The 57,671-nt window shown below is 44.8% G+C and carries 59 protein-coding genes (1 of these 59 cut by a window edge); 20 read left to right on the top strand and 39 right to left on the bottom strand.

The window, feature by feature from the left end:
- Positions 1-37: 37 nt before the first annotated feature.
- The 10 genes from AB4585_RS16635 to AB4585_RS16680 form a co-directional block, all read right to left on the bottom strand.
- A complete protein-coding gene (locus AB4585_RS16635; protein WP_102320698.1) occupies positions 38-934 on the bottom strand; it encodes a LysR family transcriptional regulator in 897 nt (298 codons plus the stop codon).
- A 194-nt stretch (positions 935-1,128) separates the two neighbouring features.
- On the bottom strand, positions 1,129-1,365 hold the full coding sequence (locus tag AB4585_RS16640; RefSeq protein WP_017067743.1) for a YdcH family protein: 237 nt from the start codon (positions 1,363-1,365) through the stop codon (positions 1,129-1,131).
- A 290-nt stretch (positions 1,366-1,655) separates the two neighbouring features.
- A complete protein-coding gene (locus AB4585_RS16645) occupies positions 1,656-2,528 on the bottom strand; it encodes a radical SAM protein (protein ID WP_372074172.1) in 873 nt (290 codons plus the stop codon).
- A 196-nt stretch (positions 2,529-2,724) separates the two neighbouring features.
- Positions 2,725-2,847 carry a hypothetical protein gene (locus AB4585_RS16650; protein ID WP_258182976.1) on the bottom strand — a complete coding sequence of 41 codons (123 nt, stop codon included), beginning with the start codon at positions 2,845-2,847 and terminating at the stop codon, positions 2,725-2,727.
- Positions 2,848-3,070: 223 nt separating this feature from the next.
- Positions 3,071-3,766 (bottom strand): aspartate/glutamate racemase family protein, encoded by a 696-nt coding sequence (locus tag AB4585_RS16655; protein ID WP_065583757.1) that lies wholly within the window; start codon positions 3,764-3,766, stop codon positions 3,071-3,073.
- Between the two features lie 208 nt (positions 3,767-3,974).
- Positions 3,975-4,958: an HAD family hydrolase gene (locus AB4585_RS16660; RefSeq protein WP_372170321.1), complete on the bottom strand. Its 984-nt coding sequence runs from the start codon at positions 4,956-4,958 to the stop codon at positions 3,975-3,977.
- Positions 4,959-5,135: 177 nt separating this feature from the next.
- The gene (locus tag AB4585_RS16665; RefSeq protein WP_372154344.1) at positions 5,136-6,401 is read right to left on the bottom strand and encodes a RidA family protein; all 1,266 of its coding nucleotides are present in this window, start codon (positions 6,399-6,401) and stop codon (positions 5,136-5,138) included.
- 174 nt (positions 6,402-6,575) lie between these two features.
- Positions 6,576-7,622: an ornithine carbamoyltransferase gene (argF, locus tag AB4585_RS16670; protein WP_372123444.1), complete on the bottom strand. Its 1,047-nt coding sequence runs from the start codon at positions 7,620-7,622 to the stop codon at positions 6,576-6,578.
- 170 nt (positions 7,623-7,792) lie between these two features.
- Positions 7,793-8,884: an agmatine deiminase gene (aguA, locus tag AB4585_RS16675; RefSeq protein WP_017078524.1), complete on the bottom strand. Its 1,092-nt coding sequence runs from the start codon at positions 8,882-8,884 to the stop codon at positions 7,793-7,795.
- A gap of 16 nt (positions 8,885-8,900) precedes the next feature.
- Complete coding sequence (locus AB4585_RS16680; RefSeq protein WP_017078523.1) at positions 8,901-10,337, bottom strand: APC family permease; 1,437 nt, start codon at positions 10,335-10,337, stop codon at positions 8,901-8,903.
- Between the two features lie 396 nt (positions 10,338-10,733).
- Between AB4585_RS16680 and arcC the strand changes: the two genes are divergently transcribed.
- Positions 10,734-11,642 carry a carbamate kinase gene (gene arcC / locus AB4585_RS16685; RefSeq protein WP_372154346.1) on the top strand — a complete coding sequence of 303 codons (909 nt, stop codon included), beginning with the start codon at positions 10,734-10,736 and terminating at the stop codon, positions 11,640-11,642.
- Positions 11,643-11,766: 124 nt separating this feature from the next.
- On the top strand, positions 11,767-12,393 hold the full coding sequence (locus AB4585_RS16690; RefSeq protein ID WP_004732262.1) for a TetR/AcrR family transcriptional regulator: 627 nt from the start codon (positions 11,767-11,769) through the stop codon (positions 12,391-12,393).
- A 127-nt stretch (positions 12,394-12,520) separates the two neighbouring features.
- On the opposite strand, the gene AB4585_RS16695 is transcribed toward AB4585_RS16690, so the two are convergent.
- A complete protein-coding gene (locus tag AB4585_RS16695) occupies positions 12,521-13,765 on the bottom strand; it encodes an NADH:flavin oxidoreductase/NADH oxidase family protein (protein ID WP_372154347.1) in 1,245 nt (414 codons plus the stop codon).
- Positions 13,766-14,044: 279 nt separating this feature from the next.
- On the opposite strand from AB4585_RS16695, the gene nfsA reads away from it, so the two are divergent.
- The gene (gene nfsA / locus AB4585_RS16700) at positions 14,045-14,767 is read left to right on the top strand and encodes an oxygen-insensitive NADPH nitroreductase (RefSeq protein ID WP_017060948.1); all 723 of its coding nucleotides are present in this window, start codon (positions 14,045-14,047) and stop codon (positions 14,765-14,767) included.
- A 128-nt stretch (positions 14,768-14,895) separates the two neighbouring features.
- On the opposite strand, the gene AB4585_RS16705 is transcribed toward nfsA, so the two are convergent.
- Positions 14,896-16,428, bottom strand: coding sequence for a phospholipase D family protein (locus AB4585_RS16705; protein WP_372154348.1), 1,533 nt, complete (start codon positions 16,426-16,428; stop codon positions 14,896-14,898).
- Positions 16,429-16,923: 495 nt separating this feature from the next.
- Here AB4585_RS16705 and AB4585_RS16710 point away from each other — a divergent pair, with 495 nt between their 5' ends.
- On the top strand, positions 16,924-17,421 hold the full coding sequence (locus tag AB4585_RS16710) for a hypothetical protein (protein WP_372154349.1): 498 nt from the start codon (positions 16,924-16,926) through the stop codon (positions 17,419-17,421).
- 207 nt (positions 17,422-17,628) lie between these two features.
- Complete coding sequence (locus AB4585_RS16715) at positions 17,629-17,919, top strand: putative quinol monooxygenase (RefSeq protein WP_017062386.1); 291 nt, start codon at positions 17,629-17,631, stop codon at positions 17,917-17,919.
- Positions 17,920-18,039: 120 nt separating this feature from the next.
- Here AB4585_RS16715 and AB4585_RS16720 read toward each other — a convergent pair whose 3' ends face one another.
- Positions 18,040-18,921, bottom strand: a complete 882-nt coding sequence (locus AB4585_RS16720; RefSeq protein ID WP_108092186.1) for a LysR family transcriptional regulator — start codon at positions 18,919-18,921, stop codon at positions 18,040-18,042.
- 281 nt (positions 18,922-19,202) lie between these two features.
- On the opposite strand from AB4585_RS16720, the gene AB4585_RS16725 reads away from it, so the two are divergent.
- Complete coding sequence (locus tag AB4585_RS16725; RefSeq protein WP_017062388.1) at positions 19,203-20,390, top strand: MFS transporter; 1,188 nt, start codon at positions 19,203-19,205, stop codon at positions 20,388-20,390.
- Between the two features lie 67 nt (positions 20,391-20,457).
- On the opposite strand, the gene AB4585_RS16730 is transcribed toward AB4585_RS16725, so the two are convergent.
- The 5 genes from AB4585_RS16730 to AB4585_RS16750 all read right to left on the bottom strand — a co-directional run bounded on the left by AB4585_RS16730 (position 20,458) and on the right by AB4585_RS16750 (position 24,893).
- Positions 20,458-21,018 (bottom strand): sugar O-acetyltransferase, encoded by a 561-nt coding sequence (locus tag AB4585_RS16730; RefSeq protein ID WP_017064028.1) that lies wholly within the window; start codon positions 21,016-21,018, stop codon positions 20,458-20,460.
- Between the two features lie 202 nt (positions 21,019-21,220).
- Positions 21,221-22,219, bottom strand: coding sequence for a LacI family DNA-binding transcriptional regulator (locus tag AB4585_RS16735; protein ID WP_372154350.1), 999 nt, complete (start codon positions 22,217-22,219; stop codon positions 21,221-21,223).
- A 99-nt stretch (positions 22,220-22,318) separates the two neighbouring features.
- Positions 22,319-23,758 carry a 6-phospho-beta-glucosidase gene (locus AB4585_RS16740; protein WP_372154351.1) on the bottom strand — a complete coding sequence of 480 codons (1,440 nt, stop codon included), beginning with the start codon at positions 23,756-23,758 and terminating at the stop codon, positions 22,319-22,321.
- A gap of 169 nt (positions 23,759-23,927) precedes the next feature.
- Positions 23,928-24,452, bottom strand: coding sequence for a hypothetical protein (locus AB4585_RS16745; protein ID WP_136973666.1), 525 nt, complete (start codon positions 24,450-24,452; stop codon positions 23,928-23,930).
- Positions 24,453-24,503: 51 nt separating this feature from the next.
- Positions 24,504-24,893, bottom strand: coding sequence for a VOC family protein (locus AB4585_RS16750; protein ID WP_017064032.1), 390 nt, complete (start codon positions 24,891-24,893; stop codon positions 24,504-24,506).
- A gap of 197 nt (positions 24,894-25,090) precedes the next feature.
- Here AB4585_RS16750 and AB4585_RS16755 point away from each other — a divergent pair, with 197 nt between their 5' ends.
- Positions 25,091-25,990, top strand: a complete 900-nt coding sequence (locus AB4585_RS16755; protein ID WP_017059463.1) for a DMT family transporter — start codon at positions 25,091-25,093, stop codon at positions 25,988-25,990.
- Here AB4585_RS16755 and AB4585_RS16760 read toward each other — a convergent pair.
- Positions 25,987-26,889, bottom strand: a complete 903-nt coding sequence (locus AB4585_RS16760) for a LysR family transcriptional regulator (protein WP_017059462.1) — start codon at positions 26,887-26,889, stop codon at positions 25,987-25,989. The two genes, AB4585_RS16755 and AB4585_RS16760, sit on opposite strands and share 4 nt — an antisense overlap.
- A gap of 188 nt (positions 26,890-27,077) precedes the next feature.
- On the opposite strand from AB4585_RS16760, the gene AB4585_RS16765 reads away from it, so the two are divergent.
- A complete protein-coding gene (locus AB4585_RS16765) occupies positions 27,078-29,150 on the top strand; it encodes an alkyl/aryl-sulfatase (protein ID WP_372170329.1) in 2,073 nt (690 codons plus the stop codon).
- Between the two features lie 198 nt (positions 29,151-29,348).
- Here the strand turns inward: AB4585_RS16765 and AB4585_RS16770 are convergent, their stop codons facing one another.
- Both AB4585_RS16770 and AB4585_RS16775 read right to left on the bottom strand, forming a co-directional pair.
- The gene (locus AB4585_RS16770; RefSeq protein ID WP_102540351.1) at positions 29,349-30,263 is read right to left on the bottom strand and encodes a LysR family transcriptional regulator; all 915 of its coding nucleotides are present in this window, start codon (positions 30,261-30,263) and stop codon (positions 29,349-29,351) included.
- Positions 30,264-30,272: 9 nt separating this feature from the next.
- Positions 30,273-31,646 carry an MATE family efflux transporter gene (locus AB4585_RS16775; protein ID WP_372123465.1) on the bottom strand — a complete coding sequence of 458 codons (1,374 nt, stop codon included), beginning with the start codon at positions 31,644-31,646 and terminating at the stop codon, positions 30,273-30,275.
- Between the two features lie 327 nt (positions 31,647-31,973).
- Between AB4585_RS16775 and AB4585_RS16780 the strand changes: the two genes are divergently transcribed.
- From AB4585_RS16780 to AB4585_RS16790, 3 genes are all read left to right on the top strand, one after another.
- A complete protein-coding gene (locus AB4585_RS16780) occupies positions 31,974-32,819 on the top strand; it encodes an enoyl-CoA hydratase/isomerase family protein (RefSeq protein WP_372170331.1) in 846 nt (281 codons plus the stop codon).
- Positions 32,820-33,029: 210 nt separating this feature from the next.
- Positions 33,030-33,851: an SDR family NAD(P)-dependent oxidoreductase gene (locus AB4585_RS16785; protein WP_372106990.1), complete on the top strand. Its 822-nt coding sequence runs from the start codon at positions 33,030-33,032 to the stop codon at positions 33,849-33,851.
- Positions 33,852-34,068: 217 nt separating this feature from the next.
- Positions 34,069-34,944, top strand: a complete 876-nt coding sequence (locus tag AB4585_RS16790; protein WP_017067570.1) for a radical SAM protein — start codon at positions 34,069-34,071, stop codon at positions 34,942-34,944.
- Positions 34,945-35,034: 90 nt separating this feature from the next.
- Here the strand turns inward: AB4585_RS16790 and AB4585_RS16795 are convergent, their stop codons facing one another.
- The 3 genes from AB4585_RS16795 to ascF all read right to left on the bottom strand — a co-directional run bounded on the left by AB4585_RS16795 (position 35,035) and on the right by ascF (position 38,664).
- Positions 35,035-35,652, bottom strand: coding sequence for a bifunctional 4-hydroxy-2-oxoglutarate aldolase/2-dehydro-3-deoxy-phosphogluconate aldolase (locus AB4585_RS16795; protein ID WP_372148322.1), 618 nt, complete (start codon positions 35,650-35,652; stop codon positions 35,035-35,037).
- A 31-nt stretch (positions 35,653-35,683) separates the two neighbouring features.
- Entirely contained in the window at positions 35,684-37,114 is a 1,431-nt protein-coding gene (gene ascB, locus AB4585_RS16800) for a 6-phospho-beta-glucosidase (RefSeq protein ID WP_372170333.1), read from the bottom strand.
- A 71-nt stretch (positions 37,115-37,185) separates the two neighbouring features.
- On the bottom strand, positions 37,186-38,664 hold the full coding sequence (gene ascF / locus AB4585_RS16805; RefSeq protein ID WP_136973615.1) for a PTS cellobiose/arbutin/salicin transporter subunit IIBC: 1,479 nt from the start codon (positions 38,662-38,664) through the stop codon (positions 37,186-37,188).
- A 242-nt stretch (positions 38,665-38,906) separates the two neighbouring features.
- Here ascF and AB4585_RS16810 point away from each other — a divergent pair, with 242 nt between their 5' ends.
- Both AB4585_RS16810 and edd read left to right on the top strand, forming a co-directional pair.
- The gene (locus AB4585_RS16810) at positions 38,907-39,431 is read left to right on the top strand and encodes a gluconokinase (RefSeq protein ID WP_017059452.1); all 525 of its coding nucleotides are present in this window, start codon (positions 38,907-38,909) and stop codon (positions 39,429-39,431) included.
- Complete coding sequence (gene edd / locus AB4585_RS16815) at positions 39,428-41,224, top strand: phosphogluconate dehydratase (protein WP_372170336.1); 1,797 nt, start codon at positions 39,428-39,430, stop codon at positions 41,222-41,224. Before AB4585_RS16810 ends, edd begins: the two co-directional genes overlap by 4 nt.
- A gap of 73 nt (positions 41,225-41,297) precedes the next feature.
- Here edd and AB4585_RS16820 read toward each other — a convergent pair whose 3' ends face one another.
- Both AB4585_RS16820 and AB4585_RS16825 read right to left on the bottom strand, forming a co-directional pair.
- Complete coding sequence (locus AB4585_RS16820) at positions 41,298-42,305, bottom strand: LacI family DNA-binding transcriptional regulator (RefSeq protein ID WP_372170338.1); 1,008 nt, start codon at positions 42,303-42,305, stop codon at positions 41,298-41,300.
- A 144-nt stretch (positions 42,306-42,449) separates the two neighbouring features.
- Positions 42,450-43,151: a lipoyl protein ligase domain-containing protein gene (locus AB4585_RS16825; RefSeq protein ID WP_017067567.1), complete on the bottom strand. Its 702-nt coding sequence runs from the start codon at positions 43,149-43,151 to the stop codon at positions 42,450-42,452.
- 185 nt (positions 43,152-43,336) lie between these two features.
- Here AB4585_RS16825 and AB4585_RS16830 point away from each other — a divergent pair, with 185 nt between their 5' ends.
- Together AB4585_RS16830 and AB4585_RS16835 are read left to right on the top strand one after the other, a co-directional pair.
- A complete protein-coding gene (locus tag AB4585_RS16830; protein ID WP_017059448.1) occupies positions 43,337-43,621 on the top strand; it encodes a hypothetical protein in 285 nt (94 codons plus the stop codon).
- The gene (locus tag AB4585_RS16835) at positions 43,618-43,896 is read left to right on the top strand and encodes a type II toxin-antitoxin system mRNA interferase toxin, RelE/StbE family (protein ID WP_017064043.1); all 279 of its coding nucleotides are present in this window, start codon (positions 43,618-43,620) and stop codon (positions 43,894-43,896) included. Before AB4585_RS16830 ends, AB4585_RS16835 begins: the two co-directional genes overlap by 4 nt.
- A gap of 149 nt (positions 43,897-44,045) precedes the next feature.
- Here AB4585_RS16835 and AB4585_RS16840 read toward each other — a convergent pair whose 3' ends face one another.
- Entirely contained in the window at positions 44,046-44,333 is a 288-nt protein-coding gene (locus AB4585_RS16840) for a type II toxin-antitoxin system RelE/ParE family toxin (RefSeq protein WP_017064044.1), read from the bottom strand.
- Positions 44,330-44,611 (bottom strand): type II toxin-antitoxin system Phd/YefM family antitoxin, encoded by a 282-nt coding sequence (locus AB4585_RS16845; RefSeq protein ID WP_011080399.1) that lies wholly within the window; start codon positions 44,609-44,611, stop codon positions 44,330-44,332. Before AB4585_RS16845 ends, AB4585_RS16840 begins: the two co-directional genes overlap by 4 nt.
- A gap of 401 nt (positions 44,612-45,012) precedes the next feature.
- Here AB4585_RS16845 and AB4585_RS16850 point away from each other — a divergent pair, with 401 nt between their 5' ends.
- The gene (locus AB4585_RS16850) at positions 45,013-45,969 is read left to right on the top strand and encodes an IS110 family transposase (protein WP_017064050.1); all 957 of its coding nucleotides are present in this window, start codon (positions 45,013-45,015) and stop codon (positions 45,967-45,969) included.
- A 33-nt stretch (positions 45,970-46,002) separates the two neighbouring features.
- On the opposite strand, the gene AB4585_RS16855 is transcribed toward AB4585_RS16850, so the two are convergent.
- From AB4585_RS16855 to AB4585_RS16885, 7 genes are all read right to left on the bottom strand, one after another.
- Positions 46,003-46,560, bottom strand: a complete 558-nt coding sequence (locus AB4585_RS16855; protein ID WP_372158458.1) for a hypothetical protein — start codon at positions 46,558-46,560, stop codon at positions 46,003-46,005.
- A 354-nt stretch (positions 46,561-46,914) separates the two neighbouring features.
- Positions 46,915-47,442 carry a hypothetical protein gene (locus AB4585_RS16860; protein WP_102333827.1) on the bottom strand — a complete coding sequence of 176 codons (528 nt, stop codon included), beginning with the start codon at positions 47,440-47,442 and terminating at the stop codon, positions 46,915-46,917.
- Positions 47,443-47,579: 137 nt separating this feature from the next.
- The gene (locus AB4585_RS16865; protein WP_372170343.1) at positions 47,580-47,912 is read right to left on the bottom strand and encodes a hypothetical protein; all 333 of its coding nucleotides are present in this window, start codon (positions 47,910-47,912) and stop codon (positions 47,580-47,582) included.
- 6 nt (positions 47,913-47,918) lie between these two features.
- Positions 47,919-48,278 carry a hypothetical protein gene (locus AB4585_RS16870; RefSeq protein WP_372170345.1) on the bottom strand — a complete coding sequence of 120 codons (360 nt, stop codon included), beginning with the start codon at positions 48,276-48,278 and terminating at the stop codon, positions 47,919-47,921.
- A complete protein-coding gene (locus AB4585_RS16875) occupies positions 48,275-48,439 on the bottom strand; it encodes a hypothetical protein (protein ID WP_372170347.1) in 165 nt (54 codons plus the stop codon). The genes AB4585_RS16870 and AB4585_RS16875 overlap by 4 nt, the downstream gene beginning before the upstream one ends.
- A complete protein-coding gene (locus tag AB4585_RS16880) occupies positions 48,433-48,687 on the bottom strand; it encodes a hypothetical protein (protein WP_372170350.1) in 255 nt (84 codons plus the stop codon). Before AB4585_RS16880 ends, AB4585_RS16875 begins: the two co-directional genes overlap by 7 nt.
- Before the next feature lie 109 nt (positions 48,688-48,796).
- On the bottom strand, positions 48,797-49,366 hold the full coding sequence (locus AB4585_RS16885) for a cold-shock protein (RefSeq protein WP_157938423.1): 570 nt from the start codon (positions 49,364-49,366) through the stop codon (positions 48,797-48,799).
- Positions 49,367-49,754: 388 nt separating this feature from the next.
- On the opposite strand from AB4585_RS16885, the gene AB4585_RS16890 reads away from it, so the two are divergent.
- From AB4585_RS16890 to AB4585_RS16905, 4 genes are all read left to right on the top strand, one after another.
- Positions 49,755-50,711, top strand: coding sequence for an integron integrase (locus tag AB4585_RS16890; protein WP_372170353.1), 957 nt, complete (start codon positions 49,755-49,757; stop codon positions 50,709-50,711).
- A 108-nt stretch (positions 50,712-50,819) separates the two neighbouring features.
- Positions 50,820-51,719 carry a homocysteine S-methyltransferase family protein gene (locus AB4585_RS16895; protein ID WP_372170355.1) on the top strand — a complete coding sequence of 300 codons (900 nt, stop codon included), beginning with the start codon at positions 50,820-50,822 and terminating at the stop codon, positions 51,717-51,719.
- Positions 51,720-51,832: 113 nt separating this feature from the next.
- Positions 51,833-52,843: a Gfo/Idh/MocA family protein gene (locus AB4585_RS16900; protein WP_372170357.1), complete on the top strand. Its 1,011-nt coding sequence runs from the start codon at positions 51,833-51,835 to the stop codon at positions 52,841-52,843.
- A 10-nt stretch (positions 52,844-52,853) separates the two neighbouring features.
- Positions 52,854-54,374 carry an SgrR family transcriptional regulator gene (locus AB4585_RS16905; RefSeq protein WP_372170359.1) on the top strand — a complete coding sequence of 507 codons (1,521 nt, stop codon included), beginning with the start codon at positions 52,854-52,856 and terminating at the stop codon, positions 54,372-54,374.
- A gap of 96 nt (positions 54,375-54,470) precedes the next feature.
- Here the strand turns inward: AB4585_RS16905 and AB4585_RS16910 are convergent, their stop codons facing one another.
- From AB4585_RS16910 to AB4585_RS16925, 4 genes are all read right to left on the bottom strand, one after another.
- Entirely contained in the window at positions 54,471-55,565 is a 1,095-nt protein-coding gene (locus AB4585_RS16910) for an HDOD domain-containing protein (protein WP_372170361.1), read from the bottom strand.
- 236 nt (positions 55,566-55,801) lie between these two features.
- Positions 55,802-56,857 carry an alcohol dehydrogenase family protein gene (locus AB4585_RS16915; RefSeq protein WP_372170364.1) on the bottom strand — a complete coding sequence of 352 codons (1,056 nt, stop codon included), beginning with the start codon at positions 56,855-56,857 and terminating at the stop codon, positions 55,802-55,804.
- A complete protein-coding gene (locus AB4585_RS16920) occupies positions 56,854-57,372 on the bottom strand; it encodes a TetR/AcrR family transcriptional regulator (protein WP_017061096.1) in 519 nt (172 codons plus the stop codon). The genes AB4585_RS16915 and AB4585_RS16920 overlap by 4 nt, the downstream gene beginning before the upstream one ends.
- A gap of 155 nt (positions 57,373-57,527) precedes the next feature.
- On the bottom strand, positions 57,528-57,671 hold the 3' portion of the coding sequence (locus AB4585_RS16925) for a multidrug effflux MFS transporter (protein WP_372170372.1). 990 nt of this gene lie beyond the right edge of the window; the window shows 144 of its 1,134 coding nt (coding positions 991-1,134); the start codon falls outside the window, past its right edge; its stop codon occupies positions 57,528-57,530.

The following is a 57,671-nucleotide window of genomic DNA, read 5'->3' on the forward strand; positions in this document are numbered from 1 at the left end:
TAGTCACGTAGGGCTTTTTCGTTAAATCTATCTGATTCTACTTTTGTTCCCAATACGGTGGATTACCATAATATTCAGAGAAGTAGTCAATGAAGGCTCTCACCTTTGGTGCAAGTAACCTTGTGCTTGGGTACACAGCCCAAATTGCAGGCTCTGATGTTAATGGGTAATCTTCTAATATTTGAACTAGCTGACCGCTTTTCAGTTGTTCATAGGCACACCAATTCGATGTCACCGTGATCCCCATACCACCTGAGGCTGCGTCACGCAGTGCTTCCCCGTTATCTGCCCTGAACGACCCAGATGCCTTAATCGTCTTAGGCCCGCTTTCAGTATTGAAGGTCCAGTTTTCTAAACCAATTAAGCTAATACATTGATGATCGTTAAGATCTCGAGGTTTGGCTGGCTTACCATATTTGATTAAGTAATCAGGCGATGCACACACAATACGCTTGTCTGTCGCAAGTTTTCGGGCAATCAGTGTCGAGTCTTTCAGCTCCGAGATACGAATCGCGATATCAAAGCCACCCTCAACAACATCCACCATCGAATCTGATAGCCTGAGATCGACTTTTAACCCAGAGTAGCGCTCTAAGAATCCAGGTAAGGCAGGAACAAGATGCAAACGTCCAAAAGACGCAGATGCGGTAACTCGCAACGTTCCGGTTGGAGAATCACAACCCACACCGACCGCCGATTTGGCAGCATCCACGCTCGATAACACTTCTTCAGCATGAGGTAAGAATGCTTCCCCCTCTTCGGTTAAAGAGACCTTACGAGTGGTTCGGTGGACCAAGCGAACGCCTAAATTGTCTTCCAGTTTACTGATGTGCGAGCTTGCAACAGCAGGAGACAAACCAAGCTCTTGCCCAGCCATGCTGATGTTATGTGTGGAAGCTAAACGAACAAACAATTTGAGGTGTTCAATATTCATGAGATTACCAATAAAATCTTAAAAATCGCGTACCAGTAACCCTCATTATGCGTCATTCACATAATAATACAACGTATTAACTCAGTTGAATTGTGAAGAAGTGATTGAGCCAAAACGAAAAAAAACTCCCGAAGGAGTTTTTTTGTCTAAGTCTGCAATTCGCCATTTAGCTAGTCAGCAAAATTACCAACTCACTAGCCAGTTAAACGTGCATGCAGTGCATCTTTCAGTACAGAACGATCATGTTTCAGTTGGTGCATCGAGCCGTCATCAATGGGTGAATCTTTCAGCTCAAGCTTACGAATCTCTTTATCAAGGTTGTCGTACGTCTTCATGTCTGCTGCAAAGCCATCGTCAGTTTTAACAAGCTCAGCAATTTTATCTTTCATTTCAGGAAATTCGTGAACAAGAGAATGATTTTCACCTAGCATAGAAACCTCTTAAGTTGAGTAAAGTGATTGGTATTACGCATTCATTATTAACCTTAGCAAGGGAGTCAAATGACAAATGAGATCCAGTACACAGCGTAGAATATAGACAATTTAGATTCACAAATTTACAACATCCCCCTACAAAATCGAGGGTGTTAAATTGAATTGTCTCAGTAACGATATAGGCTCACGAGAATCATGAATTCTCGTAAGCACTACTTTTATCTTGTTGGATTTGAATCCAGCGAACAGGTCTAAATTTTGAATGAGACCTTTCAGCTATCAGTTATCTACCAGGCAAAAGTTTGAATCACGCTATCCTTCGCCATTGGATTAGATGTGATCGCATGATTCACCTTGGCTAAGAACTGCTCTCTAGAATCAAGTAGGAAGCCTTTCTGAGTCACGATGTTGTTACCGTGGTCACCCCAATAGAAAGTATCGATATTGAGGTTTTCGAGTAAGTATTTTTCCTCTTCTAAGATCTGAAGTTGAGTCGGCATGATGAACGTACCGTCATTAACTTGCTGCTCCAAAATCGTTCCTGGTTGTATTGCTAACGCCATTGGCGCTATCTGCTCAGGTTTCATGATATTCAGCAACCTTGTTGTCTCGACAATGTGCTCGCGGGAACGCTCACGACCGCCGAGTCCAAAAATAAACGACAATAGAGTTTCGATACCTGCCTCTTTTGCCAGTGCCATGCCCTCAATCGCTTGCTCTGGTGTCATACGCTTTTTGATATTATCGAGCACAACAGGATCACCAGACTCAAGACCCGCATACGCCATGCTCAACCCTGCACTTTTCAGCTCCTTAAGCTCACTCAAGCTCTTCCGACGGAAATCATTCAAACCGCTATAGAGTGATATTTTTCTACTTTCAGGAAAGGTGTGACGAAGCTTATCCAAGACCTTAAGCAGATAATCCGTACGAGCCGCCATCACGTTGCCATCAATAAGGAAAATCGATTCAACGTAAGGGTATATTAGGCGCGCTTCTTCAATATCTTTATACACGTCTTCAATGTCGCGAACCTTAAATCGCTTATCGCTGAACATATTACAGAACGTGCACGTGTTGATGCTGCAACCTAATGTGGTTTGAATAAGAATGCTCTTCGCCTCTATCCATGGACGATATACTTTTCCCTCATATTTCATATTGGTATCTCCGGTCTACAAGCACAGAGCGTGCGTGAATACACCAAAGCGTATCAACGTCAGCATTCGTTGATAATCCACAATATAGTCGAATCAGTTTTTAGATTTTGTAGAAAATAAAAAGCCTTGTGACAACACAAGGCTTTATAAGAAGTGGTTCTAGCAAGAGCAGCTAAAACATATTTGAAAGGACCAGTTAGCTACTGCACCCCTGAGTATGAACTCGATTCATGTCGTCACCGACTTGTGCTTCTTGAGAGCCCGTCGATTGGCACCCTGCCACGAATAACAGCGTTACAGATAAGATAAGCCATTTCATAATAAATCCTCTTTCGGTCATGACTAAAGCATAGTGCTTAAAAGCGCGGATACCTCAGTCATTAACTAAAACCTTACCTACCGATAAGGCCTTGGTTAATGAACAAAGCATCGCTTCTTTAACTAACGACCTGCTTTTGTACAAAAAACTTTCACTTCAACGAATGAAAATCGTACAAGAGCGAAAATAGGACAGCTATGGAACTAAGAATAAGAACTAGAAGTTAGTCACTCGTCGCCAAACGTACAGCCGCTTCTGCATGAATGGCTGTGGTATCAAACAAGGGAACATCAGTGTGTTGCTGCTGAATCAGGAGGGCGATTTCAGTACAGCCCAGAATAACGGCTTCTGCACCTTGTTGGCCTAGCTTCTCAATGATTTGACGGTATACATCTCGAGATTCTTCTTTTACTTGGCCTCGACACAGCTCTTGATAAATGATGTTGTGGACTTTCTCTCGGTCACTCTCATCAGGAATCACCACATCGATACCGAATTTGTTAGTCAGGCGGCCTTTATAGAAATCTTGTTCCATCGTGAAAGCCGTGCCGAGTAATCCGACTTTCTTCACTCCTTGTTCCAGCAACTTCTGCGCTGTGGTATCAGCGATGTGCAAGATAGGAATCGTGATCTTCTCTTCGATCTCAGGAACGACCTTATGCATGGTATTGGTACAGATCAGGATGAAGTCCGCTCCGGCTTTCTCTACCGATAAAGCCGCGTCCGATAAGATATCCGCCGTCTCAGCCCAGCGACCTTGATGTTGAAGCTTTTCTATCTCATCGAAGTTCACGCTGTACATACAAACCTTTGCAGAATTGAGCCCGCCGAGTGTGGCTTTAACGCCCTCGTTGATGGATTTGTAGTAGCTCACTGTCGACTCCCAACTCATACCGCCGAGCAAACCGATCGTTTTCATTTTGCTATTCCTTTAATTTCCGACTAACTCGATTAAACCGTCATGCATTGAAAATTTATAGTACGTTCTTGCTTAAAGCGAACCCATAACACCTTATTCCTTTCAAACGATTGCTTTCAAACCGTTCATTCCCAAAACCTCCGCTCACAAAAAAGGCTCGAATTTAAAATCCGAGCCTTTGAAGTTTTGACCAAGGGTATACTTGGCGTTAGTACACCTCACACCAATCGGATTTCATGTCGATCAGTGTCCAATCCTCTCTGGAATTCGCCTCATCTAGCGCTTTATCAAGCTTGCCAACGTGAGACTCACGATCGTACTGCCACTCGCGCTCAGCATCAGTGTGATGAACAATCATCGCCATTGAATTGGGTTGGCTCGTTGCCCATTGCATCATCGCTTGGTCACCGTCTGAGTTGCCGACCGCTAGAATAGGTTTCTTGCCGATAATATGCTGAATGTTAGTGACCTTTCCGGCTTTGTCATCAATGGTCAAAATCAACGAATCTTTGGTCACCGTTGGTTTGCCATCGTTGTAGCTGTAGTTGTATTTAAGCGCACTACCGATGATTTGCTCTGTAGGAATATTGTAAGCTTGTGGAGCCCACGCCCTCATGAAGTCAACGCCTCCGCCCGACACAATATAAGTCTTAAAGTCATGATCTTGCAGGTAAGTCAGCATCTCTTTCATTGGCTGATAAGTAAGGTCTGTGTAGGCTTTGTTGAAGCGTTTATCTTTTGTTACCGTCAGCCATTGCTCAACGTCTTGCTGGTATTGCTCAACAGTCATACCAGAATGTGTCGCCATGATGATTTTCAATAGCCCTTCTTCACCGCTGCCCAGAACGCTCTCAATATCATCTTCGAGTACAAACTTAAACGGTGCTTCGGTTTTCCATTCAGGGTGATCAGGCGCCATCTCTTTTACACGATCTAGTGTAAAGGCTAATTGGAAGTAATAAGGCTTTTCCGACCAAAGCGTACCGTCGTTATCGAACACGGCAATGCGATCTTCAATTGCCACGAACGTATCAGACTCAGCTTTAGTGGCTTGCCCAACAAAGTCGACGATAGCGGATTTGCTCTCGCTGTCCTTCCAAGAAGGCAGCAAGTTGGGATCACAATCCTTTGCAAAAGATGAGAAAGAGATGCTAGATAAAATCGCAACTGACAAAAGGGTTATTTTCTTCATAGCACTACCATGTTGTTGAATTATTTGTAGGGTTTAATTCAATTCATCCTAGTTTGTCTACTCTGATTTTCCACTTATGGACACTATAACCAATACTCATGTTGGTATTGGAACAAACGTAAAACGAGGGCTAACCTCACGGCCAACCCTCGTTGTTTAAAAAGCTAAATAGAAAGCTTAAAGGCTAGGTGGAGTACCTTCACCATTGGAAGCAATCGCATCAATTTGCACCAAGGCGCCCATAGGGATATCAGACACACCAATAACTGTACGTGCTGGTAATGGACCGTCAAAGTAGTGCGTGCAAACGTCATTAAGCACATCTAGATCTGCCATGTCTCTTAATTGGATATTCAACTTCACGATGTCATCCATGACATGACCAGCGCTCTCAATCACTTCTTTAATGTTATTCAGGCACTGCATCGCCTGCTCTTTTGCGCCATTCGCAACAATCGCTCCAACTCTTGGATCCATCGGTAATTGAGCGGAGATATTGTTGTAGTGTGAAAAGGCGACAGTTTGCGTTGAAAGCGGGCTTATTGGCGCAGCTTTGGTATTGTTCGCATTAATTACAATCCCATGTCGGTCTTCAACCGCTTGCGGCGGAGTCCCATCACCGTGTGACACGGTCGCATCCATCTGTACTAACGCTCCCATTGCAAGGCCTTCAACCACCGTCACCGAGCGCGCAGGCATGTAGCCGACAGCCCTCGCAATCGCGGAGTCCGGGAAGAAGGTGGTATACACTTCATTGACTGCTGCAAGGTCATCAAGGCTTCTCACATGGATATTCACTTTCACGATGTCATCAAGCGGAACATCTACATTTTCCAGTATCGATTTGATGTTTTTGAGGCATTGAATCGCGTGCTCTTTTGCTCCACCAGCAACGATGCTGCCCGATTGCGGGTCAATCGGTAACTGGGCTGAAATGTGATTATAGTGAGAGAAAGCCACCGTTTGAGTTGATAGAGAACTGACTGGTACGTGTTGGGTGTTTCTTGCAATTTTAACTAACTCACAAGCCGCTTGAGGGTAGGTTCCTTCACCATTAGAGATCACCGCATCCATTTGCAAGTAAGCACCTTCGAGCGGCAAATCGGCTACAGCGAGTGTCGTGCATGTGGGAACATAGTGTTGGAAAAACGACGCATAGATTTCGTTAACCGCATCGATATCCGCAATGTTCTTCAAGTATATATTTACCCTCACAACGTCGTGCATGCGGTGTCCAATGCTCTCCACAATCGCTTGAATGTTTAGTAAGCACTGCTTGGTTTGAACTTCCAAAGAGCCTGAGATCAAGCTGCCTGTTTTAGGGTCAATCGGTAGTTGAGCAGAAAGGTTATTGTAGTGTGAGAATGCCACCGATTGTGTTGAGAAAGGGCTCAGCGGTGCATCTTCAGTGTTTCTTGAAACTTTAATAATATCGGCACTCATGTCGATACATCTCCTATTCGAGTATTGATGTCAGATATAGCCAATCAGCTGCGTGTTTACCGACATTTCAAAATAAAAGGTACAAAAATAGCCGAACCAATAAATCGTGATAAATACTGGTTCAGCTTAATTCGAGCAACACAGTGGAGGTTTTTACGCCCCCACAATTAACCCCTACAGAGTACTTAAGAAGCTGTTGATTTTTTCTTCATGATGCTTAACGGTTTCTTGTGTTGGGATAACCGCATCTTTATGTGTGAAGTACACTAAAATCGCCATCTGAGCAGTGAGTCGATTTTCTGCTTCATCGAACGCCACTGAGTATTCGCTTTCTAGTGCGCCGCGAGTCACTTCTTCTTTGTCATTCGCAGGTAGGCAATGCAGCAACATTGCGCCCGGACGAGCCTTAGCCATTAGCTCTTCTGTGATAACATAGTTAGGCATGAATGCCGCAAGGCGCTCTTCCTTCTCATCCATTTGCGTCACCCAGTAGAAGCTATCGCCGTACACAACATCACAATCACTGATGCGTTCTACATCATCAGTAATTTCAATCGTGCCACCAGACTCTTCACAGAAGTTGAGCGCCATGTCGATCCACTCTTGCTCCATGTGGTATTTCTTAGGACCAATTTGTTTGAAGCCCATACCGTACTTAGCACAAGTCAGCATCAGTGAACGGCACACATCTGTCGCGTCACCCATGAATGCCAAGGTGAGATCAGACAACTTACGTCCATCAGTGATGTGTTCTCTGATCGTGTAGAGATCCGCAAGCATTTGAGTTGGGTGGAAACGCGTATCAAGGCCGTTGATCACAGGCACTGTCGACATTTCAAGTAGGCCATCTAGTGTTTCAGGGCTATTAGTACGAGCCATGATGATGTCGCACATACGTGACAACACTCGAGAAGTATCATCAATCGACTCTTTACCACCTAAGTGAATGTCTTTTGGTGATAGGAATAGCGCATGACCACCCAGTAATGTTGCTGCCACCTCGAAAGAAACACGTGTACGAGTAGAGCCCGCTTCAAAGATCATCCCAACTGACTTGCCTTTGAACAGAGGTGGAATTGCGTTGTCTTTGCGCGCCTGTTTCAGATGAGTCATGAGCTCCATCATGTTGTCCATCTCTTCTACAGAGAAATCTTTCATGGAAACCATGTGCTCTAGGTTTGCTTTGTTTAGTTCAGTTGCGCTAGAAGAAGGTAATTTCATAATAAGTTCCTATTTTTCATAATTTTGTGCGCGGCTCTTTCAAGTTCACTTTCATGGCAATTTGATTTTGAATACCTGCCATCACTTTCAAGAACCGCTACGTTTGGGGTTAAATATTGGTATTAACGACTGCTCTCAGTCTTTAGTTGTTATTAGGTTTATCGCTGTAACTAAACTCTTGGCACTTGTTGGGTGATGCAGTGGATGTTGCCGCCACCTAACAAAATTTCTCGAGCCGGAACGCCATTCACTTCGTAGCCTGGATAAATGCCTTCCAAGATCCCGATAACATCGTTGTCGTAGCGTTGATCGAGCAACGGCAACACAATTTGGTTATTGGTAATCAGGTAATTGGCATACGACGCCGCTAAACGCTCACCCGCTTCTCGCTCCATTCCGTCTGCGATATCGATACCTGCCGCTTCTTCCTCGGTCATGAAAAGAGGGCCTGGCATCGGCAGCTTGTGTACCTTGATTTGACGGCCTTTGGCATCGGTTTGACTGGTGATGTAGTCATAGGCTTCTTTGCTGATCTCATATTGAGGATCATTCTTGTCATCGCACCACGTCAGAACGACTTCACCCGGCTTCACGACGTGAAGGATGTTGTCCACGTGGCCATTGGTTTCATCGTTGTACAAGCCACGAGGCAGCCAGATCACTTTCTCAACATTGAGGTGTTCACAAAGTACTTCTGTCAGCTCTTCTTTGCTCATATCTGGGTTGCGGCTTTCGTGTAATAAGCACTCTTCTGTTGTGTAGAGCGTGCCTTCGCCATCGACGTGAATTGAGCCGCCTTCTAGTACGATTGGAGCGCGGTATCGAGAGTCACGAATGGTTTCACACATCTTTTGAGCAACTTGGTTGTCGCGATTCCAAGGTGAATACAAACCATCAACAAATCCGCCCCATGCATTGAATTCCCAATCCACACCTCGGCGTTCACCGCTGTCATCAACAACATAAGTCGCACCGATATCACGCATCCAAGAGTCATCAGTCGAGATTTCCAACACTCGAATGTCCTCTGGTAAGCGAGATACTGCGTTATCGTATTGGTCTGAACTCGCAAGCATGGTGACTGGTGTTGTATGGCTGATCTTGGTAGCAACGTCTGCAAACACCGCTTGCGCTGGTTTTGCCCCATTGCGCCAGTTGTCAGTACGTTCTGGCCAAGCCATCCAAATTTCGCTGTGTGGCTCGTGTTCCCCTGGCATTCTGAAGCCATCATGTTTTGGAGTAGTCTCAATCAGTTTTTTCATCGTTATGTCCCCTAAATTATGCTTGAGCTTCTTTTTTATCTTGTGTCTCGGTCGTGTCGTCATCGCCTGAACCTTGCTGCTTCTTGCGTTTTAGAGCACCTAGAAGAATCCATTCACCAGCAAGGATGGTGGCAATCACGCCAATCAAAACAGGTCCTGTGTATCCCCAATCAGCAACAGTTAGATCAAGGGCCTCAGGGAAAATGAATAAGATCACGGCTTGAAGGACGACCAAGAAACAAACAATCGACATGACCCATTGAGCCGCCATGCCACCCGGAACTTTGAATGGGCGTTCACGTTGACCATCAACCACTCGAAGCTTTAGGTATGCAGGGAACATGAACAGGTAAGGAAGTAAGAAAATGCAGCTAGAGAAGGCAAATATCGACCAGAACAGATCATCATTACCCTGAGCAAACAGCGCGTAAGACAGGATAACGACCGTTGATACTGTGCCTGTGATGTTGTTTGCGCCAACTGGAGAGCCTTTCTCAGACACTTTCGCGACTGGGGCTGGAAGCTCACCTTCTTGAGCGGCTTCAGCAGCAGCTCGGCTAGCGCCCATTGTCCAACTCACCATGTTGCCGATAAGCGTTAACAAAGCGAAAGTACCGAAGATGTACACCATCGCTGTACCAACCACACCAGTGCCGAAAAGTGTTCTAAATGTGTCGATAAGGCCAGACACCAAGCCAATGCTTTCGACAGGTAGCGCCATCAAAATGCCTACCGTACCGAAGATGTATAAGAAAGCGGTGATACCGATAGAGAGGAAGACAGCCTTAGGCATATCACGAACGTCTTTCATTTCTTTAGTCATGGTCGCAACCAGTTCAAAACCCATTAGGTTGAACACAATCGCGGGTAAGAAAGAGACCGCAGAATCCAATGAAGGCATCATTGCGGGCAACGTAAATTCGTTGGCAACGCCGTTTTTCATTGCATAGATAAAGCCGCCCACACCCAATGTACTGATCACGACAATTTTTAATATTGCGCCAATATTGGTGACCCACACACCGATGTCGGCAGACACATTACAAATCAAAACCGTTAGCCACGTCAGTAATATACAAATGGCGATTTGTCCCCATAAAGACAGATCTGGCATGAAGAGTTCGGCAAACATCCCTGCAAACATGATATATACCGCAGGCATCCATAAACCAACGTTAATCCAGTAAAACCACGTTGTTCTGACTGCCCATTTAAAATTGAAGGCTTGTTTTACCCAATCGTAAATCCCACCTTCACCTGGGTAGGTGGTACTCAGTTCGGAAGTAATTAAGCCATATGGAATGACAAAGAAGACCAGCATTAACACCCACCAACCAATGGCACTGACACCAATACTGGCTGACGCGGTTAATGTGTCGACCACCAAAACTGCACACAGTGTAAAGAGTGCAATTCCCGTAACCCCCATTTTTCCTTGCGTTTCGTTACTCATCTCTTAGCTCCTTAATCTCTAATTCGGGATTAATTAAACGGCAAAGCGATGAAGTGAACTGGGATGAGAATTGAATATCGGTTTTACATAAACGAGTTCGGGGTAAAAATAAAATAAACCCAACAAATATTAGATTTATAATGCTAAAAGTCGGAATACTTGATTTTGGTCAATAACCATTCGATTAATAAATACATTTTCCATTTCAAAACCAAGATCACATATCTAGTTAATCTAGGGGGAATTAAGGCTTTCTGTGACATATAGGCGACTAAAAACATCAAATATTGATCACAAATCGAATTGTGATTTCTATCCCCACGACACCTGCATTATTTAAATACAATTCAAACTAACTTATTTGCCCTGAGCAAAATATTATTTGGAGAGTTAAACATGTCGAAGCCTATTATTGTTGTTGCTGTCGGTGGGAATGCTTTACTACAGCGTGGTGAAGTAATGAGTTGCGAAAACCAAAAAAAGAGCATCGCGCAAACCGCCAGCTCTTTGGCTGAACTCAGCAAAGACTACCGTTTAGTGGTTGTGCACGGAAATGGCCCTCAAGTCGGCCTACTCTCATTACAGAACAATGCTTATAAAGATTGCCCTCCTTATCCGTTTGATGTGCTTGGTGCCGAGACTCAAGGGATGATTGGTTACCTTATCCAGCAGGGGCTAAATGCTGCAATTAAAGACCGCTTTACGACCACGATTCTAACTCGCATTGTTATCGACGACAATGATCCTGCGATTGCCGACCCAGCCAAATTTATTGGCCCTATCTATACAGAAGAACAAGCCAAACAACTCGCAGAAGCCAACCAATGGGTTGTGAAACCTGACGGTGCACACTGGCGTCGCGTGGTGCCATCACCTTCACCAAAAGAAGTGCTAGAAATAAAAGCCATCAAAGACTTGCTAGAGAAAGAGCACCTAATTATTTGTGGCGGTGGCGGTGGCGCTCCAGTCGTCGAAAAAGATGGCGCTTATGTGGGTTTTGAAGCGGTAATCGACAAAGACATGACAGCTGCTCTTATCGCAGAAGAAATCGGCGCAGAACATTTACTGATCCTCACTGACGGCTCTCATGTTTGTTTAGATTGGGGAACCCCAAAGGAAGAGAAGCTTGAGAACGTGTCAGTTGAACAAATGAAAAAGTACACTTTCCCAGCCGGTTCTATGGGGCCGAAGGTCGACGCATGTTGTCAATTTGTAGAAAAAACAAAACAGCATGGATACATTGGTGACCTGTCTAGTGCATTAGAGATCATAGAAGGAAAAACGGGGACACATATTAATGCTTAATATTGGGTTATAATGCTTTATATAAATAAAGGGTAATAAAGTCTAAGTTTCGATATTCCGATTGGAACTTTTCTTGAAAGCCCTTTATGTTTTTTGTGTTCCAAATAAAAATGAGGATCATTAGATGCGCAAAGTAACAACCGAAGAAAAGTTAATTCGAATTCATGATGCTGTTGTGCAACTAATGGAACGCCGTGAAGCTACTGATATTTCAATGTACGATGTTGCCAAAGAGTGTGGAATGGCAACATCTACGGTTTATCACCACTATCCAAACATAGAGAACTTATTTCATAATCTATTAGATGACGTTTTTACTGATTTCGACTCTCTGCTCGGTAAATGTATAGATTACGAGCATGTTAATCATTGGACTGACATCAATCGCATGATTGAAACAGCGTATGTTAATTATTACAACAATCACCCGATTGCTAAAAAGTTAATTCTAGGTCGTCATACATTCACTGAGCTAGGACATGCAGACACCGAGAATGACTTAATTCTTGGTAAAGAAGTAGAAACGATTTATCGACAGTTTTTTGATGTTCCTCAGTTACCACAATCCATCAATGTCTTCGCTATCTCATTGCAAGTCGCAGATAAAATATACTCGTTATCTTATCGACAACATGGCTGCATCACACCAGAACTTGCCAACGAAGCAATCCGACTGACCGAGTCTTACCTTAAGCTGTATATTCCTCATATCTGTCAAAAAACAGAGCCTAGCATGATGCATACGCATTAAGAGAACCTGTAATCCCGATAACGTCTTACCTTTCTATTTGCGCTCGATGACCAGGCTAAACTCGCTGACCAAACAAAAAAGCAGAACTTCAATTCCTCAAAGTTCTGCTTTATCAATCCATGACTGCTTACACTCTGCGCTTTTTGAAAGCGTGCCAGCCAGCGCTGAGAATTGTTTTTACCACCACACCGAGTGCGCTTAGTTTTGGGTCGGCTTTCTTGCCAGAGGCAATGCGCCACATCTGATGTTCATACCAAACCAGCCCGACCATCGCCACCTTGTCTAATGCAGGTTTTCCTGTGGTTGGCACCGTTAGCGGCATGCCGTAACTAGGGTTTTCAATTAACTTGTTAGGGAAATCAGGATCAACCGCCATTGTGCGCGCAATGCCAATAAAATCGGTCGCCGAGGTGTTTAATGCGTCATTCATTGCTTGCGCGGTTCGAAAACCACCCGTGACCACCAGCGGAGTGCTGACGAGTTTTCTCGCCTTAACCATGTAATCCATAAAATACGCTTCACGTTTTACTGTGCTGGACTTGATTGATTCAGCTTTGCTCTTTGAACCCATCATTGATGGACTTTCATAGGTGCCACCGGAGATCTCAATCAGGTCGATACCGTTATCACTCAATGTTTGCACAACCTGCATTGACTCTTCTTCAGTGAAGCCACCTTTCATGAAGTCGGCGCTGTTAAGCTTAATTCCGACAGGGAAATCTTCACCGACCTCTTTTCGAATCGCGCGATAAACCTCAAGCACAAAACGAAGTCTGTTTTCGAGTGAGCCACCCCATTTGTCTTGGCGTTGATTGTGTCTCGAAGACAAAAACTGACTGACAAGATAACCATGAGCACCGTGAATCTGGACACCAGTAAAACCCGCTTGTTTTGCAAGCTTTGCGCTCAGCGCGAACTTATCAATAATCGCGATTATTTCTTTTTCAGTCAGAGCTCGTGGCGTATTAAAGCCTTTCTCTAATCCGCGCTCTAAAGAGATAGCTGAAGGGGCAACCGGGCTATCGCATAAGAATTTAGGAATTTGCTTACCTGGGTGATTCAGTTGCATCCATATCTGCGAACCATTCTGTGTTCCGGCACTCGCCCACTCACGAAATACGGTTAAGTCACTGTGCTCATCTAACACAACGTTTTTAGGCTCACCAAGCGCGCCTCTATCGACCATCACGTTACCCGTCATGGATAGGCCAATTCCTCCTCGAGCCCAACGCTGATAGAGCGTGACTAAACCTTGCTTAGGGTTATGGTGTTTATCACCTAGCTGTTCACTCATTGCCGATTTGAACAGGCGATTTTTGATCACTTGACCATTAGGAAGAGAAAAAGGGTCGTTGAGGCAGATTAGATTCATGCGCGTGGTTACTTTCTTGGGTTTATACATTCAGTCCAGTATGCCCTATTTTATCCGACAGTTCTGAGCATTTAGTGCCTATTTCGAAGCAAGTTTCACTCAATAATAAAATGCCAGCGGCATAGCAGCTGGCATTAATCGATTATAAATAGAATCTCAAAAACTGGGCTGGCGCTGCTGAAATATGTCAACCAGAAAGGCTCAAACACTCTTTACGCTCATGGTAATTGTCGTTATTGTGATTCTCTACGCCATCATCACAAGGACTGTCTGAGAGTTATGAACAGCACGATTGAAACTATTCTGGGGCACCGCTCCATTCGTCAATATACAAATCAACCGATTGAAAAAGCACAACTTGATGTGATTATTCAGGCTGGTCTCGCGGCTTCATCATCGAGCTTACTGCAGGCTGTTTCTATCGTGAGAGTGACAGACACAGAGAAGCGCAAGTTGCTAGCTGAATACGCAGGCAATCAAGCTTACGTGGAGAACGCGGCTGAGTTTTTGGTGTTCTGTATCGACTATCAACGCCACGCTCAAATTAACCCTGAAGTGAAAACCGACTTTACTGAACTGACCCTGATTGGCGCGGTCGATTCTGGCATCATGGCGCAAAACTGCATGCTGGCTGCTGAGTCTCTAGGTTTGGGTGGCGTTTACATTGGCGGGTTGCGTAACAGCGCACAACAAGTCGATGAACTGTTAGAACTGCCACAGCACACCGCCGTGTTGTTCGGAATGTGCTTAGGTCACCCGGCACAACAACCAGAGGTGAAACCTCGCCTCCCTGCTCACGTAGTAATGCACGAAAACCAATACCAACCGCTGAGCCTAGATGAAATTGCCAGCTACGATGATTCGATGCAAAGCTACTACGCAAGCCGTTCAAGCAACCAAAAGCAGAGCAGTTGGTCACAGCAGATCACACAGAAACTCTCTGGTGAATCTCGCCCACATATCCTGCCTTACTTAAACAGCAAGCAGCTGACCAAGCGTTAAGCCGTTAAGCCGTTAAGCCGTTAAGCCGTTAAGCCGTTAAGCGATTAGAGCTAGCAGCAAACAGCAGTACAAACAAAAATGTCAGCGTAATATACGCTGACATTTTTATTTATCCGGAGGCGGCTAGCTTACAGATATTTCTCAATCGGTAACAACTGTAGGAAACCTGATTGCATTCGTTCCCATTGACCAGTGTCAGGTTCGCTGTCCCAACGTTGATCGCCTGAATACCAATACACATCACCGTCTTCCAGTTCCAAGCGCCAGCTATTATCTTCACTCATCGCTTGCTCAATGGTGCCAGCTAACATTTCAGCAATCTCTTTGTTCTCGATGATCAAAACCGATTCCGTATTGAGGTAGGTAGAACGCAAGTTGAAGTTAAATGAGCCAATGCTTGCGATGCTGCGGTCGAATACAACTGATTTAGCGTGCAAACCATAGGCCGTCTCAGGCGCACATTTAGACACGTCTTGAGTCGATGCTTCACACAGCTTAGATTCTGGTTTTAGCTCAAACAGATCGATGCCATGCTCCAACATGTCGTAACGTCTGCCTGCATAAGCAGAATGATTAGTCACCAGATCATTAGACGCCATAGAGTTAGTTAGCGCTTTTATCTCAACGCCCTTGTTGTTCAATACCTGCCACTCTTCAAGCTGACCATCATCGAATACAAGGTAAGCGGATTCCAGCAAGATCTCTTGTTTCGATTCGCTCGCTAATTTCCCTAGAAGAATCGCGGTCGCTTTCGGTTCATCGGTATTGTCTGAATCATCAGGAACAGGCTGATCGTAAACAAAACGCGCATTCACCCATGCCATCTCACCAATCACCTCTTTCAGCAAACTATCAGCAGCCTTACGATCTAGTGGCAATTCCGGGTAATTTTGATAATGCGGAACGACAATATTATCTATCTTCGAGAGATCAGGTTGCTCGTCATCACCCAGCATATCGACAGGGTAAGACCAACGGCTGTTCCAGTATTCAACAAAACTGGTTTGGATGGTGTTAACTACCGAGCCCATGACTAATACATCGCGGTCTCGGAAATTGATTTCATCAGAAAGGTCGAAGTATTCATCACCAATATTACGTCCACCCACCACAGACAAAGTACCATCGACGGTAAACGACTTATTGTGCATACGGCGATTTAAACGAGAAAAGTCGCCGACAAAGCTCAGCCATTTACTGAAACCGCGGCGTGTTGGTGTTGGATTGAAGATACGAATCTCGACGTTCGGGTGTGCATCCAGTGCCGACAGCAACCCTTCACGTTCGTTGAGGTTGATATCATCCAGCATTACGCGAACCTTCACACCGCGCTCGGCCGCTGCTAATAAACGGCTAGCGAGATAGCTGCCCGATTCGTCAGAGTTCCAGATGTAATATTGAATGTCGATGGTGTGCTCGGCACTTTCGACCAGCGCTAATCGCTGTGCCAAGGCATCCCAACCAGACTCTTGCAGACGAACCGCAGTGGTGCCTTGCTCTAAAGCTTCAGGCTGAAATTCATTGGTTAGAACCGATAAAGAACTAGGTGCAGGAGAGGTTGGCGGTTCTGTTGGATGATCGATGCCTTCAGGAAGTGAAGAACACCCACCTAAAACGGCGATTAAGATTAACGTTAAACTGATGCGTTGGAGCACAGGCATGTATCTGACTTCCTTTTCACGATGGCGTCTTTAGAAACTTTCCGTACAGCTTTTCAATGAACAAGCTATTCCGATCTATTCATTGATTATTACTGCTAAAGCCTGAAATTTATAGGTAATTATCCAGTATAAATTTAAAGGTCGGTAAATTGGCCCACAAATCACTTAAGTTGGGTGAGTGCCAAACAGTATAAACTCAGCGGCTTTTCGACCATGTCAATGGTGAGCTCTATTCGGTCTGGGTGATGCTTCACCATTGTTTGGAGATCTAGTTTCACCGCTTGATTTCACACTAACAGGCGTGTCGACTTACTTATATGAGATTGTGCAAACGCATTACTTACGTAAGCGCTAAAGCTGTTGTTCATCTAAGGGACATGTAAGGATCAACACCGAAAACATTGTTCACGCTGCATAACCTTTATCGTCTCTACACAAGCCTTCCTTATAGTAGTACCCTTTATCGTATTTCATTCTTAATGGTGTTTATGTCTTATGAAGCTTTTGGTCGATCGCACTGGTGAACAGTTTTTAGATATTCTGCAAGAATCGGGAGATACATTGACGGTTCAATTCATTACCAATGAAGGCAATCGAAAGGGTAAGCCGTTCCAAGATAACTTGAGTGGATTGTTCCTCACAGGGTGGAAGCCGCGCACCACTTCAACCGCCATCGGATTAGAACGCTTTAAGCAAGGCAAACTTGAAGATCCCAAAGTGAGTTTCGCATTGCACCAGCTCTATCCACTGGGTCGAGACGTAAAATTACCTTCTGGAGATATCGCCACAATCGCGAGTTACGCCAATACCCATGCCGATGGCTACTATATGTCTGTGCACCTCAACGATGAATTAACCCGACTCAAGATTACACCCGATTGGGAACTGCAACCTTCCACTCAAAGATTGGCTCTGCCTTATTACCCAGCCCCAAGAACTAAAGAAGAGCTCGACAACATTGACGATTTTGATGCGTGGGCGGGCGGCTTCTAAATACTCCTCACCTACGCCTAGTAGCACATAATACCCAAGTTATTATCAATTATTTTTTGACAATAATTCAAATGTAGCACTGTTTATCGTTTCAAATATTCCCACTATTATTTATCCATCGACACAGACTGCAGCTCAATGAACAAAGAGTGGCACTGTAAACACAGACAAATCACCATTTCGGTGAAAAATAATATAGGTACGAACATGACTCAACTAACTATCGTCGCAAACATCGTCGCTAACGAAGACAAAATTGAATTGGTTAAAGCAGAGCTGCTAAAACTGATTGATATTACTCGCGCTGAAGAAGGCTGCATCAACTACGACCTTCACCAAGACAATGAAAACCCAGCACATTTCACTTTCTACGAAAACTGGACATCACGTGAACTTTGGCAAACACACATGGGTAATACTCACCTTGCTGAATACATGGCAGCAACCGAAGGCAGTGTTACGTCATTTACACTTAACGAGATGACTAAGATCGCTTAAGTACAGTTTCTGTAGTCTGTTACTAGAAAGCACACTGACAAGCTATCGAGTTCGATTTGGAAGCCCCGCTGCACGTCAGCGGGGCTTTTTCATTTATGCGGATATCGTCAGCTGCCTTAGTTAGAGCTTCAAACGGGGCAGAATAAAGTCAATAAACGCCGAGATACGTTTAGAGACAGAGGACGACTTGTAATAAACCGCATTCACTCGCTCTCGGTCTGTGTTGGCAAGTTTGTCTTGTTCCAAGATAGGGATTAGACGCCCTGCTGCCATATCTTCCTGCACCATAAACCCCGATAAACAAGCAATCCCATTTCCAGCTAAGACTAGTTGACGCACGGTTTCACCATTACTGGCTGTCACAGTAGGCGCGACATCACTTTGGTTTGGTAAAGGCCAATGGTTAAGCACTTTGTTACCCGCAAATCCCACAATTTGATGCGAACTCAAATCTTCAGGTTTGGTGGGTAGCCCACGCTTAGCGAGATAATCAGGTGACGCCACAATATGGAGTAAGCTTTTACCTAACGGTCGAGCGTGCAGTGTTGAATCGGACAGCTTACCGATTCGAATCGCAACATCAGTTCTCTTTTCGAGAAGATCAACGAAGCCTTCGTTGGAAGTGAGTTCCAACTCAATGTCTGGGTAAGCCTCTTTGAATGACTGCACCAACGGCACTAGCTGATGGAATACGAATGGACTGGCGGCATCGACTCTTAAACGACCTTTTGGCAACTCTCCGCGCGACACGATTTCTTCTTCCGCGCTCTGAATCATCTGTAATCCCACCCTGACTGAATCGACAAACTGCCGTCCTTCCTCCGTCAATTCCACGCGTCTCGTTGTTCGGTTGAATATTGAGACGCCGAGTTGCGACTCAACCTTACTCACCGAACGAGACACCTTGGCGACCTGCACATCCAGCGCCTCTGCCGCCGCAGAAAAACCACCAGCATCGACAACGGTGAGTACCATTTCTAAATCATCTGAACGGGTTAACATGAGGCTCCTTCGCTATCTTCATTTTGTTTAATGTCATCTCGCTTGTGCTCATCACAGCTCAAATCATCTGAGTCTTTTCGATCTCATCAGCTTAACCCAATGATCGGCTAACTCTTTAATTATTGCAAATTTCACAAAGGTTATTTGTGAATAGCGGCATTTTTCACAAATATATTTTGCTAGATAATCCTCGCCATCAAACGAAGCGCTCCTATTGCAGTCACAAGCTGCCCCATTTTATCGCGCTCGGTATTTAACAAAGAACAGTAAGAGAGATGATTATGCCATTAGCATTACTTGCATTGACGCTCAGCGCCTTTGCCATCGGAACCACAGAATTTGTCATCGTAGGCTTGATTCCTACCATGGCGAGCGACTTGAATGTATCTCTGCCATCGGCAGGCCTATTAGTCAGTTTATACGCGCTTGGCGTTGCCATTGGCGCACCAGTATTAACGGCATTAACCGGCAAATGGAATCGTAAGGCGGTGTTGCTGACCGTGATGGCATTGTTTGTCATTGGTAACTTATTGGCGTGGCAAGCTCCGGGTTATAACACGCTGATCGCCGCACGAATTTTGACTGGCCTTGCCCATGGCGTGTTCTTCTCGATTGGATCGACCATCGCGACAGGTTTGGTTTCAAAAGATAAAGCAGCCAGTGCCATTGCGATCATGTTTACAGGTTTAACGGTTGCATTGGTAACCGGCGTACCACTGGGCACTTATATCGGGCAAACCTTTGGCTGGCAAGCGACCTTCTTGATCGTGGCTCTGCTTGGCCTTATTGCTCTTATCGGTAGTGCTATCTTGGTTCCAAGCAACCTTAAGCAACCACCTGCGGCGAAGATTTCGGCACAACTAAAGGTTCTAACTCAACCACGCTTACTGTTGGTTTACGCTATCACAGCACTAGGTTATGGCGGTACGTTCACAGCGTTTACGTTCCTTGCTCCAATACTGGAAAATGTATCAGGGTTTGATTCGAGCTCTATCAGTCTCATCATGTTGGTTTACGGTGTGTCAGTGGCGGTAGGTAACATCTGGGGCGGAAAAATGGCCGACAAGATGGGCCCGATTAAAGCGTTGACCGTTATCTTCTCTGGTTTAGCCGCAGTACTGGTGGTATTCAACTTTACCGCAGTAAACCCTTACGCAGCTGTTGCTACCATTTTGGTTTGGGGTGCATTCGCATTCGGTAACGTTCCGGGGCTACAAGTGTATGTTGTGAAACTGGCTGAGAAATACACACCAGATGCAGTCGATGTCGCTTCTGGGTTGAACATTGCAGCCTTCAACGTCGGTATTGCATTAGGCTCATGGGGCGGTGGTTTGATTGTCGCGAAATCTGGATTAATGAACACCCCTTGGGTAGGTGCTGTGATCGTTTTGATCGCTCTTGTTCTGACTCGATTCAGTGGTGCGTTAGATAAGAAGCAAGCACAACAAGCTGTTCCATCTAGCATCTAGCATCTAGCAAGAATAGAAAAAACAAAGCCCGAACCTAGGTTCGGGCTTTATCAATTCAATCTGATTATTACTCGTTATCGATCGCTTTCAGCACTTTACATGGATTACCGACTGCAACCACATTGGCTGGGATGTCTTTAGTTACCACACTGCCTGCGCCAATCACGCTGTTTTCGCCAATGGTGACACCGGGGCAAATGATCACACCACCGCCAAGCCAAACATTGTTGCCAACATTAATCGGTGTGCCAAACTCAACGCCTTCTTCTACACGGCCTTTCACATCGAGTGGGTGACCTGCAGTCAGGATTTGAACGTTCGGACCAAGCAGCACATTGTCGCCAATAGTCACTTCAGCCACATCCAAAATCACGCAGTTAAAGTTAGCGTAGAAGTTCTTGCCTAGCTTGATGTTCGAGCCGTAGTCACAACGAAATGGAGGTTCTAAATGCGCATTTTCACAGTCCGGAATGAGCTCTTGCGTTGCTGCTTCCCATTCAGATGTGCCAGGAATACTGTTATTGAGTTTTTGAAGCACCTTGCGACATTCGATACGAGCTGCATAAAGCTCTTTATCCCAAGCCTGATAAGGTTCACCTGCTAGCATTTTTTGTTTTTCTGTTTTCACGTTACTTACCTGTTCTCACATCAATTAGCTATTTTCATATTACTTATCTAGCTTCACATTACTTAACTAATGGTGGTCAATTCATCGACCAAAAACGCAATATCGCACATCTAAATAACAGTGAATAAGGAGTGTTTGAGCTTGGTTTAAGAGATGCGCAGCTCGTCACTTTTTGTAGGTAAAATATGAAATTCGAACAGTGCTAATTTAGCTTCGCTATCGAATCACGTAACACCAAACTACCAGTGGTATTGATGGTGGTCGCTTGCTCTGTTTCACCGACAATTTGCAGGATCGCCTTTTGCGTCATTTGCTCTAATGGCACACTCACAGACGTTAAGCTTGGCGTTAAAAACGCCCCCACTTTGCTGTTATCAAAGCCGACGATCGAAACATCTTGAGGCAATGAGTACCTAAGTTCGGTTAACGCCTTAATCGCACCAATCGCCATATCATCGTTTTCAGACAAGATAGCAGTGAATGTGGTTCTGCTTTTTGCCAAAGCCTGAGCCGCGTGATAACCGCTCTCCATCGTCCAATCACCTTGAACAACGTTGGACTCATCCAATGCAACACCATGTTTAGTTAACACATCTTGATAGGCTTGGTAACGCAGCTCATCGGTCGAAGAACCGGCTTTACCACGAATCACTGCAATATCGGTATGACCCTGCTCGATGATGTGTTCAACCATCAAACAAGCGCTCTGATAATGGTCGGTGGTAATAGCATGATTGGGCTTCGACGGCATTTCACGGTTGAGTACCAGAATCGGAGTGTCGGTGCTGTCGATGGCCTTTGCAATCTCACATTCGGTTAAGCATTGCGGATAGAGGATGATGCCCGCGCACTTCATATCCAGCAGGAAGTTGATCGCCTTTATTTCGTCTTCAGCGCTGTGTTTGCCATCGGTGATCACCAGTTGGTGATTCGACTTTTCGCTATAAGAAGCCGCGTGATACATCAAGGAAGAGAAGTAAGGGCCATTGAACAACTCATTGGTGATAACAAAGCCGATGAAGTTGGTCTTCTTGGTCGCCAATTGCTGAGCCAACAAGTTCGGTCGATAACCTGTTTCTTGAATCGCATCAAATACCTTTTTCACCACATCTGGGCGCACGATGTTCTTGCCATTTAAGACACGAGAAACGGTCGATTTAGATACGCCTGCGCGGTTTGCGACATCAAGCATGGTTACCATTCGCTTCTTTTCCTTTATAAAAAATTAGCCGACATAGGCCGACTAATTCATTGCAAAATGACAGCTCACAGTTCACATAACTGCGCTGGGGAATGCATTCTAAATAGTGGCACCGTTAGATGCAATCACACCTTTATACCACTCGAAAGACTTCTTGCGCTTGCGTTCTAGTGAGCCAGATTGATCGTTGTGCTTATCTACGTAAATGAATCCGTAGCGTTTTTTCATCTCGCCCGTGGTGAACGAAACTAAATCGATACAGCCCCAAGGGGTATAGCCCATCAAATCAACACCATCAATCGAAACGGCTTTTTTCATCTCTTTGATGTGGTCGCCAAGGTAAGCAATGCGGTAATCGTCATTAATGCTGCCATCTTCTTCAATGGTATCAACCGCGCCAAAACCGTTCTCAACGATGAACAATGGCACTTCATAACGTTCATACAGAGACGCTAAACAGAAACGCAAACCCGTCGGATCAATTGGCCAGCCCCAATCGCTAGACTGGATGAACGGATTATCGACCGAATTTTCATGACCGCCGTCCATCGCTTCTTCTGTAGATTGGTGAGAAGAAGAATCCAAGGTATTCGACATGTAGTAGCTAAAGCCTAAGTAATCAGCCTTACCTTCTTTTAGGATCTGCTCATCTTCAGGCTGCATCTCAATGTTGAAGCCTTTGATTGCCCAGTCACGCGTAGCGTAATTTGGGTAATGACCGCGAACCATCACATCTGAGAAGAAGTAACGGTCACGCATCGCTTGTTGTGCCACCATAATGTCTTCCGGTTTAGAAGAACGAGGATAGAAAGGCACCATCGCACACATTGCGCCAATTTGAAGATTTGGATTGATCTCGTGACCTTTCTTAACCACCAAAGCACTTGCAACAAACTGATGGTGAACCGCTTGATACATCGCCTCTTGCGGCTTTTCGCATTGTGGAAACTTCACGCCTGAGCATAACCAACCGAAAATATCTGCCGAGGTGTTCATCTGGTTGTTGATCTCGTTAAACGTCATCCAGTATTTCACTTTGTGTTGGTATCGTTCCATCACTGCAGTTGAATACTTAACGAAGAAGTCGATCACTTTGCGGTTCATCCAGCCGCCATATTCCTTAGCTAGATGGTAAGGCATTTCAAAGTGGCTCAGTGTTACCACAGGCTGAATGTCGTATTTCAACAGCTCGTCAAACAGATCATCGTAAAACGCTAAACCCGCTTCACACGGTTCAGCTTCATCGCCATTTGGGAAGATACGCGTCCACGCGATACTGGTACGGAAACACTTAAAGCCCATCTCAGCGAATAACTTAATGTCTTCTTTGTAGCGATGGTAGAAATCCACTGCGACTTGGTTAGGATAGTTTTCGCCATCAATCACGCCATCGGTGATTCGACGTTGTACACCATGAGCGCCCGCTGTTAATACATCAACAACACTGACACCTTTACCATTCGCATCCCAGCCGCCTTCTAGTTGATGCGCTGCTACTGCACCGCCCCATAAAAAATCGTTCGGAAATTCGTTATTCATACCATTACTCGCTACAAGTTATTCGTGAAAAAGATCAGGATTAGAGAGCTCATTGCAACTCTGAAACCGATTTCAATAAAAGAAAAGATACAGGTTGAAACCGGTTTCAGCAATAGTTAAAAGATCTTTTTTGATCGAACTACAGACTAATCAACAGTCAGCATTACGATCAATGCTGCTCAAAATACTGATCATGCTGAGATTTGCCGGATAGGTCTTGAGTTCCCGGGTAGAACTGGACGAGTGTCTGATCGGCTAAAGTGAGGTGAATCCAACCCTCTTTGACTTTCAGCCAATTGGTACCGTTGGTCTCATAGACGGCAGGAAACTTGCCCCAGCCAGACTCTGATACCTGCAGCTCTTGAAATAGGTTAATCGGGGCTAGCTTATTGCTGTCGAAGTTTGCGTCGGCATAGACAGATAAAGGCTCGATGGCATCGTTTGGCTTAAACGTATAACAGCTCACAGAGGCTGAAGTGCGATCAAACCACTGGTAAGGTTGTGCACCGATTAAATCGTAGACCGTGCAATCATTGAATTGAATCGCCCACTCTTGGTGAGCTTTAAAACCGAGGTAACCTATGGGTTGTGATGGTTCAGGCTTTGAGTCCGCCTCCTGCTCATACACCGGTTCTGAGGTAGCACATCCCATAAGCCCAAGACTAAAAAGGAAAGTCACAGCAAGCTTCATCATTGTCATACCTCAGTTCCGTTAGTAGATGAGTAACTCAATTAAGTCTCTACATTAAACGGTAAGTTCCAAACGATTACCATCCGGATCGAGTACACAGCTCTCATAATAGCCATCGCCTGTTCTTCTTGGGCCATCTAAGCGCTCATAGCCGTCTTCGACCAAGTGTTGAGTCAGTTGATCGACCGCCTGTTCCGAACCTAATGATATCGCCATGTGAATGAAGCCTGTGAACTGGTCATAGATGTCGTCTTTCGATTCAGGGACAGAGTCCATTTCCATAATCTCTAGTCGACTTCCCGTATCAAACGAGAGGAAGTATGAAGAAAACCCTTTAGTTGGGTTGTGATATTTTGAGTTCAATGTCGCGCCGAAATAATCTTCATAAAATCGCTTCAGTACTTCGAGTTGTTTGGTCCAAATTGCGATGTGTTCAATCTTCATTTTGTTTGCCTAAGTTTGATGTCTAACGCTAGATTACTCATCAAATAAGGAACAATAAACAGAACGAAATTCATCGAAATTGTTCCTGATTAACGGGCTCGATTTTATGTCCATAACTGCACAGTATTGGCATCTATGTTTGTGTAATAGTTATCTTTCCTCCATAGTCAGGTTTTACACAATCTGAGATTCAAACTGTGAGCTTTTTAAAACTGATACTACTTGCGGCTATATGGGGAGGCTCGTTTCTTTTCATGAGAATGGCCGCCAATCCATTAGGGCCCGCAGTCTTAATTGAAGCGCGAGTTCTGTTTGCAGCACTTACTCTGCTTTTAGTTTCTTTCTATTTAAAAAAGAAGCTCTCTTTTCATGATCACGCAAAACACTTCTTCATTCTCGGCCTGTTTAACACCACACTTCCTTTTTTGCTTTTCGCTTATGCCGCGCAGACACTGAACGCCTCGACACTCGCCATCTTGAACTCTACCGCGCCAATATGGGCGGCAATCATTGGTGCAATATGGACCAAAACAGCACTCGAGGCGAAAGTTCTATTGGGACTTGGGATTGGGGTAACAGGAGTTGGCGTGTTAGTCGGTTGGGATGCGATGAACATTGGCCGTGAGGCTATGCTTCCTATCTTTGCAGCAGTGATGGCGGCCTTTAGCTACGGAATAGCGTCAAACTATACCAAACAAGCCCCTAAAGTTGAGGCATTCAACAATGCTCATGGCAGCATGTGGGCTGCGGTATTGCTGGTTTTGCCGTTTGTATTCTTTATTCCGATGAGAGAAACACCCGACGTTACGATCACTACATCGGTTGTCTTATTAGGCGCGGTATGTACTGGGTTAGCGTATCTACTTTACTTCAATCTCGTCTCTGAACTCGGCGCACCTTCAGCCCTGTCCGTGACCTTCATCATTCCGGTATTTGGTATTCTATGGGGTAACTTATTCTTAGATGAAGCAATTGGCATCAATACGATTGTTGGTTCAATTCTGGTTATCACCGGCACCATGTTGGTGACAGGAATGACGCCTTCTAAGATGATAGAGAGCGCCAAACAGAAACGAGCAGCAAGAGCGGCTCGTTAATCAGCCATATATTGCTGAATCTTGTTTCTCAGCCACTGATGAGCAGGGTTCAAATCGGTTCTTTTATGCCAAATCATGTATTGCTGCATCGGTAAGATTTCAAACGGCTGATCAAGGACTTGAAGCTGGAAGGATTCGGAAAATTGATTGGCAAAATCACGCGATGTACTGCCGACACAATCTGAGCCCGATACCAGCACACACATGGTCATCAGCGAGTCACACTCGGCACTCACTTTTCTCTGTTTCAGTGGCGACTTGGTAAAATAATCTGCCGTGTATAAACGGGTTCGACGCATTCTAAAAGTAACATGCTTTTCGTTGTAATATTGCTCTTGCGTCACAGAGCCATTGATTCTCGGATGCCCCTTTCGAGCTATCAGCACCAACTCATCTTCAATCATCGGCTGCTTCATGTAGCCGTTAACTTGCGGGTAATGGATATCAATCGCTAAATCAGCTTGTTGCATGCTCAAGCCTTGCAATAATTCTTCTTCGTTGTTCGGCACCATATTGAATTCAATCGAGATATTGCCCAACGTCTCATCTTGCTCGACGAGAGGTTGAAGCTTGGTTAATCCAATCTCATTCACCAGGATACGAAACACATGATGCTGCTGATTATCAAATGTCTTTAAAGTGCTTACTGCGCTGCTTATCCCTTCTAGAGCAGGCTCTACTCGGTCTGCCAATTGCACCGCAGCGTTAGTCGGAATAATCCCACGCCCTTCACGAATAAACAGGTCGGTATCAAGCTGAGATTGCAATCGCTTCAATGCCCCACTAACCCCAGGCTGAGTCATACCAAGCGATTCTGATGCAAGCGTGATCGACTTTAATCGATACACTTCTAAGAACACGCTCAATAGATTTAAATCCAACTTTTCCACGTCGCTCACCGTTACTCTCCCTGTCAATGTGGTCTTAATCAATCATAGGTGAGGATTCGCCTTCGTTCCCCAACCATTGCATGACTCAATACATAGCCAATCGTGATGTATTAAATAAAGCTTACTTTATTTTTTGCTATATGTCTTATTCCTATAATCGCCTCAACGAAACAAAATTCTGAAATGAAGAGGCTCTTATGACGACTTCACGCACGTTCAAAAATGCATCACTGTTCCTGGCTATCTCGCTCGCATTCCCGGCAATTGCAGCTAACCATGACCACGCACACTTCAGCGAAATTGGCGACCAAGGTGGCAAAAGCGCAACCGAGATGACGACTAAGGCAAACCAAGAGTTCGCAAAAACACTTAACTTTGCCGACACTCGCGCTTTCGACAATAACAACAAGGGCCTTATTGCTAGCTTCGACCAAGAGACGGGCGACATCATTCGCAATAGCTTTAACTTTATCGACCCAAGTGTGACGAATGCAGACCAAGCACCAGATTCAGTAAACCCTTCACTGTGGCGCCAAGCGGTATTGAACCAAGCAGCAGAAGGCTTATATGAAGTTGTTCCGGGTAAAGTTTACCAAGTTCGAGGCGCGGATTTAGCGTCTATCTCTTTCATTCGTAGTGACAACGGTTGGATCGCTTATGACGTACTTCTTACCAAAGAAGCGGCCGCTAAATCTCTAAAATTCTTCAAAAACAATGTGCCTGATGGCGGCGAACTGCCAGTCGTAGCAATGATTTACTCTCACTCGCACGCTGATCACTTTGGTGGCGCAAGAGCAATCAAAGACGCATACCCAGATGTAAAAGTGTACGGTTCGAAAAACATTACTAAAGAGATCGTCGACGAAAACGTATTGGCGGGTAATGCAATGTCTCGTCGTACCGCTTATCAATATGGCGCAACGCTGAACCGACATGAACACGGTATTGTGGATGCAGCACTGTCGAAAGGTCTATCAGCCGGTAGCATTACTTACGTACTGCCAGACTACGAGCTGAACCATAACGAAGAGATTGAAACTCTGGTTATCGACGGCCTAGAAATGCAATTCATGGATGCTTCAGGTACCGAAGCGGCATCTGAAATGGTGACGTACATTCCCAGCATAAAAGCACTTTGGACTGGCGAACTGACCTACCAAGGCATGCACAACCTGTACACGCTGCGTGGCGCTAAAGTACGTGACGGCTTGAAATGGTCTAAGAAAATCAACGAAATGTTGGTCACTTGGGGCGAAGAAACAGAAGTACTGTTTGCGTCTCACTCAGCCCCAATCTGGGGTGAACAAGAGATTTCTGATTACCTAAAAATGCAGCGTGACGCTTACGGTTTTACTCATAACCAAACGCTTCGTTTAGCCAATAACGGTGTGGTTCTACAAGACATCGGTGACGAGATTTACAAGGTAATGCCAGACAGCATTCAACAGTCTTGGCACACCAATGGTTACCACGGTACTTACTCTCACAACGCTCGTGCTGTGTACAACATGTACCTTGGTTACTTCGACATGAACCCGGCTAACCTTAATCCATTACCAATCGAGCCAGAATCGGTGAAGTTTGTTGAGTACATGGGCGGCAGCGACGCTGTGATTGAAAAAGCGCAGCAAGATTTCCAAGAAGGTGAATACCGCTTCGTTGCAACAGCACTGAATAAGGTGATTCAAGCTGAGCCTGAGAACAAAGTTGCACGTGGCTTATTGGCAGATACTTACGAGCAATTGGGTTATCAATCAGAAGGTGCAGGTTGGAGAAACATCTACCTAACGGGCGCTCAAGAGCTTCGTATTGGCACACAACCGGGCGCACCAAAAACTGCATCTCCGGATGTATTGGCTAACATGACCATTGAGAACTTGTTGGATTACTTAGCAGTTAAAGTGGATTCGCTAAAGGCACAAGAAACACCATTTACGTTGAATATTCAGCTGCCTGATGTGAAAGAGTTCTACTACGTTGAGATGTCTAACGGCAACCTGAACAACATCCAAGTATCAGAGCTGCAAGATGCGGATACAACACTGATCATCAATAAGTCTGACGTGTCTGATATCGTACTTAAGAAAACAAGCCTAGGAAAACTATTAGAAGACGGACAAGCAGGAGTGAAAGGTGACAAAACATCGCTTAACAAACTGCTGTCTTCACTGACAGAAGCTGACACCTCTTTTGAGATTGTTCCTCGTCCAAACAAAGGCGAAGAAGTTGATGTCGAGCTATACCAAGATTCAGCGGTACACGCGCATTAAACGTCCGAAACGCTAAATAGATAAAACAACAGCAGTAAGCTAGAAAAAACGTTCTATAAAGAACATAAAACAAGCCCCTACCTTTTGGTCGGGGCTTTCTTATTTGTTCTCAATAAGTGCTTCTTGAACGCTACTGCGTTTGCTCTCTTACTGAGGCTGAGAGCTTAATGAAACTGATAATTTGTTGAAGCTGATAGATTACTGAGTTTGCCCGTTTACTTCGCAATCCCAATAAGAAGGTGAACCATAATATTGAACAAAGTAGTCGATAAATACGCGAACCTTAGGCGCAAGCAACTGAGCACTCGGGTATACCGCCCAAATCGCAGCCTCATCTTTTAAAGGGTAATCCGGCAACACCTCGACCAGCGAACCTTCCGCGAGCTGCTTGTATGCTATCCAAGTCGCACACATGGCAATGCCCAGCCCATCGACACACACATCCCTTACCGCTTCACCGTGATCAACACGGATAGCACCTTTTTTCTTGATGGTGACATCGCCTTCTGGCGTATCGAACGTCCAACCTTCTAAGCCGGTTTGATTGATGCATTGATGTTGCTTGAGGTCTTCTGGTGTTCTCGGATGACCATGACCCGCCAAATATTCTGGCGATGCACACAAAATACGTTTATCAGTAGAGAGCTTACGAGCGATCAGGCTTGAGTTTTGTAGCTCCGCATTACGAATCGCCACATCAAAGCCACCATCGACCAGATCGACGATTGAATCACTGAGTGAAATGTCCACCGACAGATCTGGATACTTAGCCAAAAACCCTTTCAGAGCAGGCATAACATGCATGCGACCAAACGAAGAAGGTGCAGATATTCGCAACACCCCTTTTGGTAATTCATTACCGGTTCCGACAGAGGCCACACCCGCTTCGACACTCAAAAGGATTTGCTTGGCATGAGGAAGAAATGCCATGCCTTCTTCAGTCAGGGAGACCTTCCGCGTGGTGCGATGCACAAGACGAGCACCTAGGCTCTCTTCGAGCTTTCCGATATGAATACTGGCTACCGGAGGTGACAACCCAAGCTCTTGTCCTGCTTGACTTATATTGTGCGTAGACGCGAGTCGCACAAACAATTTTAGATGTTCAATGTTCATCAATAATGGCTAGCCTGCGCTGAGTACACGCTGCTTATTGGCCGCAGCGGCACGGGGAATAATGTGAGTTTTAATATAGGCATTAAGCTTAAACCATGCAAAAGCGCCTGCTAAAACATTGGCGACGGTCGCAGCAATAACCGCATTGATCATGTCTCCGGTTATAGAGCCGAGCCATAACGCTGGAATGTAGAAAACAAACAAGCGTAGGAAAGAGACATTCAAAGCTTTACGCGGCACACCCAAGGCATTAAACACCGACGCAACCAACATGCAAAGCCCAAGCGGCCCATAGCTGAACGGTATAAATAACAAGGTCACTTCAAACCAGCTGCGTATGCTTTGTTCTTCCGAGATCACAGGAATAATCCAGCCACTAAACAGCGCCAACAATGCTGCCATCGCAGTGTGGAAAACCAATAAGAACTTCGCAGTTGTATTCAATAGCTCAGGGATTTTGCATCGCTGCTGCGCCCCTAGGTAACGCCCAATCATAGGTGGTATGGACATCGTCAGAGCAAGAGAAAACACCAGCATAAAACTTTCAACACGAGCGAGTAAGCTCCAAAAAGCCATCTCATCAGTTCCGATTCTCGCAATCAAAAGCATTGAGAAGAATGCGCTGACCGCAGGTAATATCTGATTCGCAGTAGTTGGCATTACCGTCTTGAATAACTCAAAACTGTAGCCTTTGATTTGGGTGCTGCACGCGCCATTGAAGCCAAACCAACCTTTACCGCGAGACTTGATTAGCATGTAGATTGCGCCTAATGCGTAGCCAATGCTCGATGCGATCGCCGCCCCTGCAATGCCCATATCCAATCCAAAGATCAAAATAGGGTCGAGAATTAAGTTAATCACACTGGCAGCCAAGAACATGCTGCCGGTTGTTTTAGTATCGCCATTGGCACGATAAACGCAGGTGGCCAGATAAAGCACCGCCACCATCAATGCACTAAACAGCCACAGCGGCCAGTACACATTAAAAATCGACAGCATGGATTGGTATTGAGCTTCGGAGACATCATTCACAAACGACGCAAAAACAGTATCGCTAAAAACAATCAGCCCTATGCAGATCAAAGCAATCACCAAGACACCAAACCCGACCGACAACGTCGCAATTGAAGTAGATTTACGTTGCTCTTTTGCCCCTACCGCTTGAGAAATAATGGACGTTGCCGCGACACCGATGCCCACTTGAACACCGGTAAACGCCGCTTGGAATGGCAAGGTGATACCGTGAACCGCCAACTCATTCACCCCTAGCTGACCGATAAAGATCGAATCGACCAATTGCACCATCATGATCGCAAACACACCCAGCGTCAGTGGCAGTGTTTTCTCAATAATGGTTTTCAAAGTCGCGGATCTCATCTGCATAGGTCGGTTTACTCTTGTCTGTACTTTGGGGCTAATTACCTAGTTGAGCAGTATACGAAGCTAAATGAAAAGGATAAGAGCACCAAACAAGGAATGAGTTTTTAGATTTCGTTGACAATCGAATCAGCAAGATACCTTCAACGTTAAAATACACAACTAAGGCATTGAATAAATTGAAATTACAAAACTCGCCAACACTCTTAATAATTCGTTAATAGTGTTTCGTTTAATGGTTAATTGTTGGCTCGAACATTCCTCGCTAGCCTGAATTTAGGTCGCATTCACACTGAATAGGCTGAAATGAAATCTCTCAGAAGGAATATGGAAATGGCATATCAAGGTTATACAACGTTTAAAGCTCAAGCCGAGGATGGGATTCTTACCGTCACTTTTGACTTCGGTACTGTGAATGTTCAAGGGCAAGAGATGCTTGCCGACCTCAATGGTTTAGCAATGAGACTAGAGCGCGATCGTGACATCAAAGTCGTGGTATTTCAGTCAGCAAACCCTGAAGTTTGGGTCTGTCACTACGACACCAATCTATTAAAAGACATGTCGACAGAAGCCGTTTCTCGTGAAGAAGCGAAGTTGCTCGACCTACAAGTGGTGCTCGAAAGAATCAGCAAACTGCCACAGGCCACCATTGCCAAGCTTGAAGGCTTCGCTCGAGGTGGAGGCCACGAATTTGCACTGGCATGTGACATGCGATTAGCGGCTCGTGGTAAATACAAATTCATGCAAATGGAAGTTGGCATGGGCATTCTTCCTTGTGGTGGCGGCGCATCACGTATGGCACGCCAAGTCGGCTTAGGTCGCGCACTCGAAATCGTCTTGAGTGCACGAGACTTTGATGCTGACGAAGCCGAAGCATACGGCACCATCAACAAGGCACTAGAACCGGATGAAATTGGCGAATACGTCGATACTCTTGCCAAACGAATCGCTCAATTCCCTGCCGAATCGATCAATGCATGTAAGCAAGCGGTGTACGAATCTATCGATAAACCGATCGACGAAGCACTCAAAGCAGAGGCCTACTGGTTGTATCAAGCCACCAGCAAAACACCTGCGGTTAAGCGCTTCCAAATTGCCGATGAGCAAGGCCTAGAGCACGATATGGAAAACCAACGTAACTGGGAAACTCTGGTTATGAACGTTCAAGACATCAAATAACTCGGTCACTTCTCTTAATTTGGGTCAGTCACAAACTGACCCATTGTCTTACTTAATCGTTAAACGCCAACGGTTAACCACCAAGTGTTAAAATGGTCATTATTTGCCCCATAGACTCACATTTGAGTCTTCAGCTTGTGAGCCAAATGCAACTATGTGTCATTAATCTTTGTTATAACGTTGTTCAAACTATTTTTTGAAGGACGGAATATGCAAAAAATAATTCTGATCACAGGTGCCACGGATGGCATTGGTTTAGAGACCGCAAAAGCACTAACGCAGCAAGGGCACCATGTTCTAATTCATGGCCGCAACCCAGCTAAGGTCAATAAAGTCGTGACCGCTCTGTCTCGCCTGTCTAAGAATGCAATCATCGAAAGCTACATCGCAGACCTATCGACGCTCTCTGAAGTTGAGGCGCTCGCAACCCAAATCAAAAGCGATCACAAACGACTCGATATACTCATTAACAACGCAGGTGTGTATAAAGTGTCGGACATCACCACTCCAGACAATCTTGATGTGCGTTTTGTCGTAAACACCATTGCGCCGTATCTACTGACACAAAAGCTGCTTCCTCTTTTTGATGCGACAGGTCGTATCGTCAACCTATCTTCAGCAGCCCAAGCACCCGTAGATCTAGATGCATTAATCAGTCCGAATGCGGGCGAACTTGATGGTCCGGTTTACGCGCAAAGTAAGCTGGCGCTAACGATGTGGTCCATCGAATTAGCCAATACTCTTTTAGACAAAGGCACCGCAATTATCCCTGTAAACCCAGCTTCTTTCCTTGGTAGTAAATTAGTGAAAGATGCTTATGGCGTTGATGGCAACGACCTTGCGATTGGAGCCGATATTCTTTGTCGTGCTGCGCTCAGTGATGAGTTTGCCAACGCTTCTGGTCAATATTTTGATAATGATTCTGGGTTGTTCAAAGACCCGCACGCCGACGCATTAGACAACACTAAGAACCACAAGCTGGTGACAGTGCTTAATCAATTACTCGAAAAAAAGCTGTGCGTTACGCACTGATCATTCATTAGTAAAAAACGACCACTAACACTCCCCCCCACCACCACACACACAATCCAAGCCGCAGTTCTATCTATACAGACAAAGAACTGCGCGCTCTTTCGATTATTAAGATTTCTTTAATACTGATTCCCCACTTTGCCCAATTATCACCCCAGATGCAGATTGTTAAACTTGTCCTCGTCGAAACAACACAGGCTACGGCCGAGGAGCATTTATGCGTTTTGAAGGTAAAGTTTATCGTCCTTGGATGGAAGCAGAGAGCGTACTCATCCAGACAACATTGGGGTGCAGTAACAACCAATGTACCTTCTGCACGATGTTTGATGATAAGCGTTTCAAAGTAAGAGACATCAAAGACATCTTTGAAGATATTGATGCAGCGAGAAAAATCTACCCGCATGTTGAATCTATCTTTTTGGTCGATGGTAATGTGATGGCGATTAGAACCGAGATGCTGATTTCGATTCTGGATTACATCAAGATCACCTTCCCAGAGATCAAGAACATCTCTCTGTATTCAGGGTTCAATGACTTCCGTCGTAAGAGCTTGTCTGAATTAAAAGAGATTAAGTCGGCAGGTTTAAGCATGGCCTATTCAGGCTTGGAGTCCGGTGACCCAATTTTGCTTGAACGCATTCAAAAGCGCATGACGCGTGAGCATGCGATTGAAGGAATGAACCTAGCCCGTGAAGCAGACATCAAGGTACTGGCTTCTTTCATCTTTGGCCTTGGCGGCAAAGAGCGTTCTATAGAGCATGCGATTAATACCACCAGCTTGTTGAACATCATGCAGCCAGATGCGATTGCACCGATGGCTTTAGCCGTTCAACCGGGATCGGTATTGGAAAAAGAAGTAAACCGTGGCGAGTTTGTTTTACCAACGCCATTGCAGATTCTGGAAGAAGAAAAATACTTGCTCGAAAACCTAGAAGATTTCGATTGCTACTACTGGGGTGACCACGGCAATAACATCTCACCAATGCGTGGCATGTTGCCTCAGGCTCGTAAGCCGTTTCTTGATAAGATAAATCAAGACATCGCGCATAACCCAATCACTAAGCAAAACGTCATTAAAACCTTTGCTTGGTAACGAGTAACCTCTACATCGTTTGAAGCAGCCACAAAAAGGGCCAGTGTCAGCTGGCCCTTTCATTTTCTAGTTATGTCGCTCTCTATCGAACTACCTGGAGCCGACCGCTCGGACTAATTCTGCGATTCCATCCCAATCACCCTTGTCCATTTTGTCTGTCGGTACCATCCAAGTTCCACCGCAGGCAACGACTGATTTCAGTGCTAAGTAAGACTCAACGTTCGCTGGGCTTACACCGCCTGTAGGCATAAAGTTAACCGGGTAAACAGCCGTCAACGCTTTCAACATAGGAATACCGCCAGATGGCTCGGCAGGGAAGAACTTTAGTGTCTTAAGCCCCATTTCCATTGCTTGTTCAACCAAGCTTGGGTTACTCACTCCAGGAACAATCGTAACCCCTCTTTGCTGACAGTATTTGACTGTGGTTGGATTCAAACCTGGGCTGACAATGAAATCAACACCCGCATTAATGGCAGTATCCACCTGCTCTGTAGTCAGCACAGTACCTGCGCCAATCAGTAACTCAGGGTAAGCTTCACGCATCAAACGAATCGACTCTGCTGCCGCTTCTGTACGAAATGTCACTTCAGCACAAGGCAAGCCATTTTCAACCAGTACTTTCGCAAGCGGCACAGCCTGAGCAACGTCATTAATGGCGATCACCGGAACGATGCGAATATCTCTGAGTCGCTGTTCAATTGTTTTCATTGTTCATTTCTCTCATTATCAAACAGACAAATTAAGCCAAGTCGCTGCCGTTGCTTGCGATCACTTTTTTGTACCAGTGGAATGACTTTTTAGGAATACGATTTAACGTACCATTGCCTAGGTTGTCTCTGTCCACGTAGATAAACCCATAGCGCTTGCTCATCTCTCCGGTCGACGCCGCAACAAGATCGATACAACCCCAAGGTGTGTAACCCATCAATGGTACACCGTCTTCCATTGCTTCATGCATCGCAACAATGTGCTGACGAAGGTAATCAATGCGGTAATCATCGTTCACTTCTCCATTGTCATCCAAGGTATCACGAGCACCTAAGCCATTTTCTACCAAGAAAAGTGGTTTCTGGTAACGGTCATAGAGTGTGTTCATCGTAATTCGAAGACCTGTAGGGTCAATGACCCAGCCCCAATCACTTGCTGGAAGATGAGGGTTTTTGATGGACTTAACGACGTTCGCTGCACTCGTATTTCCTGCATTCATATCAGCGGAAGCACAGCGTGAAGCGTAATAACTGAAAGAAATGAAATCGACGGTGTTCTTTAGAATCTCGAAATCTTCATCTTGTGTTTCAAGCACCACACCTTTGTTATCAAACACTTTTTGAGCATAAGATGGGTAGTAACCACGCGATTGAACATCGATAAAGAACAGGTTCTCGCGGTCTTTTTCCATAGCCATCAGCACATCTTCTGGCTTACATGAATATGGATAGAAGTTACCGCCCGCCAGCATACAACCCACTTGGTTTTGCTCATCAACTTCATGGGCAATCTTGGTTACCAAAGCGCTTGCTACTAGCTCATGGTGAGCTGCTTGGTACTTCACTTGATCGTGATTTTCGCCTTCCTGAAACAACAATCCAGCACCAGAAAACGGGCTCGCTAGTAAAATATTGATTTCGTTGAAAGTTAACCAGTATTTCACCAAGCCTTTGTAGTTTTCGAAACAGGTTCTCGCGTAACGGCTAAAGAACTCAATCATCTTACGATTACGCCACGAACCATACTCGTTGACCAAGTGCATAGGCACATCGAAATGGCACAAGGTAACGAGCGGCTCAATACCGTATTTCTTACACTCTTCAAAAACATCACGGTAAAAATCTAAGCCAGCTTGGTTCGGCTCTAGCTCGTCACCTTTTGGAAAGATTCGGCTCCAAGCGATGGATACGCGGAAGACTTTAAATCCCATCTCTGCCAGCAAGGCGATGTCTTCTTTGTAACAGTGATAAAAGTCTATCGCGTTATGGCTTGGGTAGAACTCGTCTTCGCTGAGCGTCACCTTATCAACCTGACCAAGCTTAATTGGCATGCGGTTCTCACCATAAGGGATCATATCTACGGTTGTTAGGCCTTTACCACCCGCTAAGTGAGCGCCTTCAGACTGGTTTGCAGCAATAGCGCCGCCCCATAAGAAATCTTCGGGAAATTGAATGTTTGACATCGAATACCTCGGAAACAATAAAAGTCACCTTACGCTGAAGTAAGGTGACTGAATAAATTAATCAATTCTAATTAAGACGCGGACACTACTGTCGGCTTGTCTTCTGCCTTACCAGCTTCTTTGTTTGCTAACTCTGAAGTTGCTTTCTCATCGGCATCATCTTCTGGAACATCTTCAAAGCCTAAAACTAGGGTTAGAACAAATGACAGAACAATAGACAATGCGATCAGACCGAACACCCAAACGATACTCATTGGGTCATTCACATCGAAGAACTGAACACTCGTAAACAAGCTTGGTGCTGCCATCGAGTGACTCGCAAGGCCACCCATGCCCGCTAATGCACCTACGATAAAACCAGTAATCATTGTTGCGATAAGTGGACGTTTCAGACGAACAAGCACGCCGTACAATGCAGGCTCAGAGATACCGGCGAAGATAGCTGAAGCACCTGCGGCTAATGATGTCTGCTTTAGTGCGCTGTTTTTGGTTTTGTAAGCAACAGCCAGACACGCACCACCCATACCGAGGTTGGCACCGATTTCTGAAGGCATAACCATACCTTCACGACCCGTCTCAGCAATGGTTTGAATAATCGTTGGAGTAAATACACGGTGCATACCAGTAAGAACAAGTAGAGGCCACAGTGCGCCCATGATAGCAACCGACAACCAACCTAATGTGTCATGAATTGTGTAAACAAGCGCTGAAAGTGCAGTACCAACCCAAATACCAAATGGACCGATAAGTACGATAGCAACCGGAGCTGCAATCAATACGATAAGCATAGGTTTCAGGAAGTTTTTAGTCACAGCAGGGGTAATGCTATCTACCCAACGTTCTATGTAAGAAAGAGCCCAAGTCATCACAAGTACAGGAATAACCGTGTAGGTGTATTTCACTGACGTGATTGGGATACCGAAGAAATCAACGTGCTTGCCTTCTGCTGCTTGCGCCATCAATTCCATAAAGTTCGGGTGGATTAAGACACCGGCAATCGCAATGGAAAGAGACATATTGGTCTTGAATTTGATCGATGCGGAAGCGGCAACCATAACCGGTAGGAAGAAGAAGGCGCCATCGCCAATCGCTTTCAAGATAATCAAGGTAGGTGCATTTGGCTCAACCCAGCCCAGCATCTCAAGTACCATGGCGAGCAGTTTGACCATTGAAGCGCCAATGATTGCTGGGATAAGAGGCGACATGGTACCAACCAGTGCGTCCAACATCTTCGCACCAATTGACTTAGCCGTTAGCTTCTCTTTTTTAGCAGGAACCTCTGACTCAGATACAGTGGATAGCTCACAAAGCGCCATCACTTCTTTGTATGCATACGATACCTCGTTACCAATGATAACTTGTACTTTGTCTCCATTATCAACAACACCCATCACACCTTTCAGTGCTTTTAGCTTGTTAATATCGACGCCATCTTGGCTGTGTAAAACGAATCGTAGTCGAGTCATACAGTGTGTTAGGGCAGCCACATTTGTCTTGCCCCCAAGATGCTCAACAACAGATTTCGCAATTGCGCGGTAATCGTTGGCCATTTTATCCCCCAAAGATCTCTTTCCAGTGATTTTTAAACGCGAATATAGTGAGATGTGACTAATTTTCCGTCAGTAGGATGCAAAAACAATCACAATTGTTGTGAATTGTTGTTTTGTGTCCTTCATCACACTTCCTTAAGTTACCGGTAACATGTTACCGGTAACGCTTATAAGATAAAGCCATATTTACAAGCGATGTTCAAAATTGAGATCACGCGCAAATTTGTTAAGAGGATTGAGTTATGGCTGGTAGTAGTGTCATCGTCATGGGTGTCAGTGCTTGTGGGAAAAGCACGATAGGCGAGCAGTTGGCAAAAAAACTTGGGCGTAAGTTCATTGATGGTGACGACCTTCATCCTCGAGCAAACATTCAAAAAATGGCGTCAGGCCAACCTCTTAATGATGATGATCGCATTCCATGGCTGGAACGCGTTCGTGATGCAGCGTACAGCCTAGAAAGTAAAAATGAGCACGGCATTATTGTGTGTTCTGCGTTGAAGAAGAAGTACCGCGACCAAATTCGCGAAGGGAACAAAAACCTCACCTTTCTCTTTTTAGATGGCAACATTGACCTGATCTTGCATCGAATGCGTCAGCGCCAAGGCCACTTCATGAAAGAGAACATGATTAAAAGCCAGTTCGAAACATTAGAAAGACCCGATCACGAGCCAGATACGGTTGTCATCAGCATTGATGGCGATATTGATGACGTTGTGGACTGTGCTGCGATTGTGCTTTCAATGACTGATGAGGCAGAAACAGCATGACCCTTCCAACCATCCAAGCGGTGACTCAACGATTAATTGAACGAAGCAAAGAGACTCATGAAGCGTTTCTAAACCGAACCCAACACCAAGCCTCTGCTGGCAAAGGTGGTAAAGGGCTTTCTTGCGGCAACTTGGCTCATGCTGTCGCAGCTTCTTGCTCCGATGAGAAACGCTCGATTCTTGATCTCACTAAATCCAATGTGGCGTTAATCAGCTCTTACAACGATATGTTAAGCGCTCACCAGCCGTATCAACACTATCCAGATCAGATCAAAAAGGCGTTAGCTAAGTTCGGCCACACCTCTCAAGTAGCGGGCTGTGTTCCCGCGATGTGCGATGGGGTAACTCAAGGCCAACCAGGCATGGATATGTCTTTGTTTTCAAGGGACTTGATTGCTCAATCGACCGCTCTTTCACTGAGTCACAACGTGTTTGATTCAACCCTATTACTTGGTATTTGCGACAAGATAGCTCCAGGACAACTGATGGGCGCGCTCTCTTTTGCACATCTACCCACCGCTTTTGTTCCGGCGGGCTTGATGGCAACGGGCATCAGCAATGATGAGAAAGTACATATTCGCCAAGAATACGCGGCTGGTAAGGTAGGAAAAAGTGCCTTACTGGATATGGAGTGCAACGCTTATCACTCAGCGGGCACCTGCACTTTTTACGGCACAGCCAATACCAATCAGCTGGTATTTGAAGCGATGGGGCTGACGCTTCCGGGCTCAGCGTTTATTCATCCTGACTCTAAATTGCGCGCATCACTCACTCAGCATGCCGCCATTGAAATTGCTTCAATGACACCACAAGCCGCAAACTTCCGCCCGCTTTCTGAAGTCTTTACCGCTAAAAGCTTAATCAATGGCATTGTTGCCCTACTCGCATCAGGTGGCAGCACTAACCACAGCATTCACATGGTCGCAGTAGCACGCGCAGCAGGATTTATTCTGACTTGGCAAGACATCAGCGATCTATCCGATGTAGTGCCTTTACTTGCTCGAGTTTATCCCAACGGTCCAGCAGATATGAATGCGTTCCAAACGGCAGGCGGAGTTCCCGCGCTGTTACGCCGTTTAGATCAAGCCAACTTACTGCACCGAGATGTCACACCTACCTTTGGCTCGTTTGAAGATCAAATGAGTATTCCAGAGCTTGAAAATGGAAAGCTAACGTGGAAAAAGTGCAAACAGTCGGCAGATGCAGAGGTAATTGCAGGCCAAGAACAGGTATTCCAAAGCACAGGCGGAACGCGAGTCCTTTCAGGGAACCTTGGCAACGCAGTGATTAAGGTGTCAGCGGTTGCAGAAGAGCAACGTGTAATAGAAGCACCTGCGGCAGTTTTTGATTGCCAACATAAGGTAGAAGCCGCGTATCAACGAGGTGAACTCAACAAAGATTGCATTGTTGTGGTAATAAACAATGGCCCAGCTGCGAACGGTATGCCTGAACTGCACAAGCTTATGCCGATTCTAGGCAATATACAGAAACAAGGTTTCAAAGTAGCTCTGGTTACCGATGGTCGTCTTTCCGGAGCCTCAGGAAAGATCCCATCCGCGATTCATGTCTCACCAGAGGCGATTCGAGGCGGAGCCATTGGGCTTGTTCGCGAAGGCGATATCCTGCGCTTAGATTGCGCGAGTGGCGAACTCAATAACCTCAACGACATGCAATCTCGCCAAGCGAAGGTATTTGAGGCAGACGCCAACCAGCAAACCATGGGGCGCAACCTATTTAGCGTGATGCGCCAAAGCGTTTCGAGTGCAGAACAAGGGGCGAGTTTTATCGTCTAGCTGTGTCACTACTTAAATGTAAAAGCAAAAGGGGCATCATTTCGATGCCCCTTTCAGTTTCCACGATACTTGGTTAAACGCTTTCGCCATCAGTGATGCGATAGCCCATATCCACTACCGTTTCCGTAACTGGCTCACCTTTCAATCGGGCAAGCAGTAGCTCGGCACTTTTCTTACCTATTTCATAACGTGGCGTATCCACGCTAGTCAGTTTTGGGCGTATGGTTTGACCAATATCTAACGCGTTATAGCCCACCACAGATAGCTGTTGCGGCACTTGGATTCCACGTTGCTGGGCAACGAGCAAGGTACCTATCGCGATGTCATCATTGGTGCAGAACACGCCATCTAGATCTGGGTAATCCGCAAGAGCGCGATCAAGCAGATCTTCAGCCAAAGAGAAGTTAGAGTGCTGTTCAGTCAACACGTGTTTAGGCTCTAATCCAGCCTCATACATCGCTTTGTCATAGCCTTGCAAACGCAACTTGGTTCGCGCATCCAATCGAGCGCCAAAGTAAGCAATAGAGCGTTTACCAGCTTCAATCATTCGCTTCACGACATGGTAAGAAGCATCAATATGGTCCAAGCCAACAACCATATCGATCGGATTGGTTGGGAGTTCCATCGTTTCAACAACAGAAACACCTGAATTCTTGATCATCTGTAACGTGCGGGGGGTGTGGTGGCTTTCCGTCAATATCAACCCATCAACTTGATACGAAAGCAGCGAAGCAATCTTTTCCTCTTCTTCCACAGCATCATAGCTAAAATGAGCAAGCAACGTCTCGTAGCCATTCTCTTTAGTAACCGTTTCGATACCTTGAACAAACGCGGCAAAGATTTGGTTTGATAACGAAGGGAGCAAGATACCGATCGCTTTACTCGACGATTTAGAGAGCATAGCTGGCGCTTTGTTTTCAATGTATCCCATCTCTTCAATAACCGCTGCAATTTTAACGCGAGTTTTGGCTGCGACTGAATCGGGATTGCGCATGTAACGAGAGACGGTCATCTTTGTGACCCCCACTTTGTCTGCAACATCTTGAAGTGTGGTTCGAGTTTTCTTCTGCTGTTCTGTCATAACTATTTGAACTCTTTATTATGTTACAAGTAACATTATAAAGTTCTCACCGCCTCAAGTTCAACCCATTCGTTGTCATCGACACATAGTATTGAAATCGTTCTACCATCGGCAAATTAGTTTGGCGTTAACGAAAGGTTGGTATCACGCATGCTTGATGAAAGCTTGGCTTAACTGCTGAAAGAGTGAGTCTACGTTGGGTAGAGTTGTCAGATGTGCGGACAACGGAGTATGAACTTGCGCGTCCACCACGGTTGGATTGCCACAAACTTGATTATAAAAATTTACGGGCGCAACGATGTTCTCTAGGTCGACATCCAACAAGATACAAGCTTGCGAAAGTACGATTTGGCCGCCCCCTTGTTTAAGCAAAACACGCTGCGCCGTGCCCACTATTTTTTGTTTATTGATATTGAGGTTGTAGTCACCATCACAATAAGAACCGGGAGTCGCGTGTACATCCACATCGATGCCCAGTTCTTTAAAAAACAGGGTTAAGACATTGCACAGATGTAGATACGCTTTTTGGATGTTGTAGGCTTCATCACGAGGCCAATGATAAATATGCGATAAGTTAATGATCCCCGGCAGTTGAGGAACGGGAGCACCACCCGTTTTACGTGAGGTGAGTTGCCAGCCTTGTGCCGCGAGTTGCTTTCTAGACTCGACCGTCACTGGCCACTTCTTACCTGCGGGCAAAACGAGTGTCGGCGTTTTTGCTTGCCACAGCATTAAGGCTTGTCCAATCTCACCCGCCTGAATTTGCTGCAATAATTCAGCTTCTTTTTCAAACGCACGATCAACATCAATGTGCGGGTAACGTACGAGTTTATTGGTTAACTTCAATGCACTTTCCTCTACAGATTGTGGTGACCTATCATTTAACGTTCTGCAATGGTTGATGAGATATGGGACTATGTGCGATGAAACATAGCACCAAAAGTTAGTTATTGGCGCCATAGTAGCTTGTCAGTTGCCCATCTCAAAGGTGAGTGCTAACATTTGTACACACACCAATAAAGGAATACATCATGGACACTAGAATTCAATTTCGTGTTGATGAAGAAACAAAACGCCTAGCTCAACAGATGGCTGAGAGCCAAGGTCGCACACTGAGTGGTGCTTGCCGTGAGCTTACTGAGCAACTCGCTGAGCAACAAAGACAAACATTATCTCACGATGCATGGCTAACTGAACAAGTAAACCTAGCATTTGAGAAGTTTGACTCAGGAGAATCCGTTTTCGTTGAACACCAAACTGCTAAATCTCGAATGGAAGAACGCAAAGCCAGAATACGTAATCGAGGTAAGCAATGATTTTATGGGAAGAAGAATCACTCAATGATCGTGAAAGGATCTTTGAGTTTATCTATGACTTCAACCCTGATGCGGCAGAAAACGCTGACAACCTCATTGAAACAAAAGTAGAAAACTTGCTTGAGCAGCCTCTAATGGGTGTACAGAGAGACGGCATTCGTGGGCAATTACTTATAATTCCTGAGATTTCAATGATCGTCTCCTATTGGATCGAAGGCGACATTATCCGAATTATGCGCGTACTCCACCAGAAACAAAAGTTCCCAATGGATTGATTACTTCCTCTGGGCAACTAGCCCAATTAAGGGGTGAACAACGCCTCCACCCAACCTAAAGCATTGTGCCATAAACATTTAACTTGAAGTAGGAGCAAAAGTGCCAAGCGTTGTGAATCACTCTTAAATTGCTTGTTATAACACAATTGCTACACGTCACTTTCCGTTAGTATCTGACGACAATTTCGTACTGTAAGGACGCGAATTTCATGGCTGAGGCTATATATGATTCGATAGTGACCAAACAAAATTTCACGGTAATTGGTATGAGGCAGCTCAGGAACCATTCGCCCCATGTCAGGCATACTTGAGAGTAAATCAGTTTTATCAAAAACCTCATTAACCCAGTTTTCTGCCGCCACTGGATTATCCAGTGAAATAAACTCGGCTGCATCACCTAACTTTTGTAATGCTAGTGGTGACCAGACTACTTTCATTTCTTAATGCGCCCCAATACTTGAGCACGAGCGTCTTCATTGGAAACACCTAAACCTGAAGCTAATTGTGCTTCAGCAGTACGCATTTCTTCCAGTAACTCGATCTTCTCTTGCATTGCTTCATATTCTGCAACATCAAGGACAACCGCAACACCCTTACCACGTTGTGTGATAACTAGTGGTCTGCGAGTTTCGTTAATCTGTTTAATAAATGACGTCACGCCAGCACGAAATTCAGACAAAGGCTGAATATCTTGATCAAAATGGATGCGGCTCATGTTGAACTCCCTATGGTACAATTTAATGTACAAATAATAGTTCAAATAGCAATTTTGAGCAATAGCCTGATTTTGTGTTATAGCCCTGTTAAGGTGTGAGCAACGCAATACCGATGCTACCGTATACCGCCTTAAACACTGAACGCAACGCATAATAAAAATGCCACGCGTTGCGAATCACTCTTAAACAGTTTGTATGGATAATAAGCACTCCAATCGGGTAATGTGAGACCCAGGCTTTAGCTGCAACTAAAGCTTTCTATGTAGTAGTTCGTTTAAACGCTGGCTCCTCTATCGAGAGACCGATAACAAACATGAACGCTACATAGGACTTCAAGCATAAACCTCGAATAGTCGACTGGGTCTCGAACCCGCATTACGCAAGCATGAGTTAGCTTATTATGAATACCAAAATCAATCAAAGCATCAACGTTGGAGTTGATACCGGCAAAACACAATTAGACATCCACATCAGGCCACTAGACCTATTTTTCTCAGTAGAGAACAATGATAAAGGCATCAAAAAAGCACTCAAAACGATTAAGAGTCACAGTCCTGAACGAATCGTTATTGAAGCAACAGGCCGATTAGAAATGCCTTTTGTTCTTGCATGTGCAGAGGCTCAATTACCTATTGTCAGAGCAAACCCTGTCCACATAAAACGGTTCGCTGGTGCTATTGGCCGCAGAGCCAAAAATGATCGTTTAGATGCAGAATTGATTGCTCACTATGGAGAAGCAATCAAACCAGCTCTTACTGTCATAAAGCCAAAAAACATACGCCTAATGAGTGACTTAGTCATTCGCCGAAACCAGTTGTTATCCATGCAAACCATGGAAAAGAACCGAATCCAGATACTTCCCGCTTCTCTCCATCCGACTATCAAACCGATGCTAACCACGATCAAAAATCAAATCACCAAGTTAGAAGAAAAGCTCGTTAAACTCATTGAAGATAGCCCTGAATATCAGGCTAAAAACACAATATTGCAGAGCGTCCCTGGAATAGGAAACATTGCCGCTGCATCAATAATTAGCAACGTACCAGAACTTGGCTACATCACAAATAAACAAGCGGCATCACTAATTGGTGTCGCTCCAATAACACGCGAAAGTGGGCGCTACAAAGGTAAGCGCGTGATCCAAGGCGGTCGAGCGCAAGTACGCACAGTGTTATATATGGCAATGATGTCAGCCATGCAATGTAACCCCGTATTCAAAGCAACTTATGCTCGACTTGTAGCTGCCGGAAAGCCTAAGAAAGTCGCAATAATCGCGTGTGTTCGAAAGATGGTTGTGACTCTTAACTCTATGCTGAGAGATGGCGCCATGTGGGATGAAAACACTGCCAAAAATTAATCATTGACGCCATAGTCGTTTGTTATACGATTTTTACTTTGTACCCACCGCAACCATTTTTGAATTAAATACTGTCATACCATTTTCTTGAGGAGCCTCCGGAAAATAGATTGGTGGATAGCTATCAAAATTTATAGTTAGCTGCGAAGGTTCATCAATCGATAAGTCACGAGTTGGCAACAATTTACCTAGATTCAAGTTAATGTCTTTGGGTTGATTCCAAGTTACCCAGAACGCAAATGGAAAGAATTTTAGTAAGTCACCAACTATTGGCTCTGCTGCCCCAAATTTACTCCCAAATGCTCGAGCAATGCGAATATCGTTGAAAGGATAGAACCAGTAGTAAATTTCGAGTTCATCGGGCAAAGGGGATGTCTCGTCAAAAAAGTAATCAGCCATTGCTTGATACATCGGTGCATGCGGTGTGTCTTGCTGAACAATGTCTACCGCATTACCTGCTAAAATATGCCCAATAACAGACCTCGCCAACCTTTGCGGCCTTACAAAGTAGGTTTTGCATGGCGGTAATGACAAGTACCCCTTGGAAACAGACTCTGCCAAAAGTTTAACCTCATTGAACAGTTCAGCCAAAGCAGGATCGTACTTTTGCCCTAACCAATCATTGTTACAGCTAGAGCACGTCGTACGATAATTCAAGCCTCCTTGAGAAGTAGTAGTGTACCTTTTGTCCTCGGAGCTAGTTAGTGAACGGACAACAACTTTACTGACATTTCCACAACTTGCAGGTGGGACATGCTCTCGAGTCAGTTTTGCGGGCTTTCTGCAAATGGCACAATAACCCTCTTTTGGTCCCCACGTATTAATTCTTTTGGACAAATGATCCGAATACTTTCCCATTATTCCTATACTCTCGACTAATCGTATAACGCCCGCGTAATAGGCGCGAGCTTGCGAGCGTCCTAATTGACGCGTTTGTTAGCCAAATTACACCTCAATAATCTTAGTGATATTCTGTATGCTCGAGTGAACTGAAGTTATTTCAAGAACGAACACCTTTTCCAATACTTTCCTTGGCGATGACAGTGCTCTATCAACGAAGTCTTTAGAAAACTCTCCACTTTCTACATGCTGATTGAGAGCATCAAGATATAGGTCTCTCAATCTGGGGTTGTGCTCAACAGCGGCGTTTAATTTGTCTCTTATTTGGGGAGCCTCCAACGTCAGAGATGAAGAACTATGCGCAAATATGTTTCGAATTTCTCTAAACGTATTGAACATTAGCATTTGCTGTTTAGATATAAGACCAATTCTGTAGCTGAGTTGAATTTTTGAGGAAAATGTTCCCAAGGGTCCATTGTGTTCAAAAATGACATCTTTACGATTAGGCGAATCCACCAACCTAGCTTTCAATAGCTCTTCTAGAGCAAGTTCAAGCGTTGACGCCGCAATCAAAACAGCACCTCGATCACTTTCTCCTTGCAGTATATTTATCATTTCTTCAAAAGATACCATCTACTAACTCCTAGTTAAAATAAGTTGGCTAACGCCTTGCTCACCGGCACATTCAGTGAAGAGCGTTTTTGTGTAAAATTGAGCGTAGCGATACACAAAAACGAGCGTAGCTGTATGTATCCGAGTGGAGCAACTTGTTATGCATTTTGTTGATAGTCAGGCCTTAAACCCTCGGTCAAGTATTTGTTTATTTCGTATTTCAGGTGTTCGAGAAAAAACTCTTGTCCACTCATGTCATAAACACGGATAAACTTTGCGGAAATGTTCATTAGTACATTTCCAGATATTTTTTCACCTTTGCTTTCTGCCGCTTGTGTAAAAGCACGCATAGTTGTCTGCACGATTTCAAGAATTTTTTCATCTGAAACTTTCTTGTTATTAACTAATAACGGTCTATACATTTTGACAGTTGCATCATTAAGTTCATCAAGAAGAGTTCTCTTCTTTTTTCTAAAAAATCCAAACATCATTATCTCCTAACGATCAATTTTTGACTCTTCAATAATCCTATTAATTGAATCCAAGTTCTTGCTAGATCTTTCCCAAACAACATCAGCTTCAATTACGCTGTCATGCTTTTCTTCTTTACTATCTCGATTGTAAATTGAGTCTTCTTTTTTATTAGCAATGCAATCCATGCCATAAACAAATAGCGCAGTTCCTGGCGTACCTATAGCTAATGGAGCAAGAAGGACATAAGGAGCAAAAATTAGCAGAAGAATACCAATGATCACCGAACCGAAGCAAAATACCAGCCATGATACTAAAGCTGAAATAGCTAAACCCCAAATACATACCCCACCGACTAAGCTTAACAAACCTATTAATGTTCTCATTTTTTCACCGAATGATAGATCATACTAAAGAAAAGAAATATTGACCCACCTACAATTACAATTGGCCAAAAAACCGCTGTTAGCAATGCAGTAAAAAAACCATTTTGTAATTGCGCAAAAAATAGCAAAACAGCAATAACGATATAAATCCCTTCTAACATAAAACCTCCTGTTGTCCTTGCTCAACTGTTGATTGCAAGGTTTCAAGTAAAGTTTCGAGTTTACTCACTAAGGAGTGGTCAACACTGTTGTTATTTAGCGCTACAACAAGGTAGTCCGTAACATTTTTTATTTGCTCTTGAGGGATGTCAGATATGCTTATATCTGCTAAAGATAGGTTAATTTTTTCACAGTCTAATGGGGATAAGTCTCCACCATCTTTTACTGCATATAACTTTGATATGGTCATTTGAAACTCCAGATTTTGATTTGATGCATAACGCCCTAATAATGGGCAAAAAATTGTTGGCTAAAATGTTGAGGAACGAAAACAGCCAACTGTTTTTTGTCCTTATTAATTAGCTTGTTATGTGCTTTACCAAATAATTTAGAGTAGTTCTTATTTTTTTAGATATCTTTTCTCTACCTATTAACCAGTTGGCAATAGGGGGGGATATATTGTAGTAAACCTTAACAAATAAAGAGCCTAACGTATTTGTCAGTAACTTCTCATCTCTAAACTTTCTTAACGCTCTAACTTCTGTACAACAAGGGTCGCCGTAGACAGCAGTAGCAATAAAGCAATTACTAAATGTCCTTACAGTTGCTGCACAATATGGACAAACGGATTTTTCAGGCTTCCCCCTATAAGTAATCATCCGAGGCACAATTTTTTTATGACAAGAAGGGCAATTAATTCGGTCATCAGAATTTCTGGTTACTTTTGAGCTTTTAGATGTAATTGTAACATTTACAGCTCTTTTACCTTTGTTTCCTGTTTTCGACTCAAAAGATACTCCATCCCCATTTGAAGGGAGGTCAGGACCATTTATTCCTTGTACATTAAAGTGATGATCCTCACCTGCATTTGAAGTGATAAATCCATAGCCTTTATCTTGGCTAAACCACTTCACTTTACCATTTTCCATTAGGTTCTCCATTGCTTGAAACTGATTGCACATAAAATTTTAATATTGTGCAAGCACGAATCCATCCGCTTAACATATCAAAAAGGTCACTCATAACCAACTGAATGCTATGCATTTAATATAAAAGTGGGTCTAAACAATAAGTGTGAAAACGTGCAAGCACATATTGCCGACTATGTAACGCTCGGCCTCATTCTTAACCACCCATAAATCTGCAGTATAATCAATAATTTAAAATAAGCCCCTCGTTAAATTCGTGCTCAATCAGAGTTAAAAACCACTCTTTTTTAAGTCATTAATTATTCAACAAGCAATAAACTGTCTGTATGTATGTATGTATGTATGTATGTATGTATGTATGTATGTACAGATTTTGTGAGGGGAATATATGGCGAGTCAATTCATGCAGGCAATTTGCGAACATATGACGATGCGAGGCTATAGTCGCAAGACAATCAAAGCCTACTGTTACTGGATAAAATACTTCATTCATTTTCATAAGCTTAAACACCCTGAACAGATGCATGCCGCTGAAGTTGTCTCCTTTCTTTCTCATTTAGCTAATCAAAAAAAAGTAGCCATCAATACTCAAAAGGTAGCTCTCAATGCTCTAGCCTATTTATACAATCAATTTATTAAGCAACCTCTAGGAGACTTAGGGTTTAGCTATGCGACTCGGTCTCGAAAAATTCCTAGCGTACTCAATCATGCGGAAGCTATCTCGGTGATCAATGAAATAGATCCTAAATATCAACTGTTTTTTCGCTTGTTGTATGGTTCAGGTTTGAGAGTATCGGAATGCCTTAGGCTTCGAGTACAAGATATAGATCTAAAACAAGGGTCTCTCACTGTTCACAATGGGAAAGGAAATAAAGACCGAGTGACAATTTTAAGTTTTTCACTCACTGAAGCTATACAAGACAAAATTTCACAAGTTGCAGTTCTGCTCGCTAAAGATAACTTGAATGGGTTTGGGCCATCTTTGCCTCACCGATTAGGTAAAAAATACCCTAGTGCCTATCGACAACTTGCTTGGATGTACCTATTCCCATCAAAATCCGTCACTCAACACTCTGAGTCGGGGATCGTATGCCGACACCACCTACATGATTCGGTACTCCGAAAAACGCTGAAGAAGGCGACTAACTCTAATAAATTGCGCCACAAGCGAATTAGTTGTCATACTTTCAGGCACAGTTTTGCTACGCAACTTCTAAAGTCAGGCTCCGATATCAGAACGGTTCAAGAGCTACTGGGGCACAGTGATGTTAAGACAACTCAGATTTACACTCACGTTATTGGGCAACACTTTAGTGGCACGACTAGCCCGCTAGACGGCTTATAACGAAACTCCCTCATCGATAGTTGAACCTTGGCTTGATGGCTTCTGTCTGACAAGGTTGTCTGCTATGGTGGCGGCAGAACTTCAGCAATTGTTTAGATAGTATTGAATATGAAAACACTAACCATACTTGATGGCGGCATGGGCCGAGAACTCAAAGAAATTGGCGCGCCATTTTCTCAACCGCTTTGGAGTGCTCAAGCGCTGATTGAAGCACCCGAATTTGTTAGCCAAGCGCATCAAAACTTTGTCGATGCAGGTGCTGAAATCCTAATCACCAATAGCTACGCGTGTGTGCCTTTTCACTTGGGTGCAGAGCTGTTCGAACAACGAGGTTTTGAACTAGCCGCACTGTCTGGTGAGCTGGCTAAAGCAGTTGCTAACAATGCTTCTCACACCGTAAAAGTGGCGGGCGCGATTCCACCGCCATTTGGCAGCTACCGACCAGACTTATTTAAGGTAGAAGAGGCGGCGCCAATCATTCAAACGCTTTACGATGCCCAGGATCCAAACATCGATCTTTGGATCGCGGAAACCATCTGCAGCCTGCAAGAGTTCGAATCCATTCATGCGGTTCTTAAGCAGTCAGATAAGCCGTGTTACTACGCATTCAGTTTGGAAGATACCAAGGGCGATTCTGCCAATATTCGTTCTGGCGAGAGCGTAACAGACGCCATCAAACTTGCCTGCCAATCAAACGCGACAGGCATTATGTTTAACTGTTCAGTGCCTGAAGTGATGGATCAAGCCATTATCGATGCCAAGAAAGTGAACGATGAGCTAGGCCGTGATTTAGAAATTGGTGTCTATGCCAATAACTTTGCGCCTATCAGCAACGAACATGAAGCGAATGACATGTTTCAAGAAATGCGTGAACTGGATGGCCAAGGTTACTTAACTTACGCTAAACGCTGGCATGCACTGGGCGCGAATATTATCGGTGGCTGTTGTGGCATCGGGCCAAAACACATTCAAGCCCTAGCCGATTGGAAACACTCAATACAGAGCTAATCCTGAGCTTCAACTAGAATAAAATAAATAGAGAACAGGTTGAGAAATCTGTTCTCTATTTGTATGTGACGTCTCTGAGTACACTGATACAAAACAACGATTTGGAGTAACTGATGAGCGACACGCAACGAAAAATTAAATGGGGTATCGCAGGGCTAGGCAATATCGCCAATCGATTCGCTACCGCAGTCACAGAGCACTCTCTGCATGGTGAGCTTGATGCGGTTGCCGCCAGAGATCACTCACGCGCAGCCACGTTCGCCAACAAGTTTGCTTGCGACAAGGCTTATGGTTCTTATGAAGAGATGGCGAATGACCCAAGTGTTGAAGCGGTTTACATCGCTACGGTTCACCCATACCACCAGCCACTCGCCGAACTGTTTCTAAAGAACAATAAGCACGTATTGGTCGAGAAGCCGGCTTTTACCAACCTTGCTGACTGGCTTGAGATGAAAGCTCTCGCGAAGCAAAATGGCGTGATGCTGTTAGAAGCAATGAAAACCGTGGTGTTTCCCGCATATCGTGAGCTCCAATCATTCTTGGTCGATAACAACATTCAGATAGATTCAATCGAAGCCAGCTTTGGTAACCATCATGACTATGAGCCCGATTTGTTTATCTTCAATCCGGATTTGTCAGGCGGAGCAACACTCGATGTTGGGGTCTATGGGCTTTGGTTCTTTTACGATCTGTGCCGAACGCTGGGTGTAAACCCTTCAAAACCTCAGGTAGAGATGTCATGTCTGTATGAGGGGGCGAATGTTGATACCGATGCGTGCTTTACCTTCTCTGGCGATATAAACGGTAAGATATCGGCATCAACAGTGCAAAACCTTCCCCGATCAGCGCACTTGAGTGGGCCTGATACTAAGATCACCATTCATGAAAAATGGTGGAATCCGGCCTTTATTGAGATTGAACATCAAGGGCAGAAGTCGACCATCAACAAACAAGTGACGGGCAATGGGTTCGAATTTGAAATCGACCATTTTTCAGATTTGGTGCTTCAAGGCAAAACTGAATCGAATATCCTGAGCTCAGAGATAACCTCTCGAGTTCTCGATACGATGGAAAACGCACTGATTGATTCTGGCTATTCACATTTAACTCAACCTCGTCGTTAGGAAAAGCAAATTGGGCAACCTTAAGCGTAAGCTTGAACTGTATGAAAAGATATTTCAGGCTTTTGGGCCTGGAGTATCACATTGTCAGGTCAACCAACTGGCCACACTGCTGCACGTGAGTGAACGTCACGTTCAGACCTTACTCAAAGCGATGACAGCACAAGGCTGGATTGAGTGGCAAGCTAGCTCAGGCCGCAGCAAGAAGGCACAACTCACGTGTCTGGTTGAACCCATTGAGGCGTGTTACCAATACGCACAAACCCAAGCTGACGCAGGCAACATAGAACAGGTGTTTAGCACCTTGAGCTTCAACGGCCGCAATGCTGGCACTGAGTTGCAAGCCTTTCTAAGCAATACCAATCCGTCGACGCAGAATATCGCGTACATCCCGTTTCACCGAGAACTCGAAGCGCTTCACCCTCAACGAGTGCTTAGACGCACCGAACGTTTCTTAGTTATGCAAGTTTGCCAACGCCTAACCTCCGTTAAGCACGGCAAACTCAGCGGCGATCTGGCTTATCATTGGCAGCCTAATCAAGATGCGACACAGTGGCACTTTCAGATTCGTAATGGTGTTCACTTTCATAACGGTCGAACACTCGAACCTCAAGACATAGCGCGCAGCCTAAACTCGCTCTGCCAAAGCAAAATATGGCGTCGCTGTTATCAGCATATTGATGAGGTCTCGGTCTCGGCAGGCAATGTGGTTGTCGTAAAGTTGAATCAACCTGATTGGCATTTACCGCGCCTACTTGCTAGGGCTGAAGCCTCCGTATTCGATCACTCATCACCGACTGATAGGCTGATTGGATCTGGCGCGTTCTCATTAGACATCTTCTCAAGCAAGATGTTGAGATTGAGCCGCAATAGCGCCTATTCACACAGCACGCCGATTCTCAATCGAGTCGAGTTGTGGGTCTATCCTGAATGGGCACAGAGCAAAGCCTGCGCTCAAAATCAGGTGTGCGTGAAACTGCCCGAGAAGACGACCACCGTGCGTGGGGATGACCATTCTTCCCAACCGGATTTCGGCTCAACCTTCTTTAAGATTCAAAGCCCGATGTTGTCTTCAACCGTTCGTGAGTTCACCGTTGAAGACACCTCTGAATGCCAAGCCCTTTTCGATCAGTTGTCAGTGTCTGGCGACCACAAAACCAGCGTGGAATATGGGCACTACCTAACTCACTACCTAACTACCAAAGACGTCGCGCTGTGCAGTATTATTGATGAGAACAACACCTTCACTTCGTGGTTAAGCTTTTTCACTCGCTTCCCGTTTGAGGACTTAACTTTACCTGCTGAGATACTAGAGACAATCGAACAAGGCTTAGCTTCAATAACAAACCAACCAGACTTTGAGTTAGCGATGAATGCACTGTTGTCGCTCCGGCATTGGTTGCATGAATCTGGGGTTGTGACTGAGCTCAAGCAAGAGGCGTTCAACTTAGAGGTTTCTGAAAAGATACACGGCGCACAAGTAAATGGTTTCGGTTGGTGTGAGCTCGACAAGCTGTGGATTAGCCATTTGTAAGCGTATTTCGTAGCTGAATGTATTTCACAACCTAGCCCAACCAAGCTGCAACCAATCATTATGTTCAGTCACAGCGTAGGTCGAATAGGCTAAGGGTTAGCTCACTAGCGATAATTCAGACTCTTTATAGATACGGTTAGCCACTTTGTATGCAGCCGGAGACATCAGTGTCTCTTTGCATCTGCGCTTAAATTGCTCGACTTCAATCGTTTGTTCTTCCAGTAAATAGCACAGCTCACTCAAGTAGTTAGCTTCAAACACAGCTTGACCAAGTGGCGTGCATTCGTATCGGCTCGACTCTTGGTAGCCAATCGCGGTCAACACTGATTCTGGCAGTTCCCAGAACTTAGCAATGGTGTAAGTCAGGCGAATAGAGTAGCTGTTCATCAGGCGCTTCAATGCTAACGAGTTAGGTGGAACAGAAGGATCAACATGCTTGAAGGCTTCTACCATCATCTGGAAAATGATCATCTTGCCTAAGTTGCGAATTAACCCAACAAAATACGCCGCTGCTTGCTCTTCTTGAGATGAAGAGTCTTTCATCAACTCCTTAGAGAAAGACGCGGTTTGAACACTGTGATTCCAAATTTTCTCACCGAAATGACGCCAGTAAATGTTATTGCCCGGCGTAAAGTTCTTCATGTAAGAATTCACTACGCCTTCAATTAGCCCTTGTGAACCCATATTGAGGAAAGCAGTTTTTAAGTCAGTAACTTGTTTTTCACTGCGTTTGTAGAAGGCGCTGTTAGCCAGTTTAATCACATCGGCAGCCATACTCGGCTCGCGCTCAATCACTCTTAACAATGCATCGACATCAAACTCGTCGCTCTGTAATTCTGCCATTAACGTGGTTACAGAGGCTGGCATCACTGGCAGTTCATTAAGCAGGGCTTTTGGAGAGCGAATCAAACGTTCGATCTGACAAGCGACAAAATCACTAAATGGGTCTGACTCCGTTCGAAGGCGAGACTCTCCAAACAAATAATCAAGGAACTCACCATCGTGAAGGCTAAGCGTCTTATCGACGATTAATGATGATGGCTGAGTGGACGACGGCGGAACAAAGATTGAAGACTGAACAGAATCAGTAGCAACGATTTGTTGTTGCTCTTGTTGGGCAGGCTCTGCAGAGGGTTTGTTTTTTGAATCAACAAAAGGTGAGAATAGTGCCTGCAATACCCTTTTAAACATCAATACGGCTCCTAGATAAATACAACATAGATAGGGATATATAATGGCGGTAATTATCGCACAGTTAATTCATAAACCACACAGTGACAAATGAATCATTAATTTCTCAGCTGTATAAGATCTGTTACTCAACGGACTGAGAAACTATGCCCGCCAGTATTTGCTAGAAACAAAAAGAGCGAGCACATAACGCTTGCTCGCTCTTCCATAAATCTAAACCGTGAAGCTGACTAAAACTAGCGTTCTGCCACTTCCAACACGATCTTACCAACATGCTTTTTCTTTGAGAACTCATCTTGCGCTTTATGGATATCGGCTAGCGGATAAGACTCTGCAACGATGGCGCCAATCTGCTGTTTCTCAATACGGTTGACTAGGTTCTGGAATACTTGTGGTTCTAAAACTGTGCAACCAAAAAAGCTGAGATCTTTAAGATATAAAGTTCGCACATCAAGCTCAACCATTGCACCACCAATCGCACCAGACACAGCATAACGGCCATGCGGTTTTAGGACTTCAAGAAACTCTGGCCACTTGTCACCAGCAACTAAATCGATCACCACATTCACGCTGCTTTCGCCTAGCGCGTTAACCAAATCTGAATCACGGGCAATCACTTCATCAGCGCCAAGTTCAAGTAACTGTTGGTTCTTGCTTGGGCTAGTGATGGCAATAACATACGCGCCGCGAGCTTTTGCTAGCTGAATAGCCGCAGAGCCCACACCGCCCGATGCACCTGAGATAAGCACGCGATCACCTTCAGCCACATTGGCACGAGTTAGCATGTTCTCTGCTGTTGAGTAAGAACATGGGAAAGACGCTAGCTCAACATCCGACATGGTGCTGTTCACCGCGTAAGCATGCTTAGCTGCTACTTTGGTGTATTCAGCGAAACCACCATCGCATTCAGATCCGAAATACCATGGCTGTGGCAGATCTCGTCCATAAACCTCGGTCAAACAAGGCTCAATCAGAACACGCTCACCAATACGGTCAACTGAGACTTCATTGCCGACTTCCACGATAAAACCACACACGTCAGCACCTTGGATACGAGGGAACTTTAGCGCTTCACCCGACCAACTGGCATCGTCTGAATCATCACTTTTTGCATACCAACCGATTCGCGTGTTGATGTCAGTATTATTAACGCCTGCTGCCATGACTTTGATCAGCACTTCATTAGGCTCAATTTTTGGAACAGCAATGTCTTCACGGTAGCCAAGCATTTCTGCCCCGCCGTGCCCTAGCATCTCTGCGCCTTTCATTGTTTTTGGTATCTCGAAATTCATACTGTTTCCTTGAGTAATTTTGTCACCATATTCTGTGCCGATGCCACTGCTTCTTCGCCTAAGACTGGCCACGCGCTTGATACGCCTTCATGAAGTAAAAACAGCGGTGTCGCGAGATCCTCTCGCAGGCTCTGCTTGCCTATTAGCAAACGAACTTGTTCTTTATGCTGTGTAACCGCTTGGCTGATAAGCTCATTATCGGGAAACGCGGCCATCGCATTCATCGACATGCACCCATGTGGCGCATACTCTTCTAACCATTGTTGGAGCTTGTTGAAGATATGAGTAACCGATGCGAGCCCCTTTTCAGGCGACGTTTCCAACAAGAAATCTAAGTAGCGTTGGTGTCGATATTCCAAGGCACCAACGATCATCGCTTCTTTTGAAGGGAAATGTTTATACAAGGTTCTTAGGCTTACATCGCACGCCGTTTTCAGCTGTGCAACGCTCGGCTCAGCAAAACCTTGCTGGCTAAATGCCACCTCTAAGCTTGCTGCAATCTGTTCTCTCAACATAGTGCTCTCTTAATACCCGACAAAGGGTAGAATGATTGTTCTACCTACAGAGTAGAACGATCACTCTACCCCTGTCAATATCCAAATTTACACACCAAGAAATGATAAATTCCGCGCCAAACAGGACACGGAATTTATCAATACAGATGAGAGACTTAGCGTTTAAGCTGGAGTCGACTGCGTATCGTCACCAGAACAGATAAAGCGCCGCAAAGTACCAACCCCCCCCCTAAATCTTGAATCATTCCCGCTAAAGCGAGCCCTGAGCCGATCAAGGTGTAATACATCAAACCAAACAG

The sequence above is a fragment of the Vibrio sp. 10N.222.49.C9 genome, from assembly GCF_041474985.1.
In the GTDB taxonomy this organism is placed as follows: domain Bacteria; phylum Pseudomonadota; class Gammaproteobacteria; order Enterobacterales; family Vibrionaceae; genus Vibrio; species Vibrio crassostreae_C.

Bases quoted from the DNA above. Each gene is read 5' to 3' on its own strand.
- AB4585_RS16635 (WP_102320698.1), bottom strand. From the start codon at position 934: ATGAATATTGAACACCTCAAATTGTTTGTTCGTTTAGCTTCCACACAT.
- AB4585_RS16640 (WP_017067743.1), bottom strand. From the start codon at position 1,365: ATGCTAGGTGAAAATCATTCTCTTGTTCACGAATTTCCTGAAATGAAA.
- AB4585_RS16645 (WP_372074172.1), bottom strand. From the start codon at position 2,528: ATGAAATATGAGGGAAAAGTATATCGTCCATGGATAGAGGCGAAGAGC.
- AB4585_RS16650 (WP_258182976.1), bottom strand. From the start codon at position 2,847: ATGAAATGGCTTATCTTATCTGTAACGCTGTTATTCGTGGCAGGGTGC.
- AB4585_RS16655 (WP_065583757.1), bottom strand. From the start codon at position 3,766: ATGAAAACGATCGGTTTGCTCGGCGGTATGAGTTGGGAGTCGACAGTG.
- AB4585_RS16660 (WP_372170321.1), bottom strand. From the start codon at position 4,958: ATGAAGAAAATAACCCTTTTGTCAGTTGCGATTTTATCTAGCATCTCT.
- AB4585_RS16665 (WP_372154344.1), bottom strand. From the start codon at position 6,401: ATGAGTGCCGATATTATTAAAGTTTCAAGAAACACTGAAGATGCACCG.
- argF (WP_372123444.1), bottom strand. From the start codon at position 7,622: ATGAAATTACCTTCTTCTAGCGCAACTGAACTAAACAAAGCAAACCTA.
- aguA (WP_017078524.1), bottom strand. From the start codon at position 8,884: ATGAAAAAACTGATTGAGACTACTCCAAAACATGATGGCTTCAGAATG.
- AB4585_RS16680 (WP_017078523.1), bottom strand. From the start codon at position 10,337: ATGAGTAACGAAACGCAAGGAAAAATGGGGGTTACGGGAATTGCACTC.
- arcC (WP_372154346.1), top strand. From the start codon at position 10,734: ATGTCGAAGCCTATTATTGTTGTTGCTGTCGGTGGGAATGCTTTACTA.
- AB4585_RS16690 (WP_004732262.1), top strand. From the start codon at position 11,767: ATGCGCAAAGTAACAACCGAAGAAAAGTTAATTCGAATTCATGATGCT.
- AB4585_RS16695 (WP_372154347.1), bottom strand. From the start codon at position 13,765: ATGAATCTAATCTGCCTCAACGACCCTTTTTCTCTTCCTAATGGTCAA.
- nfsA (WP_017060948.1), top strand. From the start codon at position 14,045: ATGAACAGCACGATTGAAACTATTCTGGGGCACCGCTCCATTCGTCAA.
- AB4585_RS16705 (WP_372154348.1), bottom strand. From the start codon at position 16,428: ATGCCTGTGCTCCAACGCATCAGTTTAACGTTAATCTTAATCGCCGTT.
- AB4585_RS16710 (WP_372154349.1), top strand. From the start codon at position 16,924: ATGAAGCTTTTGGTCGATCGCACTGGTGAACAGTTTTTAGATATTCTG.
- AB4585_RS16715 (WP_017062386.1), top strand. From the start codon at position 17,629: ATGACTCAACTAACTATCGTCGCAAACATCGTCGCTAACGAAGACAAA.
- AB4585_RS16720 (WP_108092186.1), bottom strand. From the start codon at position 18,921: ATGTTAACCCGTTCAGATGATTTAGAAATGGTACTCACCGTTGTCGAT.
- AB4585_RS16725 (WP_017062388.1), top strand. From the start codon at position 19,203: ATGCCATTAGCATTACTTGCATTGACGCTCAGCGCCTTTGCCATCGGA.
- AB4585_RS16735 (WP_372154350.1), bottom strand. From the start codon at position 22,219: ATGGTAACCATGCTTGATGTCGCAAACCGCGCAGGCGTATCTAAATCG.
- AB4585_RS16740 (WP_372154351.1), bottom strand. From the start codon at position 23,758: ATGAATAACGAATTTCCGAACGATTTTTTATGGGGCGGTGCAGTAGCA.
- AB4585_RS16745 (WP_136973666.1), bottom strand. From the start codon at position 24,452: ATGATGAAGCTTGCTGTGACTTTCCTTTTTAGTCTTGGGCTTATGGGA.
- AB4585_RS16750 (WP_017064032.1), bottom strand. From the start codon at position 24,893: ATGAAGATTGAACACATCGCAATTTGGACCAAACAACTCGAAGTACTG.
- AB4585_RS16765 (WP_372170329.1), top strand. From the start codon at position 27,078: ATGACGACTTCACGCACGTTCAAAAATGCATCACTGTTCCTGGCTATC.
- AB4585_RS16770 (WP_102540351.1), bottom strand. From the start codon at position 30,263: ATGAACATTGAACATCTAAAATTGTTTGTGCGACTCGCGTCTACGCAC.
- AB4585_RS16775 (WP_372123465.1), bottom strand. From the start codon at position 31,646: ATGCAGATGAGATCCGCGACTTTGAAAACCATTATTGAGAAAACACTG.
- AB4585_RS16780 (WP_372170331.1), top strand. From the start codon at position 31,974: ATGGCATATCAAGGTTATACAACGTTTAAAGCTCAAGCCGAGGATGGG.
- AB4585_RS16785 (WP_372106990.1), top strand. From the start codon at position 33,030: ATGCAAAAAATAATTCTGATCACAGGTGCCACGGATGGCATTGGTTTA.
- AB4585_RS16790 (WP_017067570.1), top strand. From the start codon at position 34,069: ATGCGTTTTGAAGGTAAAGTTTATCGTCCTTGGATGGAAGCAGAGAGC.
- AB4585_RS16795 (WP_372148322.1), bottom strand. From the start codon at position 35,652: ATGAAAACAATTGAACAGCGACTCAGAGATATTCGCATCGTTCCGGTG.
- ascB (WP_372170333.1), bottom strand. From the start codon at position 37,114: ATGTCAAACATTCAATTTCCCGAAGATTTCTTATGGGGCGGCGCTATT.
- ascF (WP_136973615.1), bottom strand. From the start codon at position 38,664: ATGGCCAACGATTACCGCGCAATTGCGAAATCTGTTGTTGAGCATCTT.
- AB4585_RS16810 (WP_017059452.1), top strand. From the start codon at position 38,907: ATGGCTGGTAGTAGTGTCATCGTCATGGGTGTCAGTGCTTGTGGGAAA.
- edd (WP_372170336.1), top strand. From the start codon at position 39,428: ATGACCCTTCCAACCATCCAAGCGGTGACTCAACGATTAATTGAACGA.
- AB4585_RS16820 (WP_372170338.1), bottom strand. From the start codon at position 42,305: ATGACAGAACAGCAGAAGAAAACTCGAACCACACTTCAAGATGTTGCA.
- AB4585_RS16830 (WP_017059448.1), top strand. From the start codon at position 43,337: ATGGACACTAGAATTCAATTTCGTGTTGATGAAGAAACAAAACGCCTA.
- AB4585_RS16835 (WP_017064043.1), top strand. From the start codon at position 43,618: ATGATTTTATGGGAAGAAGAATCACTCAATGATCGTGAAAGGATCTTT.
- AB4585_RS16840 (WP_017064044.1), bottom strand. From the start codon at position 44,333: ATGAAAGTAGTCTGGTCACCACTAGCATTACAAAAGTTAGGTGATGCA.
- AB4585_RS16845 (WP_011080399.1), bottom strand. From the start codon at position 44,611: ATGAGCCGCATCCATTTTGATCAAGATATTCAGCCTTTGTCTGAATTT.
- AB4585_RS16850 (WP_017064050.1), top strand. From the start codon at position 45,013: ATGAATACCAAAATCAATCAAAGCATCAACGTTGGAGTTGATACCGGC.
- AB4585_RS16860 (WP_102333827.1), bottom strand. From the start codon at position 47,442: ATGGTATCTTTTGAAGAAATGATAAATATACTGCAAGGAGAAAGTGAT.
- AB4585_RS16865 (WP_372170343.1), bottom strand. From the start codon at position 47,912: ATGATGTTTGGATTTTTTAGAAAAAAGAAGAGAACTCTTCTTGATGAA.
- AB4585_RS16870 (WP_372170345.1), bottom strand. From the start codon at position 48,278: ATGAGAACATTAATAGGTTTGTTAAGCTTAGTCGGTGGGGTATGTATT.
- AB4585_RS16875 (WP_372170347.1), bottom strand. From the start codon at position 48,439: ATGTTAGAAGGGATTTATATCGTTATTGCTGTTTTGCTATTTTTTGCG.
- AB4585_RS16880 (WP_372170350.1), bottom strand. From the start codon at position 48,687: ATGACCATATCAAAGTTATATGCAGTAAAAGATGGTGGAGACTTATCC.
- AB4585_RS16885 (WP_157938423.1), bottom strand. From the start codon at position 49,366: ATGGAAAATGGTAAAGTGAAGTGGTTTAGCCAAGATAAAGGCTATGGA.
- AB4585_RS16890 (WP_372170353.1), top strand. From the start codon at position 49,755: ATGGCGAGTCAATTCATGCAGGCAATTTGCGAACATATGACGATGCGA.
- AB4585_RS16895 (WP_372170355.1), top strand. From the start codon at position 50,820: ATGAAAACACTAACCATACTTGATGGCGGCATGGGCCGAGAACTCAAA.
- AB4585_RS16900 (WP_372170357.1), top strand. From the start codon at position 51,833: ATGAGCGACACGCAACGAAAAATTAAATGGGGTATCGCAGGGCTAGGC.
- AB4585_RS16910 (WP_372170361.1), bottom strand. From the start codon at position 55,565: ATGTTTAAAAGGGTATTGCAGGCACTATTCTCACCTTTTGTTGATTCA.
- AB4585_RS16915 (WP_372170364.1), bottom strand. From the start codon at position 56,857: ATGAATTTCGAGATACCAAAAACAATGAAAGGCGCAGAGATGCTAGGG.
- AB4585_RS16920 (WP_017061096.1), bottom strand. From the start codon at position 57,372: ATGTTGAGAGAACAGATTGCAGCAAGCTTAGAGGTGGCATTTAGCCAG.